The organism is Pseudomonas sp. 2024-210 (genome assembly GCF_045062345.1).
Classification (GTDB): domain Bacteria; phylum Pseudomonadota; class Gammaproteobacteria; order Pseudomonadales; family Pseudomonadaceae; genus Aquipseudomonas.
The window spans coordinates 149043-206518 of sequence record NZ_JBJGEJ010000002.1 but is presented as its reverse complement, the minus strand read 5'-3'; the positions used below and the strand labels follow the sequence as shown (position 1 = coordinate 206518).

Sequence of the window (57476 nt, the reverse complement as noted above, 5' to 3'; positions counted from 1 at the left end):
ACCATTAGGAAACTCAACCCATGTATCCCCCATATAGGGGCGCTCTTTTTTGGCCAGATCAAGTTTTAACCTCACCGTCTTTCCCGGTAATTGATCAGGTAAATACCCCGCCACCGGCCCGCCACGCGTTGCAGGGCGCCCGATATTGACATCCTTACAGTCGAGCAATTTTCGGAGCACCCGTGTTTTTCCGGAGGTTCTAAAACTCCATGAACACTCACCAAAAAATACACTTTCCCCTGCCTTATCAAATTTCTCAATATCTACTTCGTCCAGGCCTTCCTTAATAACGACTTGTGCGGTAGTCGTACCAAAATCTCGCCATGTATTGCCGTACACCGCATAGATATCCAACCTGATGTTATATACCACTAGAGGGCAGCCTTTACGGGTTCGACGAATCTCTATAACCGCGTCTGGCTCATAAGACTTCCACCACCGGTAGTTGAATGTCGGCGCTAAATTATCCTTCGTTGCCACCTCGCACGTCTCACCCGGCGCAGGCACGTAATACACCGCTGCCGAATATTTAAACCCCGGCGGCATATCGACCGTGAAGGTAAAGGTGTTGGGCTCCTTGAAATACCAATAAGCACTGAAAAGCCCAATCATAATAACCAAAACGCTAAGCGCGATAAACTTATACTTGGTCACGGCACTCACTCCGTACAACCCGGATAGATAGTGCACTGTTTGCCGTCAGCCATTATAAAATGACTAAAATCCTGTGTGTTACCACGACAAAATGCGTATTGATCCTCAAACCCTTTTCCCATGCAACGCTTCCAACCATTAGGAAACTCAACCCATGTATCACCCATAGAGGGACGCTCTTTATTGGACAATTTGAGTTTTAACCGCACCGTCTTTCCCGGTAATTTAGCTGGTAAATACCCAGCCACCGGCCTACCACGCGTTGCAGGGCGCCCGACATTGACATCCTTGCATTCGAGCGATTTCGCAATAACTCGTTTTACCCCATAAGTTCTAAAACTCCATGAGCACTCCCCAAAAAAAGTACTTTCTCCGGCATCACTGAAACTTTCTATATCTATCTGATCCAGCCCTTCTTTAATCACTACCTGAGCAGTTGTAGAACCAAAATCCCCTCTCTCCTTTCCATAAGCCGCAAATATATCTAACTTAATATTGTAAACAACCAACGGACACCCTTTGCGAGTCCTGCGAATTTCTATGACCGAGTCAGGGTTATAATCTTCGCGCCACCAATAATTAAAAACGGGGGCTAAATTATCCTTCGTTGCCACCTTGCACGTCTCGCCGGGCGCAGGCACGTAGTACACCGCTGCCTTATATTTAAACCCCGGCGGCATATCAACGGTGAAGGTAAAGGTGTTGGGTTCTTTAAAGTACCCATACGCAGCCGCCCCAATACCTGCTATCCCGGCACAAGCCACTATCCAGCGCTTCATGCTGCGCCCTTGCCTTGTAATAACTTCGCTTCTTTTGACACCCGCTTAAAGTGCGCACTGACTTCTTCGTGAGGGCGCGGATGCCATTGCACGGGCATTTCGAATTCAGGGGTGCTCAGGCTGCTGGCCAGTAACAACTCCAGCTGGTGGGGCGCGTGCCATCCCCACCCTTCGGCCGTTTCCCGTTGCTGGCGTAGCCAGGCGAAAGGGTCCCGGTGCTCGGCCAGTTGCAGGTAGGCGACTTGATGATGGGCCAGCAAAAAACGATGGGCGTTGGTTTCCCGTAGGCGCGCCCGTTGCTCGGGCGGCAAAGGCACTCGCAACCATTGAGCTTGCTCAGGCAAAGGGTGCTGCCCCGGGGTCGGGTTATCGGCGCTGAGCCAGTGTTCGCTTTGCCAGTAACACAGGCTAAAGGCTGGCCCCAGATACGCCGGCAGCTCTTCTGGCGACAAAAACGACACTGCCCTGCCCAGTACGCGGTTGTCGTGAAAGCGATAGATCCCTTGATCGGGCCGCTGCCCCACGAGAATGCGCTCGCGCCAATGCTGTACCAGTGCGGGAAAATCCTGCGCGGCGATGCTCACCAGCCAGCCCCAGTGACGTTCAGGGCTGTTTAACAGCTCGGTGATGGGTTGGGTGTCGCCGCTGTCGAGCATAATCAGAAAAGGCCCGACGCTGGCCAGTTCAGCGATAGGTGTCTGGCTGTAGAGGCTGCTGTAACGGTCATGGGCGCGGCCATTCAAGAGCGCCTTAAGCACCGGTTTCTGATCGAACGTGTCCAACATCAAGCACAGTTTATGACCGCGCTTACGCTGTACTTCTATCCATTGAACGGGTGATGGCAATTTCATTGCGCAACTCCATCAGGCACGCACAGGCCGTTTCGACAGGCCTCGCATAACGGGCAAAAGTCGGTACCGAGGGCATGTGATGCCGTCATCAAGGACAATTGCGAGGGGGCGATGTGCAGCGGCAGGGCTTGCGGGGGCAAGTCATGGGCGAATTGGCCCGGCAACAAGGGCATGGCAGGGACACCCCGCACTGGATTGCCGCCTTCCTGAATGGGGCTGCTGCTAAAAATACCGCTGGGGCCGATGACGAGATGCTGACCGCCCGCCATCAATGTGATGTTGGCCCCGGCGTCGAGGACAAACTGGGCGCCTGCCTCGATATGCACGTGCTGCCCGGCCTCGACTGTCATTACGTTGCCTACACGGGTATGGCTGCTGCCCGCGACGTGCAGGTGATCGCTGCCCTTGATGTGCACAGCGCGGTCGCTGGTGATCGTGAGGTGCTCCTCGGCCTGGAGCACGGTCACGCTGTCGCCGACCACTGTGACCTGGTGTTGACCCTCGATGTGTAGCTGGCTGTCGTGCTTGATGTGCTGCTTCATATCGCGCTGGGCGTGCACATAGATCAGCTCTTGCCCTTGGCGATCTTCGATGCGCAGTTCGTTGTGGCCTCTGCCGCCGGGGGTGCTGCGGCTGCGAAAGACGCTTTGGCTTTGTTCGGCGGGCAGGTCAAGCGGGACCGGGTTGATGCTATTGGCCAGGCACGCCGAAATAATCGGCAAATCTGGATCCCCTTCAATGTAATTCACCAGTACTTCCATGCCCACTCGGGGGATCGTCACGACCCCGTAGTAGTCCCCTGCCCAACTGGACGACACGCGCACCCAGCAACTGCTTTGCTCGTTTTCAATGCCGCTGCGGTCCCAGTGAAATTTCACCCGAACCCTGCCGAACTCATCACAGTGAATGTCTTCACCCACAGGCCCGGTCACGCGAGCGGACTGGCTGCCTGCAATGCGCTGTTTGGGGTAAATATCCTGCGACCGGTAGGTGAACTCTGCGGGGATAGCCTCAAAGGTATTGCGATAGCCCTGCGTCCACTCACCCGGCTCGCTGGGCGTGGAAACCCGGCCCGACTCTTCCAGAACCTGCGGTTGCTTACCCTCGTGATGAACGCGAGTCAGCAGCCAGCGGCAGTTCCAGTCCGCTCGCAGGTGTTCACTCATCTGTAAAAAGTGCCCACTGCTCAAGATCGCCTGATCGCTGCTGCCACGGGCCTGGTAATAACCGGTTTGGTGCTGCTCAAGGGCGATCTGGCATAGATGCTGGCCGCGGGCCTTGTCTTTGAAACCACCGGGGTAGGTGTAGCTTTCAAAGGGAGGCCCATTGAGTGGGCCACTGCTGTCAGCCTCAAGTGTGCGGCTGGCTGTCAGGAAGTCGTAATCACGTTGTACGGTGCGCTTGATGCAGTTGCTCACGCTCGCTGCGAAGTGATTGATTGACCGGCCTGCGGCCACCATGCCGTTCTTTTTGACGAAAGGCGTGACCTCTTTTAGCGGGGTAAACACCTGTTGCTTATCGCCAAACACCAAGAGGTGGCCGTCAGGCGAATGCTTGAAGTAATAGTGAAAACCCTCTTCAAAACACAAACGCTGAATAAAGTACAAATCAGACTCGCCGTATTGCACGCAGTACTCGCGAGGGCGTGAAGGTGAGAAGGCAGCAAAGGTGTAGGCATCGCTGTGAATGCCGTGCTCGCTCAACAGCTGTTCGATGATCTGCTGAACAGAGAGGTTCTGGAAAATCCGGTGATTGGTGCGGTACTCCAAGTAGGCCAGGCTGGGCACCAGGGTCAGGTCGTAGCGGGTCAGCCGGGCACCGGCGCTATGGCGTTTAACGCTGAGAATCTGCCCGTGAATACCGTTGAGATGCTCATCGAACGCCAGAAACGCGGTTTGGTGCATCAAGAGGTCGACGTCCAGTGTCGGGTGCTCGCTCACCAGCTCAAGCTCGAAGCAATAAGGTCTGCTGATCGCCTCATGACCGTTAAACGCTAACACCCGAAGCTCATGCGGGCAGCTTGGGATCGTCAAACTGAAACGGTGCTGGCGGGCTAATGCTGACATTCTGGATTCCCCCTTGATAAGGGAAGAACACTAACGGACAGACCGGCAGTCACGTTGTAGGGGGATTCTGAAACTTTAAAAGAAGTTGCTAGTTCGGTTCGGCGACCTGCGTAAACAGGGGTTCACAGGCGCACAAACCAAAAAGCCCCGACGCTTTTCAGCGCCGGGGCTTTGGAGTGACGCTAGACGGGGTTAGCCGTTGAACACGTCATCCACGCTTTTGAGCGGGTAGTTTTTCGGGTACGGCAGGGTCGCAACGCCGGTCTCGATGGCCGCTTTGGCCACCGCATCCGAGATCAGGGTGATCAGGCGCACATCCATCGGTTTCGGGATGATGTACTCACGACCGAATTCCAGTTTGATGCCGCCGTACGCGTCACACACTTCTTGTGGCACCGGCAGTTTGGCCAGTTCACGCAGTGCGTTGGCCGCTGCAATCTTCATTTCTTCGTTGATGCGCTTGGCGCGAACGTCCAGTGCACCACGGAAGATAAACGGGAAGCCCAATACGTTGTTGACCTGGTTCGGGTAGTCCGAACGGCCAGTGGCCATGATCACGTCGCTACGGGTGGCGTGAGCCAGCTCTGGCGAGATTTCCGGGTCCGGGTTCGAGCAGGCGAACACGATCGGGTTAGGCGCCATGCGCAGCAGGTTTTCTGCGCTCAGCAGGTTTGGACCTGACAGGCCAACAAACACGTCTGCGCCGTCCATGGCGTCAGCCAGGGTGCGTTTGTCAGTGGCGTGAGCGAAGACCGCTTTGTACTGGTTCAGGTCGTCCCGGCCAGAGTGGATCACGCCGGTACGGTCGATCATGTAGATGTTTTCAATCGTGGCGCCCATGCTCACCAGCAACTTCATGCAGGAGATGGCCGCAGCGCCAGCACCCAGGCAGACGATTTTGGCGTCGGACAGGGTTTTGCCAGCAATTTCCAGCGCGTTGATCATGCCGGCTGCCGTCACGATGGCGGTGCCGTGCTGGTCATCGTGGAACACCGGAATGTCGCACTGTTCGATCAGCGCACGCTCGATCTCAAAGCACTCAGGTGCCTTGATGTCTTCGAGGTTGATGCCGCCGAAGGTGATGGAGATGCGTTTAACGGTGTCAATAAAGGCTTGCGGGCTTTCGGCGTCAACTTCAATGTCGAATACGTCGATACCGGCAAAGCGCTTGAACAGAACGCCCTTGCCTTCCATCACAGGTTTGGAAGCCAACGGGCCGAGGTTACCCAGACCCAGAATGGCGGTGCCGTCAGAGATAACGGCGACCAGGTTGCCCTTGCCGGTGTATTTGTAGGCAAGTTCAGGGTCGCGGGCGATTTCGCGCACTGGTTCGGCTACACCCGGGCTATAGGCCAACGCGAGATCGCGGGCAGTAGCGGTAGGTTTGGTGAGCTCGACACTCAGTTTCCCTGGGCGGGGCTGGGCATGATATTCGAGAGCAGCGGTTTTCAAATCAGACATAAGGGCGTTCCGCTTTTTTACTGTTGGACAGACGGATCGCCGAGCATACGCGTGTCGCAAAGTCCCGACAAGACTGACCGGTCAGCAGTGTCAACCCCTTTGCCCTACGACTTTGGACCAAGACCCGCGCTGCGCAAGGGCTGGAGTGTCCACAATCACACTTTAAAATTGTCTACAATTTTATTCGGAAATGACCTGAAACATTCCTTGATGGGTCACGGGCAACATCCAACGCGCTTGCCCCGTTTTCAACCCGCCGCGCCGCGAACGATCCAACACCCAGCCACGCACCTCGACCTGCGCGCCCTGTAGCTTGCCGAGGGTTTTCTGATCCAAATGGCTTAAGTCATTGGGTGCAATGTGCACGACCAATCCGCCTTGCAAATCAATCCAAAGCCCACCGCGATTGCGCTGCACTTTGCTGACCTTACCCCCGACCACTGCAAAACCTGAGCGGGTAATGTTCTGGGCTGAGATAACCGGCGACTGCCGCCACAGGCCAATACCTTTCGTCCGGGCGCTGCGTTCGGCGGCTTGCTGACAGCCCAGCAACTCGACATTGGGAGCTATTGCGACCTGGTAGGCCAGGCCATCCGCCAACAGCTGCGCCTCAAGATTACTGCCATCTGCACCAAACACATGGGCCAGGGTTCGCCCGTAACGGTCTTTGGTCTGCTTGCCGGGCAGCAACCCTACGCGCCCGTCACTGAGCGCCACCAGGCTTTGCAGACGCTTGCGGGCGGCGTCCGCAAAAGGTTCGGCACTCTGGCCTTTTTTGCCGGTTTCAGGCGCGTTGAGGCCGATCATGCGCACGCTGCGACCATCCTTGAGGCGCAGGGTGTCGCCATCGACCACGCGCTCTACCTGTGCGTACGACACAGCCTGAGGTGCGGGGCACAGGGCTTGCGCCTGCCCTGTCGAAAGCCAGATTGCGGGCACAAAAAAGGCGCCCGCTAGGGACGCCTTTTTCAATAACCCGGCCAGACTCGAAAGGCTGCCCAAGGTCATCAGCCTTACTCGGCTGCTTTTTCTGCTTCTGCTGCTGGAGCGGCTGCTTTGGCGCCGAAAGCACCAAAACGAGTCTTGAAGCGATCAACACGACCGCCAATGTCCAGAGTTTTTTGCTTACCGGTGTAGAACGGGTGGCACTCGTTGCATACGTCAGTGCCCAGTGGTTTGCACAGGTTCGAACGAGTTTCGAACTTGTTGCCGCAGCTGCAAGTTACCAGGATTGTTTCGTACGCTGGATGGATATCGGCTTTCATGGGGTATTCCTCAGGCTAGCGTGCCGCCACTCAACACCATTGTTGAATACCGCACGTAAATTTAGGGCGCCGATAATACCAGACCTTTGCATTGACGCAAGCGCCCAAGCATGCTCCACCGGATTTCTTTCGTATTTGCCTGACATGGGTTTTAGTCCCCGCCCCCGTTGTCTGCTAGGCTCCGGGCCATCTTTGCCGTTCATCACTTGAGAGCCCCGCGTGCCCGACGCCATATTGCGCCTTGCCCTGCCTTCCCCCCTGCGCCGCCTGTTTGATTACCGGGCGCCTGCGGGCGTTCGACGCGAGCAATTGCAGCCCGGGATGCGCTTGCGGGTGCCGTTCGGCCGGCGCGAAATGATCGGCATTTTAGTCGAGGTGGTTGACCACAGCGACGTGCCAGCTGACAAGCTCAAGCCAGCCATCGCCCTGCTCGACGCGACGCCACCGCTGCCTGCTTCATTATTTAAGCTGTGCTTATGGACCTCGCAGTATTACCAGCACAGCTTGGGCGACACCCTGAGCTGGGCGCTGCCGGTTTTACTGCGCCAGGGCGAGCTGGCTGAAACCCGTCAGGAGCGCTTTTGGCAGATCGCCCCCGGTGCCAAGCTTGACGACCCGCGGGTGGCCCGCGCGCCGCGTCAGCGGGAAGCACTGGCAACGCTGGCCCAACATCCCCACGGTGTAGCGCATCAACTGCTGAGCAAATTGATGCTGAGCAAAGACAGCCTTGACCTGCTGCTGGCCAAAGGGCTGGTGACGGTTGAAGTACGCCGTCATGCGCCGAGTGAACGCCACGAGCACTGGCTGGCCCAGCCCGAGTTGCCGCTCAACGCCGAACAGCGGGCCGCCTACGAGGCCATTCGTGCCGGGTTCGATCACTTCCATGCTTTTTTATTGGCGGGTGTCACGGGCAGCGGCAAAACCGAAGTGTATTTACAGCTGATTCGCGAAACCCTGCAGGCTGGCAAACAGGCGCTGGTATTGATCCCGGAAATCAACCTCGGCCCGCAAACCCTGGCCCGTTTCGAGCAACGCTTCAATGCACGCATTGCACTGGTGCATTCGGCAGTCAACGACCGCGAACGGCTGGAAAGCTGGCTGGCCGCTCGAGATGGCGAGGCCGACATTATTATTGGTACACGTTCGGCGCTGTTCACCCCGATGAAAAACCCGGGCCTGATCATCATCGACGAAGAGCATGACGGTTCGTACAAGCAGCAGGAAGGCTTGCGCTATCACGCCCGTGACCTGGCGCTGGTGCGCGCCCGACAAGAAAACATACCGATTGTGCTCGGCTCTGCGACACCTTCACTTGAAAGCCTGCATAACGCCTACACGGGCCGCTATGGCTTGCTGCGTTTGAATGAGCGGGCAGGTGGCGCCAAACAGCCGCGCTTCCTTCGCCTTGATGTCAAAAGCCGCCCACTGGACAGCGGCATTTCCGGCCCGATGCAACAAGCCATCGGCCAAACCCTCGCCGCGGGCCAGCAAGTGCTGGTGTTTCTTAACCGACGCGGCTTTGCCCCGACTTTGTTGTGCCACGACTGCGGCTGGATGTCGGAGTGCCAACGCTGCGATGCCCGCATGACGGTCCATCAGCGCTCTAACGAGCTTCGCTGCCATCACTGCGGCTACGTCGAACGCGTGCCTCGCAACTGTCCGCAGTGCGGCAAAGTGGACTTGCGCCCTGTGGGTGCCGGCACCGAGCGCGCCGAAGAACGGCTGGGGATTTTGTTCCCTGACTACCCCGTGTTGCGGGTCGACCGCGACAGCACCTCGCGTAAAGACGCAATGAACCAGCTGTTTGCCACGATTCAAAAAGGCCAGCCGTGCATTTTGATCGGCACGCAAATGCTCGCCAAAGGCCATCACTTCCCCCGGGTTACGCTGGTGTCAATTCTGGACGCTGACGGCGGTTTGTTCTCGGGCGACTTTCGCGCCAGCGAGCGCATGGCCCAGCTTATCGTTCAGGTCGCAGGCCGTGCGGGGCGTGCTGAAGAACCGGGCAAGGTAATCATCCAGACCCATCTGGCCGACCATCCGCTGCTGATCCAGCTGACGGAGCAAGGCTACTTCGCTTTTGCCGAGCAAGCCTTGAGCGAACGTCGTGCCGCCGGCCTGCCGCCCTTTGCTCATCTGGCCCTGTTGCGCGCCGAAGCTCACAAACCGGGGCAAGCTGAAGGTTTTCTGGACGAAGCGTGCAGCGAGGCCGAGCGTTTGCTGAGCGAGCTAAATGTGACCGGTATCGAACTGCTCGGCCCCGTACCCGCACCGATGGAACGCCGCGCCGGGCGCTACCGTGCCCAACTGCTGCTTCAGGCCAATGCCCGGGCACCGCTGCATCGACTGCTCAACCAGTGGCTGCTGGTGCTGGAACAAATGCCCAGCGGCCGACAGGTACGCTGGTCGCTGGACGTGGACCCGGTCGATCTTTATTAGAGCTGCAAGCTGCAAGCTGCAAGCTGCAAGCTGCAAGCTGCAAGCTGCAAGCCAAAAGTTTGAAGCTTGCCGCGATGAATGAGCATTACTGCTTCAGCTTGCAGCTAAAAGCTTGAAGCTTGCGGCTATGAAAGCCGATAATCCACAGTTTTCCACCTGCGCACTAAAGCGCTACCGCGCTTGCGGTTGAAAGAGAAGACCATGAAAGACACCATTCGCCAGCTTATTCAACAAGCCCTGGATCAACTCGTCACAGAAGGTGTGTTGCCTGAAGGCCTGACGCCAGCGATTCAGGTGGAAAACGCCCGTGATAAAACTCACGGCGACTTCGCCAGCAACATCGCCATGATGCTGGCCAAGCCAGCCGGCATGAAGCCGCGTGACCTGGCTGAAAAAATCATCGCCGCTCTGCCGGCCGATGAGCAGATCAGCAAGACCGAAATCGCCGGCCCGGGCTTCCTGAACTTCTTCCAGAACACCCAAGCCCTGGCTTCGCGCCTCGATGCGGCACTGGCCGACGAGAAAATCGGCGTGCGCAAGGCGACACCCACCCTGCGCACCGTGGTCGACATGTCCGCGCCTAATCTGGCCAAAGAAATGCACGTGGGCCACCTGCGCTCGACCATCATTGGCGATGGCGTGGCACGGGTGCTGGAATTTCTCGGCGACGACGTCATTCGTCAAAACCACGTCGGCGACTGGGGCACCCAGTTCGGCATGCTGATGGCTTATCTGGAAGAGAACCCGATCACCAGCGACGAACTGTCTGATCTCGAAAACTTCTACCGTGCCGCTAAAAAGCGCTTCGACGAGTCGCCTGAATTCGCTGACCGCGCCCGCAGCCTGGTGGTCAAGCTGCAAGCCGGCGACCCCGATTGCCTGGCGCTGTGGACCAAGTTCAAAGATATTTCACTGTCGCATTGCCAAAAAATCTACGAGCAGTTGAACGTCAAATTGACCATGGCCGATGTGATGGGCGAAAGCGCCTATAACGACGACCTGATCAACGTCGTCAACGACCTCAAGGCCAAGGGCATGTTGGTCGAGAGCAACGGCGCCCAGTGCGTGTTCCTCGACGAATTCAAAAATGCTGAAGGCGAGCCATTGCCGGTGATTATCGTCAAGGCGGACGGCGGCTATCTGTATGCCACCACCGACCTTGCGGCCATTCGCTACCGCAGCGGCGTACTGAAAGCCGACCGCGCCCTGTACTTTGTCGACCAGCGCCAAGCCCTGCACTTCCAGCAAGTGTTCGCCGTCGCTCGCAAAGCCGGTTTCATTACCCACCCGATGGAAATGGAACACATGGGCTTCGGCACCATGAACGGCGCGGATGGTCGCCCGTTCAAAACCCGCGACGGTGGCACGGTCAAACTGATCGACCTGCTCAACGAAGCCAAAGAACGTGCTTACGCGCTGGTTAAAGAGAAGAACCCGGAGCTGGCCGAAGAAGAACTGCGTGCCATTGCCAAAGTGGTTGGCATTGGCGCTGTGAAATACGCTGACCTGTCCAAGCACCGCACCAGCGACTACAGCTTCAACTTCGACCTGATGTTGAACTTTGAAGGCAATACCGCCCCTTACCTGCTCTATGCCTACACCCGTGTAGCGGGCGTGTTCCGTAAGCTGGGCAAGCGCTTTGATGAAGTTGAAGGTCACATCATTCTTCAAGCACCGCAGGAACAAGAACTGGCAGCCAAATTGGCGCAGTTCGGCGAAGTCCTGAATCACGTTGCTGAAAAAGGCACCCCGCACACGCTGTGCACGTACCTGTACGAAGTGGCCGGCCTGTTCTCCAGTTTCTACGAGAACTGCCCGATCCTGAGCGCAGAAGACGAAGCACAGAAACAAAGCCGCCTGCGTTTGGCCGCTTTGTCGGGTCGCACCCTCAAGCAAGGCCTGGAACTGCTGGGCCTGGAAACTCTGGAGCGCATGTAAGTTGGCCGCTAAAAAGAAGCCTGTACCCAAGCGAGGCGCCAGCCGGTATCAGGCGCCCGCCAAACAGCCCATTCCGGGTTGGTTGTGGATGGCTATCGGCCTCACGGTGGGCGCCTTTATTGTGTTCTTGATGAAACTCGAACCCGGTAAGGGCGACGACGTCAAACGGGTCAAGCAAGAGCAGCAAAAGGCCTCACAAGTCGCGCAAGCCAATAAAACGGCACCAAGCCCGACCCAGCCGGCCAAGCCCAAGTACGATTTCTACACCTTGTTGCCCGAATCAGAAGTGATCGTGCCGCCCGATGCCGTGCCGGAAAAAACCCCGCCCACGCCGCAAACGGCGCCCGTGGCTCCAGTCACTCCTGCCGAGGCCGCGAAAATCGACACGGCCCGCGCCCAGGCTGCTCTGAGCGGCGTCACACCACCCCCGGCGCCTCCTGTGATAAAAGCGGCACCCGTCACCAAGTTCTTCCTGCAAGCGGGCTCATTCCGCAAACAGGCCGATGCTGAACGGGTACGTGCGCAAATCATCTTGTTGGGGCAAACCGCCACCGTGGAAGCTGGCACCGTCAAGGATGAAACCTGGTACCGCGTACTGGTCGGGCCGTTCACCAACCGCGACCAACTGACCGTTGCTCAAAAGCAACTGGCCGGCAGCGGGTTTAATAATTTGCTGTTGCAACAGCGCCGCTAAAAACGCTCACAGGCTCGCCTCTACAGAGATGCATGGATGCTGTAGAAGCGAGCTTGCTTGCGATGCTTTATTCCCTCCCCGTCTTGCTCCACTCATCTACATTCCCTCCCCGCGGTTGAAAAAACGACTACAACCCCCATATGTATTTCCATCAGGCATTTTCGCCCCGCTGCGTGGAGACTCTCCCTTGACCACCATCGTTTCAGTACGCCGTCACGGCAAAGTCGTCATGGCTGGCGACGGCCAGGTTTCCCTTGGCAATACCGTGATGAAAGGCAACGCGAAAAAAGTTCGTCGCCTCTATCACGGCCAGGTTATCGCTGGCTTTGCCGGTGCGACCGCCGATGCATTCACCTTGTTCGAACGCTTTGAAGGCCAGCTTGAGAAACATCAAGGCCATCTGGTTCGTGCTGCTGTCGAGTTAGCCAAAGAATGGCGTACCGACCGCTCACTGAGCCGCCTGGAAGCCATGTTGGCGGTTGCCAACAAAGATGCGTCGTTAATCATCACCGGCAACGGTGACGTGGTTGAGCCCGAAGACGGCTTGATCGCAATGGGTTCTGGCGGTGCTTTTGCCCAAGCGGCAGCCCGCGCCCTGTTGATGAAAACCGACCTTTCGGCCCGCGAAATCGCCGAAACCGCACTCGGGATCGCGGGCGACATCTGCGTATTCACTAACCACAACATCACTATCGAGGAGCAGGACCTCGCTAATTAAGACGCCTGCCGGGCCGGTCTGCCAGCCCGTTTGTGACCCTTACTTTAGCTAGAGGAACGCCAACTACCATGTCCATGACTCCCCGCGAAATTGTCCACGAACTCAATCGTCATATCATCGGCCAGGACGACGCCAAACGCGCCGTTGCTATCGCCCTGCGTAACCGCTGGCGCCGGATGCAACTGCCCGAAGAGTTGCGGGTTGAAGTGACGCCAAAAAACATTCTGATGATCGGCCCGACCGGTGTCGGTAAAACCGAAATCGCACGTCGCCTGGCCAAGCTGGCCAACGCACCGTTCATCAAAGTGGAAGCCACCAAGTTCACTGAAGTCGGCTATGTCGGCCGCGACGTCGAGTCGATCATTCGTGATCTGGCAGATGCCGCCATAAAACTGCTGCGCGAACAAGAAATCGTCAAAGTTCGCCACCGTGCTGAAGAAGCGGCTGAAGAGCGCATCCTCGATGCCCTGCTGCCACCGCCTCGCACCTTTGGTGAAGAAGCTGCAGTGCCACAGGATTCCAACACGCGTCAGCTGTTCCGCAAACGCCTGCGTGAAGGTCAGTTGGACGACAAAGAAATCGAAATCGAAGTGGCTGACGTCGCCGGTGTCGATATTTCTGCGCCGCCTGGCATGGAAGAAATGACCAACCAGTTGCAAAACCTGTTTGCCAACATGGGCAAAGGCAAGCGCAAAAACCGCAAGCTGAAAGTCAAAGAAGCCCTGAAATTGGTGCGTGACGAAGAAGCCAGCCGCCTGGTTAACGATGAAGAACTCAAAGCCAAAGCCCTGGAAGCCGTAGAGCAACACGGCATTGTGTTTATTGATGAAATCGACAAAGTGGCCAAACGCGGCAATGTTGGCGGTGCCGATGTATCCCGCGAAGGCGTCCAGCGCGACCTGCTGCCGCTGATCGAGGGCTGCACCGTCAACACCAAACTGGGCATGGTCAAAACCGACCATATCCTGTTCATCGCATCAGGGGCTTTCCACCTGAGCAAACCAAGCGATCTGGTGCCTGAGCTGCAAGGCCGTCTGCCGATCCGCGTTGAACTCAAAGCCTTGTCGCCTGAAGACTTCGAGCGCATTCTCAGCGAGCCGCATGCCTCTTTGACCGAGCAATACCGCGAGCTGCTCAAGACCGAAGGTTTGAACATCGAGTTCATGCCTGAAGGCATCAAGCGCTTGGCGGAAATTGCCTGGCAGGTTAACGAGAAAACCGAAAACATCGGGGCCCGCCGCCTGCACACGCTGCTTGAGCGTCTGCTCGAAGAGGTGTCGTTCAGTGCCGGTGATATCGCCAGCGCTCAACAAGAAGAGCCGATTCGCATCGATGCAGAGTATGTGAACAGCCATTTGGGTGAACTGGCCGAGAACGAAGACCTCTCGCGCTACATCTTGTAAGCCTCTGCCTGCAAGGGTGTACACAGCACTTGTAGCCGCTGCGAGGGCTGCGATAAGGCTAAAAAGCCTTCAGTGATCTCTGGATCCTGCGCCGACACAGTCGACGATCGCAACCTGCGTCAGCGGCTACTGTGTTTGTGCATGGGCTAAAGGCACATTAACTCTGACGGACCTACGGCAATGACCAAGCTTCCTACAGCTATCAAACTGCACAAAGTCTCTAAAACCCTCTCGCTCACCTATGGGCCAGACGAGGTTTACACCTTGCCTGCCGAGTTTTTGCGTGTGCATTCGCCGTCTGCCGAAGTTCAGGGTCACGGCAATCCGATCCTGCAATACGGCAAAATCAATGTCGGCTTGAGCAAGGTCGAACCTGCGGGTCAATACGCGCTCAAACTCACCTTTGATGACGGCCATGACAGCGGCTTATTTACATGGGATTACCTTTATGAACTGGGTAAACGCCAAGACGCTTTATGGGCGGATTATCTGGAAGAACTGAAAAAAGCCGGCAAATCGAGGGACCCAGCTGTCTCTGTTGTGAAGTTGATGCTGTAAGCACCCGATATCAGGGGCCATCGAACACAGCCAAGCCAAGGCAAACCCCGTCAGCTTGATGTTTTTTCATCTGAAGGCGTGACCGTTGCCGGGGTCGCTTTGGATGTGGTGGATTTTTTGCGGGTAGCGGGCTTTTTAGTCACCGCTTTGGCAGCAGCAGGTTTCGCTGGAGCAGGCTTGCTGGGGGCTATAGGCGCCTTGGCGGCCGGTTTGGCGGCAGGCTTCTGCGCAGCAGGTTTTGCAGCAGCAGGTTTAGCCGGCGCGGTTGCGCGACTCGCGGGTTTGACAACCGACTTGGCGGCCGCAGGCTTGGCCGCTACTTTGACGGGGGCAGGCTTGCTCACGGCAGGTGATTTGCTCGCCGCTACTTTTGCAGCAGCGGCAGTGAGCTTTTCAATGTGATGGGTGAGCGTCTCAACCTTCGCGTGCAGTGCTTTCACTTCCTCACGACTGGGCACGCCCAAACGTGAAATGGCACTGTTCAGACGCTTATCGAATGCCTCTTCCAATTCGCTCCACTTACCCAATGCCAACTCTTTAACGTCGTCCACTTTAGAGCGTGTTGATGGCTTTGCCGTTTTGGGTTCGTTTGCCTGGGTCAGCTTCTCTGCCTTTTCACCCTCTTTGACCAGACTGTCGAACAGGCCGCTACCGTCTGTATCAATTTTTGAATAGACCCCCAAACCCGCCAACCAGATTTTTCGGGAATACTCTTCAACTTTACCTACCCATGAAGGACTTTGGTGTGCAGTCGGTTTTTTAGCAGCCATCGTATTCCCCTTTATGCCCAATGGTGACGTCGATCAGCCAAGGTGGCCACTCGCCAAGATGAACATGGCGTTCACCTTAGTCAGGCTTAGACGCAAAATGCTCGCGATTCAAGCTTGAAACTCTGTTTATCGGTGAAGATTCAAAAAACTCCGCCTACAGCAGAAATAGATGACGCCACCCAATGCAACATTCAGGCGGAGGTTTTCACCTTGCCCTGTTGGAACTCCCCGTCCATCAAGTCAGTGATCTCACTTTCAAAGCTCCAGGCTTCAGCTTGCGCCAAGGGCCCGTAGGTCATAAATATAACGCTATTCATATAGACCAGAATCTTCCCAAACTCTGCACCCTCGGAGTCATGAATTAAAAATTCCACTGTGTTTTCGGTCTTCACTTCCTCTCGATACCTAAGAGGCTCGTTGGCAGCGATGAATAGTTGCACGACACGCTCGGCTTTTTTCCGTGCAACTGCGTGACTGATTTCAGAAGTACGTGCAACTGTAAAAATATAATTAGACATTCCCACTCCTTAAAGGAAAACCGTCAGACACACGCGCTAAAAAAGTGCGCCTTATAAAAAGGCGACACTTTAATTGACGCTTAAGCAAACCTGTTAGCTGTTGATCCTTTCGCTAACAGCCGTCACATCACTATTGGACATGACACGCATCAAGCACTCAGACTTCAGCAGAGTTGGGGAATGCCCGCTCCATCAGCTCAATGGCATCGCTTTCTGCAGTCCAGGCGTCATCCGCCGCTGCCGCACCGGCCATCAAAAAGACGACACGGAAGCCATTGATGCTGACAAAACCAGTCATGTCACCTGCTTCAGTTTGAACCACGTAGCTAATACCCGACTTCAATTCAACAACCGGCGCCCATTTCAAATCACGCGAAGAAATAAACTCTTCGAGAACGCTTTCAACTTTTTCGGCAATTTCGGTAGCGGACATGTTTTTTGGATTATGAACAACAGCATTTAAATACAGAGACATTTTGAATTCCTAATAGGGTTATTGTGTTTCCTCTTACCCATATTAGTCACTCATGAAAAACTACCAACTTCGCTAAAACGCACTGCAAAACCTGACAACAGCGCTAGGTAAAGCCTTTTGGCTGTTTCACACCTAACTCTTTAAATAAGTTTACCTAAACACATGCACTTTCCTACCGATTGAAACTCCATCGCGACGCTCAAGCTTCCTTAAAGGCGATGCCATTGCATTGACACCGCCCTTTGACTCGTCGACAGGTTGACTGATGGGCAGGTGCCCAGCTCAGGCCAGCGCTTTATCCAATGAACGTTCAATTTCTGACTGGATCATGCCGCTCATTGCGGACATCAGCATGCCCAGCTCTACGTCGACCTTGACGGTTTTTTCGCCGATTTCCAGCGTGCCGTTTACGCCGGAACGCTTAAGTTTTACCGTATCGCCTTGCCAGGTCGGCGTCAGGCCGTATTGCCCGGCCAGCTTTTCAACCAACGGCTGGGCCTTTTCGCGGGCGGCCTCGAGGCCAAGGTTATGGGCGCGTTCAACATTGATGCGGGCCATTGCTCACTCCTGATAGAAAAGCCTGCCACTATACGGACATTGTCTGCACCGCGCGGCAGGCAGTGACACGTCAACCGAGCCCGGCCAAGACAAAGCCGGTCAGCAGGATTAGAATGTCCAGCATTCTCTTTTGGTGACAGCGATATGACTGATCAGCGCAAAGGCAGCGATGCCGAACCCACCACACACTTCGGCTTCAAAAACGTTCCAGAAAGCCAGAAAGCGGAAAAAGTCGCCGAGGTTTTCCACTCCGTAGCCGGTAAATATGACCTGATGAACGATGTTCTGTCAGGAGGCATGCACCGCCTGTGGAAGCGTTTCACCATCGAGTTGTCTGGCGTTCGTCCAGGCAACAAGGTGCTGGACATTGCGGGCGGCACCGGCGATCTGGCACGCAAGTTCTCGCACCTTGTTGGCCCCACTGGCCAAGTGGTGCTGGCCGACATTAACGCCTCCATGCTCAAGGTTGGCCGTGACCGCCTGCTGGACAAAGGCGTGGCGGGCAATATCGAGTTCGTTCAGGCCGATGCTGAAAAGCTGCCGTTTCCGGACAACTATTTCGATTGCGTGACCATCGCTTTCGGCCTGCGTAATGTGACCCACAAAGAAGACGCCCTGCGCTCCATGTTGCGAGTGCTCAAGCCGGGCGGCCGCTTGTTGGTACTCGAGTTCTCCAAGCCGACCAACCCGCTGATGTCCAAGGTGTATGACGCCTACTCGTTCGCCTTCATGCCAATGGTCGGCAAGCTGATCCTCAATGACCCGGAAAGCTATCGCTATCTGGCCGAGTCGATCCGCATGCACCCGAATCAAGAGACGCTCAAGTCGATGATGGTTGAAGCCGGTTTTGACCGTGTGACCTATCACAACATGACGTCCGGCATCGTTGCGCTGCATCGCGGCATCAAACCCTGATGTTGCTCAGGGGCCTTCTCGCCAGCGTCGAAACCGGCATCAATCGTATATTGCGATTGGACAGTACCGCGCTGGCTCGCTTGCAGCCGCTGACCGGCAAGGTGATTGCAGTGGAGTGCGCAAGCCCCGCGCTGCACCTGTTTATTCTGCCTAGCGACGAAGGCCTGTTGTTGGCTGCCCACTGGGCCGCCGATGCCGATTGCACCTTGCGCGCCCCCGCGTCCAGCTTGTTGCGGTTGGCCTTGAGCAAAGACAAAACCAGCATTTTGCATGGCCCCGAGGTCGAGCTTGAAGGCGACAGCCATGTGTTGATGGCACTGGCGGCGGTTCTGCAAGATCTGGAGCTGGACTGGGAATACGAACTCTCGCGCTGGATCGGCCCCGTTGCTACTGCCTTGGTCGGTGGCCATGTGCGCAGCCGCGCCCATTGGTATCAGCAAGGTTTTGCCAGCCTCAATCAGAACCTCGCTGAATACCTGAGTGAAGAAGCTCGCACTTTGGTCGGAGAACGTGAGGCGCAAGCGCGCTTTGATGAGCTCGACCAACTCAAACTCGACCTGGATCGTCTTGAGGCCCGCTTCGAGCGCCTCTGCCGGTCCCTCAATACCAGCGATAACGCATGAAGTTGCTTGCCATACGCCGTTTGTTTCGTATCCAGCGCGTCGTCATTCGCTACCGTCTGGATGATCTGCTGTTCGCCTTGCCCTTGCCGTGGTGGTTGTTGTCACTGCGTTATGCGCTGCCGTGGCGCTGGTTCCCGCGCAAAAAACTTGAGCTGAGCCGCGGCGCTGCGTTGCGTTTGGCTTTGCAGGATTTGGGACCCATCTTTATCAAGTTTGGGCAAATTCTCTCCACTCGTCGCGATTTGCTCCCACAAGACATCGCCGATGAGTTGATGCTGTTGCAAGACCGCGTGCCGCCGTTCGACCCGCAGGTTGCGGTCAAACTGATCGAAGAGCAGCTCGGCGCCAAAATAAGCGACGTGTTCAGCCGTTTCGACATTGAGCCTCTGGCTTCGGCGTCGGTAGCACAAGTCCACGCGGCCAAGCTCAAGACTGGCGAGGAAGTCGTGGTCAAGGTCGTGCGGCCCGGTCTAAAACCGATCATTGGCTCAGACTTGGCCTGGCTGTTTATTCTGGCCAAAATCGCCGAACGCCTAAGTGCAGACGCACGCCTGCTGCACCCGGTCGACGTGGTCAGCGATTACGAGAAGACCATTTACGACGAACTCGACCTGTTGCGCGAAGCGGCCAACGCCAGCCAGCTCAAGCGTAATTTCGAAGGTTCGCCGCTGCTGTATGTGCCACAGATCTACTGGGACTGGTGCCGCCCCAAAGTGCTGGTGATGGAGCGTATCTACGGGGTTCAGGTCACTGATCTGGCCACCCTTGCCGATCAGCGCACCGACATGAAGCTGCTGGCCGAGCGCGGGGTCGAGATTTTCTTTACCCAGGTGTTCCGCGACAGTTTCTTCCATGCCGACATGCACCCCGGCAATATCTTTGTCAGCACCGTCAGCCCATGGAGCCCGCAGTACATCGCCATCGACTGCGGCATCGTCGGCAGCCTAACCCCCGAAGATCAGGATTATCTGGCGCGCAATCTGTTTGCCTTCTTCAAGCGCGATTACCGCCGAGTGGCGCAATTGCACATTGATTCGGGGTGGGTGCCGGCACACACCAAGCTCAATGAGTTTGAGGCAGCGATCCGTACTGTATGCGAACCCATTTTCGAGAAACCGCTGAAAGAGATTTCCTTTGGACAAGTGTTGATGCGTCTGTTCCAGACGGCGCGCCGCTTCAACATGGAAGTCCAGCCGCAGTTGGTGTTGCTGCAAAAAACCTTGCTGAACATCGAAGGGCTGGGCCGTCAGCTGTACCCGGATCTGGACTTGTGGAGCACCGCCCAACCGTTCCTCGAACGCTGGATGCGTGAGCGCGTCAGCCCCAAAACCTTGTTGCGCAACCTGCACAGCCAGGTCGAGCAGATACCGCATCTGGCCGGCATGACCCGCGATTTGCTGGAGCGTATGTCGCAACCCCACGCTAAAAATCAGAAGCTGGTGATCAGCGAACCGAGGGACAGCTGGTTCCTGCGCCTGCTCGGCGCCGGGCACTTGGCCGCAGGGGCGTTGCTGGCCAGTGTAGGGCCGCTGCACACCTTGGGCTACTGGCCCGCCGGGATCATGCTGGCGGTAGGCTTGTATCTGATCGTGCGCCGATAGCCAGCCCCGGGCGAGGCTGGCAAACTGTGAATTCACCGAGCCTTGACCAGAGGGTCAAGGCCGGTTGTCGGAGTCGAACATGAAAGAGTGGCTGGACGAAATCAAATGGGACAGCGACGGCCTGGTGCCGGCGATTGCCCAGGATCATAAAACCGGGCGCGTCTTGATGATGGCCTGGATGAACCGCGAAGCGCTGAGCCTGACCGCTGCTGAAAACCGTGCCATTTACTGGTCACGTTCGCGTGGCAAACTGTGGCGCAAGGGCGAAGAATCAGGTCACGTGCAGAGATTGCATGAAATGCGCCTGGACTGCGACGCTGATGTGATCATCCTGATGGTCGAGCAAATCGGCGACATCGCCTGCCATACTGGACGTCAGAGCTGCTTCTATCGGGTTTACGAAAACGCCGAATGGAAGGCTGTCGATCCAGTGCTTAAAGACCCGCATGCCATTTATCACGCAGGACACTCCCATGAATGACACCCTGAGCCGCGTAGCCCAAGTGCTCGAAGCACGCAAAGGCGCCACGCCAGAAAGCTCGTATGTCGCCAGCCTGTATCACAAGGGCTTGAACAAGATTCTGGAAAAAGTCGGCGAAGAGTCGGTAGAAACCATCATCGCCGCCAAAGATGCTGCGATCAGCGGCGATTGCAGCGACGTTATCTACGAAACGGCCGATCTATGGTTTCATAGCATGATCATGCTCGCCCAAATGGGTCTGCACCCTCAGGCTGTGCTGGATGAACTGGAGCGTCGTATCGGCACTTCCGGCCACGTGGAAAAAGCCTCGCGGCCATCTGCCTAACCTTGTTTTGGAGAGCAAAAGATCATGGGTATTTTTGACTGGAAACACTGGATCGTCATTCTGGTAGTCGTGGTACTGGTCTTCGGCACCAAAAAACTGAAAAACCTCGGCACCGATGTCGGTGAATCGATCAAGGGCTTTCGCAAAGCCATGAACGACGACGAAAAGCCTGCCGAGCCCGTGGTTCCGCCTGCACAGCCCACCGCCGCGCCGCAACCCCACACCACTTCGACGCTGAACGAGCCGCACACCATTGACGTGCAGGCGCAGAAAGTCGAAGAGCCGACCCGCAAAGACGTGTGAGCAAACGCTAATGTTTGGTATCAGCTTCAGTGAACTGCTGCTCGTGGGCCTTGTGGCCTTGCTGGTACTCGGCCCCGAGCGCCTGCCAGGTGCCGCGCGCACCGCGGGCCTGTGGATCGGTCGTTTGAAGCGCAGTTTCAATGCGATCAAACAAGAAGTGGAGCGTGAAATCGGTGCCGACGAGATTCGTCGCCAGTTGCACAACGAACACATCCTGTCGATGGAAGAGGAAGCCAAGAAGATATTGGCCCCGCTCCAGGACGCCGTAAAACCGCTCACGCCGAGCCAGACACCCGAGTCGCCACCGCCTGTCGAAACGACCAGCCCTGCGCCGATCAGCCTGAACAAGACGCCCTCTGACACTGCGCCTCAACCGGCAGCGCCCCACGACTCAACCCTGCCACCGCGAGCCCCTTAAGCGCATGAGCGATAAGCCTGAACTCGACCAGCCAATGCCGCTGGTCTCGCACCTGACTGAGCTGCGCACCCGCCTGTTGCGCTGCATTGCCGCGATTTTCATCATCTTCGCCGGTTTGTTCGCCTTCACTCAGCAGATCTACACGCTGGTTTCCACGCCATTGCGTGAATACCTGCCGGTGGGTGCCACCATGATCGCCACCGATGTGGCCTCGCCCTTTCTGACGCCCCTCAAGCTGACCATGATGGTGTCGCTGTTTATTGCGATCCCGGTGATCCTGCATCAGATCTGGGGCTTTATCGCGCCCGGCCTGTATAAGCATGAAAAGCGCATTGCTGTGCCGCTGCTGGTTTCCAGCATCTTTTTGTTCTACGCCGGCATGGCCTTCGCCTACTTTCTGGTGTTCCCGCTGGTGTTCAAGTTTTTCGCCGCCGCCACCCCTGAAGGTGTCGCCATGATGACCGACATCAGCAGCTACCTAGATTTCGTCATGACCCTGTTTTTTGCCTTTGGTGTGGCCTTTGAAATCCCCGTGGCCGTGGTGCTGTTGGTGTGGATCGGCATTGTCGACGTCAAATACCTGCGCAAAATCCGCCCTTACGTGATCATCGGCTGCTTTGTCGTCGGGATGATTTTGACCCCGCCGGATATTTTCTCGCAGACCCTGTTGGCGATTCCGATGTGGATGCTCTTTGAGATCGGCATTCTATTTGGCAGCCTGGTCAGCAAGAACAAGCGTGGCGACCACCCGGACGAGCAGTCCGAGCGTGATAACAACGCCCAACCGCCAGCACCGCAAGCGTGAACCTGCTGCTCCTCGAAGAGGCTGATTTCATTGCAGACGATCGCGTCATCCTGCGTGACCGCCGTTTGACGCACATGCAAGACGTTCACCGCGCCGTGGTAGGCGATAGCCTGCGAGTCGGACGTATTGGCGGCTTGATGGGCAATGCCCAGTTGATGCGCCTAGAGGCCAAGGAAGCCGAGCTGCAAATCCTCAGCCTTGACCAGCCGCCGCCCGAGAAACTGCCGCTGACCTTGATACTGGCCTTGCCACGCCCGAAAATGCTGCGCCGGGTGCTGCAAACCATCGCCTCGATGGGGGTTCCCAAGGTGGTGCTGGTCAACAGTTACCGGGTTGAAAAGAGCTTCTGGCAAACGCCTTTCCTGGAGCCCGAGGCCATTCGCGAACAGTTGATTTTAGGGCTGGAACAGTCCCGCGACAGCGTTCTGCCCGAGATCGTGATCGAAAAACGCTTCAAACCCTTCGTCGAAGACCGTCTGCCCGCGCTGGTCGAGGGTACGCAGGGTCTGGTTGGTCATCCGGGTGATTACCCGGCGTGCCCGCGCGGGCTGGATCAACCCGTGACATTGGCCATTGGCCCGGAAGGTGGCTGGATCCCCTACGAAATCGACCTGTTGGCCAAGTCCGGTCTGCAACCGGTGCAACTGGGCCCGCGCATTCTGCGGGTTGAAACCGCCGTCACCGCCCTGCTCGCCCGCTTGTTCTGACCCCCCTCTCGTAGCAGCTGCCGCAGGCTGCGTCCGGTTGCGAAGCAATCGTAAATTCAGGTCGTGTGTTCTAACAGGTACAAACGCGCGAGACGGTTTTGCGACGGCTTCGCCGTCGATCGCAGCCTGCGGCAGCGGCTACAGGTGATGCTCGTCACACTTTTTAAAGCCAACTGCCTACAGTTCTTCCATGCCAAGCCGATGCCTTCTCTAAGCAATGGACGGCTTTACGTCGAGTGCGTCGAGTCAATCAAAGGAGCGTCATCATGTACCGTCGGCTGGTTCAACTTCTCGGCAATATCAGCGTCAACCGCAAACTCAGTGTCAGCTTTGGCCTCGTGCTTGTCTTGACCTTGCTGATTGCTGCCACCGGCTGGAATGGACTGGCCTCGGTGATTGACCGAGGTGACAAGCTGGCCAACCTTTCAAAAATAATTGGTTTGACCAAGGACTTGCGCATTGCCCGCCTTGAATATGAGTTGCGCGCGAGCGACGACAACCTCAAGGCCGTCAATGAACAATTGAATGAACTGGACACCGCGCTTGAGAAGTCGCGCACACAACTTATTGCCCCAGATGACATCGCACTGGTGCAACAACAATTGGCAGCCGTCACCGACTATCGACAGGCCTTGGCCAGACTGGGTCAAGATGGCGAACAGGCTATAGAGCGCATGCACCAGCAAGGCACTCACCTGATCGAATTGAGCCAAAAGCTCTCGACACTGCAAGCCGCCAAGCGCGATCAAGACAGTGCCCAGGCCAAGCGTCTGCTCACCATTTGCACAGTACTGGCCTTAATAGTGGGCATCATGGCCGCCTGGGCCATCACCCGACAGATCGTTATTCCGCTGCAACACACCCTCAAGACCGTCAAGCACGTGGCGGCCGGTGATCTGACCCAGGACACTCGCACAGACCGGCGTGACGAACTGGGGCAGCTCCAGCAAGCGGTTCAAGGCATGACCGAGGGCCTGCGCGAGTTGATTGGCGGAATCAGCGAGGGTGTGACTCAGATAGCCAGCGCAGCGGAAGAACTCTCGGCCGTGACCGAGCAGACGAGCTCCGGGGTCAACAGCCAAAAAGTGGAAACCGATCAGGTCGCCACGGCCATGCATGAGATGACAGCGACGGTGCAAGAAGTGGCGCGTAATGCCGAAGAAGCCTCAGAAGCAGCTCTGGCGGCTGATCAACAGGCACGCGAAGGCGACAAAGTGGTGGGCGAAGCGATTGCCCAGATAGAGAAACTGGCCATCGAAGTGGGTCACTCGACTGAGGCCATGGGCCATCTCAAGCGCGAAAGTGACAAGATTGGCAGTGTGCTCGATGTGATCAAATCGGTGGCCCAGCAAACCAACCTGCTGGCGCTCAACGCCGCCATTGAAGCGGCGCGCGCCGGTGAGGCAGGCCGTGGTTTTGCGGTGGTTGCCGACGAAGTACGCAGCCTTGCCCAGCGCACACAGAAATCCACGGAAGAAATCGAAGAACTGATTGCCGGGTTGCAAAGCGGTACGTTGCAAGTCTCCAGCAGCATGGACAACAGCCGCACATTAACGGACAACAGCGTTGAACTGACTCGCCGTGCGGGTGAATCGTTGGGCAATATCAACCGCACCGTGTCGGCCATTCAGGCGATGAACCAGCAGATAGCGGCCGCCGCCGAACAGCAAAGCGCCGTGGCGGAAGAGATCAACCGCAGTGTATTGAATGTGCGCGATGTGTCAGAGCAGACCGCCGCGGCGAGTGAAGAGACTGCCGCGTCGAGTGTTGAGCTGGCGCGGCTGGGCTCGCATCTGCAAGCGTTGGTGGGAAGGTTTAGAGTTTGAAGGCAGCTGCAAGCTGCAAGCTACAAGTAAAAGCATGCTAATCGGCTTGCAGCTTGCAGCTTGTAGCTTGTAGCTTGTAGCTGACAGCTGACAGCTGACAGCTGACAGCTGACAGCTGACAGCTTGCATCTCACCTTTAAAGCACCTGCCGCAAAAACGCCTGAGCGCGCAGGTCTTTGGGCGAGGCAAAGAACGCTTCCGGCGAAGCGTCTTCCAGCAACTTACCGTGATCAAAGAACAACACGCGGTTCGCCACTTCTCGGGCAAAGCCCATTTCATGGGTCACGCAGACCATGGTCATGCCTTCGCGAGCCAGGGTTTTCATCACGTCCAACACTTCGCCGACCATCTCCGGGTCCAGCGCCGAGGTCGGCTCGTCGAACAACATCACCTTGGGGTCCATTGCCAATGCACGGGCAATGGCGACACGTTGCTGCTGACCGCCCGAAAGGCGTGACGGAAACTCATTGGCCTTTTGCCCGATGCCCACCTTTTCCAGCAGCTCGCGAGCCTTGGCCTCACGCTCGACCTTGCCGCGCTTGCGCACCACTTTTTGCGCCAGGCAAAGGTTTTCCAGCACGGTCATGTGCGGGAACAGGTTGAAATGCTGAAACACCATGCCGACTTCACGTCGATAGGCATTGACGTCCGTTTTCGGGTCGGCCAGGTCCAGGCCGCCGATGCTGACCGAACCCGAGTCGAACTCTTCCAGCCCGTTGAGGCAACGCAGAAAGGTCGATTTACCAGAGCCGGATGGCCCGATCACCACCAGTACTTCGCCTTTGGCGACCGAGGTACTGACGTTGTCCACCGCACGAACGATCTGTCCGCGGGTATCGTAGATTTTTACCAGTTCGCGAACTTCAATCACTTTGCGCGAGCCTCCGCTCAAGCCGGCTGGCCAAATGCGACAGCGGCAGGTTGATCAACAGGTACAGGCCCGCGACGCAGAACAGAATTTCGAACGGCGAAAACGAGGTGGTGATAACTTCACGACCGCTTTTGAGCAGCTCGGTAATGGCAATCACCGACACCAGCGAGGTGTCTTTGACCAAGCTGATAAATTGCCCGGCCAGCGGTGGCAGCACGCGCTTGAAGGCTTGCGGCAACACCACGTAACGCATCGACTGGCTGGCATTAAGCCCCAGCGAGCGCGCCGCTTCATTTTGCCCACGGGCGATGGACTGCACGCCCGAACGCACGATCTCGGCCACGTAGGCCCCGGTAAACAGCGACAGCGCGGCAATCCCGGCAAATTCGCGGGACAGGTTGAGCACCGTACCGATAAAGAAATAGAAGATGAAAATCTGTACCAGCAGCGGTGTGCCGCGTACCAGTTCGACATACAGCGTCGACAGGTCACGCAGGGTCGGGTTATTCGACAACCGGCACAGCCCCGTGGCCAGCCCGATAATCAAACCCAATACACCGGATACCAGCGATAGCCAGACGGTAGTCCACAGCCCTAACAATAATGGCCCGGCCGCCCAATGACGGGTCACGCCGACCACTTCACCTTCTTCAACGTCGTCGCCTTCAGCCAGTTGCAGGCTGTTGTCGGCAACGGTGAGCCGTTGTTCTTTACCATCATCGCCGCGCAGCACGACTTCGGCGGTATCGCCTTTGCGCACCAGCTCGATAACGGTGGAGGTTTCAGCTGCCCGCTGGGCTTCTTCTGCCTGATAGGCGAAGTATTGCGGAACACGGTTCCAGCGCCATTCATAAGACATCAGCGAGGTGGCGTAATAGAGCGCACCGGCCAGGCCGATGAGCACCAGCACGGTCAATACGTGCCAGGGCCATTGGGCTTTTTTCTGTTTGATCACTTAACTATTTCCGTAGAGGGCAGCGCGGTCAGCTTTTTTGTAGCCGCTGCCGAAGGCTGCGATGGCTGCAGAGCAGCCCTGAAATCTTGAAGCCCCTTCGGGCCTTATCGCAGCCTGCGGCAGCGGCTACAGGGAACCACGCTTATTCCATGTCTTTGAGCCAGGCGGTGTCTTTGAACCACTTGTCATGGATGCGATCGTAGGTGCCGTCTTCGTGGATCTGGTGCAGGAAGTTGTTGATGAAGTTAATGCTGTCGTAATCGCCTTTCTTCAGACCAAAGGCCAAAGGTTCGTAGGTGAAAGGCTTGTCGAGAAACACCAGCTTGTCATTACCGAACTTGTTCACGGCAACAACGTTGTAAGGCGCGTCGTAGACAAAGGCATCAGCCTTGCCGTTAACCACGTCCAGTACGCCTTCAGGCTCATTGTCGTAGCCGTGGTACTGGGCTTTGGACATCAGCTTGCGGGCAACCATTTCGCCCGTGGTGCCTATTTTAGAAGTCAGGCGGTATTGCGGGTCGTTGAGGTCTTTGTAGGACTTGATCTTGTCAGCCAGTTCCTTGCGCACTAACAGGGTTTGACCCACAACAATGAAGGGTTCGCTGAAGTTCAGGCGCAGGTTGCGCTCCTGCGTCAGGGTCATGCCGCTGCCGATCATGTCGAACTTATTGGTCATCAACGCCGGGATGATGCCGTCATAACCAGTGGACACCAGCTCCAGCTTGACGCCCATGGATTTGGCCATGGCTTTGAGTAGGTCAACTTCGAAACCAATGATTTGACCGCGCTTGTTGGTCATCTCGAACGGCATGTAAGTCGGGTCCATGCCCACTTTGAGCGTGCCGCGTTTAACGGCGTCATCAATGGCGCCAGCATGAGCTGCACTGAACGCTAATACGGCCGTGACCCCGACCAACAGTTTCGATAGAAACGCCTTCATCCTCACTCCCCTCACACGACTCAATTAAAGGTGTTGGCCTGGGCAATAAGCCATAAAACCGGGCACTCACCTGTTCGGAGACGGATCCTACCCCACTGGAGGGTAACGAGACGAGTTTTGAGCGATAAAAGCGCGACAAGCGGGGGGATGTAGGGGGGAGCACCGTAGCAGCTGACGAAGGCTGCGTCCGATTGCGAAGCGATCGTAAACACTCATCGCTCGATTTGACTGACACACCGCACTCTCTGATGTTGCGACAGCTTCGCCATCGGACGTCGCCTGCGGCAACTGCTACGAAAATGAGCGTGTTTCGCCCGCTCCGTTCAGAGCGGGCGAAATTTTACTCAAGCCGCAGGTTGCAACGGCAATAAAGGCGCGTGAGCGTCGGCTGTCACCGACTCACGCCAGGCACTGAGCCAGTCTTCATGTGCTTCGTTCCACACCAAGGCGTGCAGGCGCGCCAAGGCGACAGGGTCGCTGAGCAACGCCATGCGCTCATTGTTGCTGAGCGCAGTCGGGCCTACCTTAAGCGCGTGACGAACACGCTCGGTGCGCAGCCACTCAATCGGCTCGGCTTCACGGTGACGCGAAGTCGCCAGGGCGCAGGCCAATGCGTTCTGTTGCGGATCAACCACGGCCCGAACAAAACCGTCATGCAACGCGTGGTAGCGGTTCTCGAGGGTGTACTCAGCCGTCGCTGACAATTCACGCGGCGGAGCGTATTCCTCAGGAATCAGGAACAGTTTCTCGTCACGCGCCTTCAGGCCCAGTTTGACTCGGCTAGAGATCACCGACACCGGGATCGACAGCATCAGCGAACCGACAATCGGCACCAGCCACCACAAGAAGCTCGGGTTCAACCACAGCACCAACGCTGCCCACACGGCACCCAGCAGAGTCTGCGGGCCATGACGACGTACCGCTTCGCTCCACGGTGTGGAGTCGTCATCTCGTTGCGGTGAGTTCCAGGTCGCTGCCCAGCCGAGGAACGCGGCCAGTACAAAACGGGTGTGGAAGATCATGCGCACCGGTGCCAACAGCATCGAGAAGAGCATTTCAAGCACCATCGACAGCGTGACCTTGAACTTGCCACCAAACTCTTTGGCGCCCTTGGCCCAGATCAAAATGATGCTGAGCAATTTGGGCAGGAACAACAGGACGATAGTGGTCGAGAACAGCGCAACCGCTTTCTCCGGGTGCCATTGTGGCCACAACGGATACAGCTGACGCGGCTCCATAAAGTACTGCGGTTCCATCAGCGTATTGACCGCCAGCAAGGCCGTCGACAGCAGCAGGAAGAAGAACCATAACGGCGCTGACAGATACGACATTACACCCGTCAGGAATACCGCACGATGCACCGGGTGCATGCCTTTGACCAGGAACAGGCGGAAGTTCATCAAGTTACCGTGGCACCAGCGGCGGTCACGCTTGAGTTCGTCCAGCAGGTTTGGCGGCAGTTCTTCATAGCTGCCCGGCAGGTCATAGGCAATCCACACACCCCAACCGGCACGGCGCATCAACGCCGCTTCAACAAAGTCATGGGACAGGATCGCGCCCGCAAACGCCCCTTTACCTGGCAACGGCGCCAAGGCGCAATGCTCGATAAACGGTTTCATGCGGATGATGGCGTTGTGGCCCCAATAGTGGGATTCACCCAGCTGCCAGAAGTGCAGACCGGCGGTAAACAGCGGCCCGTATACCCGCGTCGCAAACTGCTGCATACGTGCATACAAGGTGTCCATGCCCGACGCACGTGGCGCGGTCTGAATGATGCCGGCATCTGGCGTGGCTTCCATCAAGCGCACCAGGCTGGTCAAGCATTCCCCGCTCATCACGCTGTCCGCGTCGAGCACCACCATGTATTTGTAATCGCCACCCCAGCGACGGCAGAAGTCGTCCAGGTTGCCACTTTTGCGTTTCACACGGCGACGACGACGGCGATAGAAGATCCGGCCGAAGCCTTCTGTTTCGCGGCAAACATCCAGCCAGGCCTGTTGCTCGGCGACACAAATGTCCGGGTCGTTGCTGTCGCTGAGCACAAAGAAGTCGAAGCGATCCAGATCGCCCGAGGCCGCGACCGATTCGTACGTTGCCCGCAAACCAGCGAATACGCGGGTCACGTCTTCGTTACAGATCGGCATGACCAACGCAGTGCGTGCTTGTTCAGGGATCGGTTCATTGCCCGCGCTGGCGCCGGAAATGCGGTATTTGTCGTGCCCTGTGAGCAGCTCAAGGAAGCCCATCAAGGCCGTCCAGAAACCCGCCGACACCCAGCAGAACAGAATCCCGAACAGGATCAAAATACTGGTTTGCAAGGCATAAGGCAGCACTTGCACCGCTGTTTGCATCAACGGCTGGTGCAGCACTTCATTCAGATCCACGAATGCCCAGCCCTGATACGGCATGATGCCTTTCATGTACCAGCCAGCAACGATGGTTTGACCCAGCATCAAGACCAGCAGGATATAACGACGGATTGAACCCACCGTACGCCAGCGGGCCTTGGGCAGAACGCGCTCGTCGATGACCGGTTTGGGCGGATTGCTACGGCCGGTCAGACGCCGCCAGCCGCGTACCAGAATATTGGTACGCCACGGCTCAGGCACCACTTTGGTGCGTTTTATCGGCGGCGTGGCCTTGAGCATCACCCGACCGCTGGCATCGAGCACAAGCATTTCTGCTTCTTCGAGTTCAGCCGCCGAGGTCAGTTTAAGACGCGAGCCCACCGAGGCCTGTGCGGCCTCGGCAGTTTGCACGTCGGTTTGCGCCGACAAGCGCGCATGCAGCTCATCGAACGAGGTGCAGTCGGCCAGTTCGGCGCGCTGCTCCTCGCTCAGTGGCAAGTGCGCCAGGTACTCGGCAAGCGAGTCTGGCCGGGCTTGAACATTACTCATCGGCAGGCAACTGGTAGCTCCAGGTCTCGGTCAGGACTTTTTCAGTCTTCACCGGTTCCGGGGTGGCGGGGGCTGCGTCAGCCGCAGGGGCTTTGGCGTCCTTGGCTTGCTTGTCATGAGCCTTGGCTGCGGCTTTCTGGGCCTTGGTCACAGGCGCTGCCGGCTTGGCCGCAGGGGCCTGCTCGACATCCTGAACCAGCGCAGCACGCATTTCCGTGGCCTTGCTCGGGTCTTTGATTTTCATCCGCAGGGTCAAGCGCCAGCCCTTGGTTTCAGGGTTGTAACGCACGTTATTTTCAACCAGTTCAGCGTTATCACCCACGCTGACTTGACTGCGCACGGCTGTGTCTTCAGGCAAAGCGCTCAGCGACGGGCCTTTGAAGTCGATCAGGTAAGCCACGCTGCCGTCCGGCTGGCGGATGAGGTTGGATTGTTTGACGTCGCCCGTCGAGCGCAGGGTTTGCTCAACCCAAGCACTGTCAGTCGGGTGCAAAGCGGCTTCGTCCAGCGTCCAGTGCAGGCGATACGCGAAGTCGAACGGCTTGAGCGGTTCAGGCAGGGTGTCCGGGCTCCAGAAGGCAACGATGTTGTCGTTGGTTTCGTCAGCGGTTGGAATTTCTACCAGATCAACAGAGCCCTTACCCCAATCACCTTGAGGCTCGATCCACGCGCTTGGGCGCTTGTCGTAGCGGTCATCAAGGTCTTCGTAATTGCTGAAGTCACGGTCACGTTGCAGCAAACCGAAACCACGCGGGTTTTCGACGGCAAAGTTGCTGACCGACAAGTGTTTCGGGTTGTTCAACGGGCGCCAGATCCACTCGCCGTTGCCGGCATGAATGGCCAGACCTGAAGAATCGTGCAGTTCGCGACGGTAGTTGAGGACTTTGGACGGCTGGTTGGCGCCGAACAGGTACATGCTGGTCAACGGCGCGATACCCAGCGTGCCCACTTTGTCACGCAGGAACATTTGCGCCTTCACGTCCACCACGGTGTCCACGCCCGGACGCAGGGTAAAGCGGTAAGCACCGGTCGCACGAGGCGAGTCCAGCAGGGCGAAAATCACCAGATGCTTGTCTTCCGGCTTTGGCTTCTCGATCCAGAACTCAGTAAAGCGCGGAAACTCTTCACCCGACGGCAATGCGGTGTCGATGGCCATGCCACGGGCCGAAAGGCCATAGGTTTGACCTTTGCCCACCACGCGGAAGTAACTCGCGCCCAGCATGGTCATGATTTCGTCCTGCTTATCCGCCTTGTTGATCGGATACAGCACGCGGAAACCCGCCCAGCCCAGGTTTTCAGTGGCTTTAGGGTCAAATTTGACGTCGCCGAAATCGAAACGACTGGCGTCGTACTTGATCTCTTCAACCTTGGTGGCGGTCACTTCATTGATTTTCACCGGCGTGTCGAAGTGCATGCCCTGGTGATAAAAGGACAGCTTGAACGGGGTTTTGTCGCCCACCCACTGGGCCTTGTCGCGGTTGAACTGAATTTTTTGGTAGTCCGCGAACTTCATGTCGCGGAACTCTTTGGGCAAATTGCTGCGCGGTGCTTGGTACTTCTGTTCAGCGAGGCTTTTCGCCTCAGCCGCCACGTCATCCAGACTGAAGGCCCACAGTTGACCCGCACCGAGCAAGCAGAAAAGCGCTGAGCCCGTCACCAGTGCGTTGCGTAACCGCTTGGCAGACATTTTTGGTGCATTTAATGGTCTAACAATCACGAGCAACCTCGCCGAAAACAGATGATGAAACCAACGGCCAGCGATCTACATGCCGGGTTGGCGAGCACTGTTCCGACTCCTCAGGGAATAAATAATTCCTTTCGCGCGTCGGATTAGTCTCTTGGTAACGTGGGATTATCTAGCAGCCCGCGTGACAACGCATCTACTGTCAGCAAGTATTTCACGTGAAAAACGACTGTTTTCACGTTAAAACAGGGTTTTTTAACGTTTTAAGTTTGTAACATAAATGTAACAGGCCCATCGTTGACCAAATGCACCTGCATATCGGCGCCAAAACGTCCTGAGGCAACCGCTGGATGAAGCCGTTTGGCCTCGCTAAGCAGGTGGTTGAATAAGGTTTCGGCCAGGGCTGGTGGGGCTGCCGTAGAGAAGCTCGGCCGCAAGCCACTTTGGGTGTCGGCCGCCAACGTAAACTGCGATACGAGCAGCAATCCTCCGGCCACGTCACTTAAAGAAAGGTTCATTTTGCCGTCGGCATCACTGAACACCCGATAATTGAGCAACTTGTGCAACAGCTTGGCGGCATTGGCTTGGGTGTCACCGGGTTCAACGGCCACCAGCACCAGCAAACCCTGATCAATGGAACCGACCACCTCTCCTGCCACTTCTACCCGTGCGCCCGTCACACGTTGTAATAGCCCCTTCATGCTTCGTCCGGTTGCAAGTTGAGCAGGCTGCGGGCCATTTCCTCGGTGGCGCGTACCAAGGCATCGGTGATACCCGGCTCGGAGGCCACGTGCCCAGCCTCGCGAATCACTTGCAGTTCGCTGCCCGGCCACGCTTGATGCAGCGCCCAGGCGTTATCCAGCGGGCAGATCATGTCGTAACGGCCATGCACGATCACGCCCGGCAGATGGGCAATCTTGTGCATGTCGCGCAACAGCTGATTGGGCTCCAGAAAAGCATTGTTCACAAAGTAATGGCATTCGATACGGGCGATGGACAGCGCCCGATGAGGATCACAGAAGCGTTCCACCACTTGGGGATTAGGTCGCAAGGTTGCGGCACGGCCTTCCCAGCTCGACCATGCCTTGGCGGTGTGCATCTGGGCAATCTGGTCGTTACCGGTGAGGCGTTTATGAAAGGCGCTCAGCAAATCATGGCGTTCTTCTTCGGGAATGGGCGCGATGTAATCTTGCCAATAGTCCGGGAAAATTCGGCTGGCACCTGCTTGATAAAACCATTCGATTTCTTGCGGTCGGGCCAGAAAAATCCCGCGCAGAATCAGGCCGTGAACGCGATCTGCATGGCTTTGTGCATAGGCCAGCGCCAAGGTAGAACCCCATGACCCGCCAAATAACACCCACTTATCGATATTCAGGAACAGACGAATCCGCTCCATGTCAGCGACAAGGTCCCAAGTGGTATTGCGATCGAGGCTGGCGTGAGGCGTTGAGCGTCCACACCCGCGCTGATCAAACGTGATAATGCGGTACACGCCCGGATCGAAATAACAACGGCTGTTGGCATCGCAGCCCGACCCCGGCCCGCCGTGGATAAACACAACCGGCAAGCCGTCGGGTGTACCGCTTTCGTCAACGTACAGCACGTGCGGCCCGTCAACGGCCAGTTCATGCCGGGCGTAAGGTTTGATCTGCGGGAACAAGGTATGCATTACGCACTCCATGGGGAAGGCTGGAAAATGTTGCCGTCTGGCATCATAAACCCGATTGTTGGAATGAGCATTCGCTTAGTCGGGGGATGGGCTTTGGAGCGGGTTCACAGGCCGGCCCTCACCCCAACCCTCTCCCAGAGGGAGAGGGGGCTGATGTGTGCAAGACTTGAACCCCCCACCGTTCAGTCCCCTCTCCCTATTCAGGAAAGTGGAGCTGATAGGTACAAAACTAGCATCCCCCACCGTTCAGTCCCCTCTCCCTATTCAGGAAAGTGGAGCTGATAGGTACAAAACTAGCATCCCCCACCGTTCAGTCCCCTCTCCCTCCGGGAGAGGGTTAGGGTGAGGGGCTTTTGACCTTGGCGCGCCGCTAAACAGGATGGCTGGAAACAAGCCCGTGGTTGCACCGGCGTACATCGGCGCATCGTCTTCAGGACGATTCAAGTCAATTACAAAGCGCGAATAGTCGGCGGCCAGGGTACTGGCGCCCAGCTCTGCGGCAAAATCATAGAGCCGCGGCATATGCCAATCGGTGTCCGGCAAGCTGCGCGCTTCATCCTCCAAACCGGCCTCGACCGCAGGCGTCAACTTCAAGCCCGCGTGGGGCATGCTGATCAGCAAGGGCACACGGCCTCGTTTAAACGTCAGAACCTTGTCCACACGCTTCTCCTACTGCTCAATACCATTGCGCACAACGCGTTTGTCCAGATCACCCCCCAGCCAATAGGCCAGGTCAGCCGGGCGATCAATGTTCCAAGCCACAAAATCAGCCACCTTGCCCGGCTCCAGCGAGCCGTGAGTCTCGCCCATGCCTAGCGCCATGGCGGCATGTTGGGTGACACCCGCCAAGGCTTCTTCTGGCGTCATGTGAAACAGGGTGCAGGCCATGTTCAGCATCAGCCTTAACGACAGCGCAGGCGATGTGCCCGGATTGAGGTCGCTGGCGAGGGCGATTTTCACCCCATGTTTACGCAATGCTTGAATCGGCGGCAGCTGCGTTTCACGTAAAAAGTAGAAAGCCCCTGGCAACAGCACCGCCACGGTGCCCGACCGGGCCATGGCGATGGCATCTTCTTCGGTCATAAACTCCAAGTGATCGGCCGACAACGCGTGATACCGCGCCGCCAAACTGGAGCCGTGCAAGGACGACAGCTGCTCGGCATGCAGTTTGACCGGCAAGCCCAATTGCGTGGCCGCTTTGAACACGCGTTCGACCTGCGCAGGGGAAAAAGCCAAGTGCTCGCAGAACGCATCGACCGCGTCCACCAGCCCTTCAGCCGCCAATGTCGGCAACATTTCAGTGCAGATATGCTCGATGTAATCGTCCGCGCGACCTTTGTACTCCGGGGGTAACGCATGGGCCGCCAGGCACGTGCTGCGAACGGTGATCGGCAACTGCGCCCCCAAACGACGAATAACCCGCAATATTTTGCGCTCACTCTCAAGGCACAAACCATAACCGGATTTGATCTCCACACTGGTCACGCCATCGCGCAACACACTGCTCAAGCGCTGACGGGCACTGTCGAATAACTCATCTTCGCTGGCTGCGCGGGTGGCCCGTACGGTACTGGCAATACCTCCGCCAGCAGCGGCAATGTCGGCATAACTCATCCCTTGCAGACGCTGCTCAAATTCGTCACTGCGGTTGCCGCCAAATACCGCGTGGGTGTGACAGTCAATCAGCCCCGGCGTCACCCAGGCACCTTCTAGCCCCTCGGTGTGTGCATATACGGCTTCTGGCACGTGCACACGTGGACCGATCCACTCAATAAACCCCTCGTACGTTACGATGGCCGCATCTTCGATAATCGAGTACGTGCCATCAGCCATGGTCGCGACATTGCAGTGCTGCCACAGGGTTTTCATCCAGTCCATCCTTGTTTAGACGCCAGCCTTTAAACCTACAGACTAGGCAACACGCCAGCCGGCAACAGATTGTTCAGACAGCGCGTGCCCAACAGTTGCAGGGCGATCTCAATGTCCGGTGCGAAAAAACGGTCTTTGTCGTAGTGCGCGACTTTGCTGCGCAAGGTGGTGCGGGCTATTTCGAGCTTGGGTGACGTTTTCAGGCCTACCCGCATATCCAGCCCCTGACACGCCGCCAACCATTCAATAGCCAATACGCCGCGTACGTTTTCGGCCATTTCCCACAAGCGCTTGCCCGCAGACGGCGCCATCGAGACGTGGTCTTCCTGATTGGCTGACGTTGGAATGCTGTCAACGCTGTGCGGATGCGCCAATGCCTTGTTCTCGCTGGCCAGCGCGGCCGCCGTCACCTGCGCAATCATGAACCCGGAGTTGACGCCGCCATTGGCCACCAGAAAGGGCGGCAATTGGGACATGTGCGTGTCCATCATCAACGAGATGCGTCGCTCGCTCAGCGCTCCGATTTCGGCAATCGCCAGCGCCATGGTGTCTGCCGCCATGGCGACCGGCTCCGCGTGGAAGTTACCGCCGGAGATCACATCGCCCTGCTCGGCGAACACCAGCGGGTTGTCTGACACGGCGTTGGCTTCAATTCCCAGCACTTCGGCGCCATGGCGCAACTGGGCCAGGCACGCCCCCATCACTTGTGGCTGGCAGCGCAGGGAGTACGGGTCTTGCACCTTGTCGCAATTTTTGTGCGACAAGGACACTTCGCTGCACTCGCCCAACAAATCCCGGTACATCGCCGCCGCATCCATTTGCCCGCGCTGGCCGCGTGCGGCGTGAATGCGCGGGTCAAACGGTGAGCGCGAACCCAGTACGGCTTCAACAGTCAGGCTGCCGCAGGTCATGGCGGCCGCAAACACATCTTCGCCTTCAAACAAGCCGCGCAAGGCATAAGCGGTGGACACCTGAGTGCCATTGAGCAAGGCCAACCCTTCTTTGGCCGCCAGTGTCAGCGGCTCAAGACCGGCTTGTTTCAAGGCGCTGACTGCATCCAGCCACTGACCGTTGTAGCGCGCTTTGCCCTCGCCCAGCAGCACCAGCGACATATGCGCCAACGGCGCCAGATCACCCGAGGCACCGACCGAACCTTTTAGCGGGATATGCGGGTAGACCTGAGCATTGATCAGGGCGATCAAGGCGTCGATGACCTGACGCCGAACTCCCGAATAGCCTCGGCTCAGGCTGTTGACCTTGAGCACCATAATCAAGCGCACCAGATCGTCGCTGATGGGCTCGCCAATACCGGCAGCGTGGGAAAGCACCAGCGAGCGCTGAAGGTTTTGCAGGTCTTCGCTGGCGATTTTGGTCGAAGCCAATAAACCAAAACCGGTATTGATGCCGTAAGTGGTGCGATGCTCGGCAAGAATATGCTCAACGCACGCCACACTGGCCTCAATCGGCGCACTCGCGCTGTCATCAAGAGTCAACGTCACGGGCTGCAGATAAATAGCGCGCAGTTGGCCAAGGCTTAGTTGGCCGGGGATCAGGTTTAACTCAAACACGGTGAACTCCTTGGCGTGCATGGGCGAAATTTCAACGCGTTATCAGCCGTTAATCATCGGCAGGTGCAAGCCCTGTTCGTTGGCGCAGTCGATGGCGAGGTCATAACCCGCATCGGCATGGCGCATCACCCCGGTGGCCGGGTCGTTGTGCAGTACGCGGGCGATACGTTGTGCCGCCTCATCCGTGCCATCGCAGACGATGACCATGCCGGAATGCTGCGAGAACCCCATGCCGACACCGCCGCCGTGGTGCAAGGACACCCAGGTCGCGCCGCTGGCGGTATTGAGCAAGGCGTTCAGCAACGGCCAGTCGGACACCGCATCGGAGCCGTCTTGCATCGATTCAGTTTCACGGTTGGGGCTGGCCACCGAACCGGAGTCCAGATGGTCGCGACCAATCACGATCGGCGCTTTCAACTCGCCGCTGCGCACCATTTCATTGAAGGCCAGCCCCAACATCGCCCGCTGGCCCAACCCGACCCAGCAGATACGGGCCGGTAAACCCTGAAAGCTGATGCGCTCACGGGCCATGTCCAACCAGTTATGCAGGTGAGCGTCGTCAGGAATCAGTTCTTTAACCTTGGCGTCGGTGTTGTAGATGTCTTGGGCGTCACCCGACAACGCCACCCAACGGAAGGGGCCGACACCCCGGCAGAACAAGGGCCGGATATAGGCCGGCACAAACCCGGGGAAGTCGAAGGCCTTTTCGACGCCTACGTCTTTAGCCATCTGGCGAATATTGTTGCCGTAGTCGAAGGTCGGAATACCGGCCTTCTGAAAAGCAAGCATGGCTTGGACGTGTTCGCCCATGGACGCTTTGGCGGCTTTGACCACCCCAGCCGGATCGGTTACGGCACGGGCGCGGTACTGCTCCCACGTCCAGCCTTTGGGCAGGTAGCCATTGAGCGGGTCGTGTGCGCTGGTCTGGTCAGTGACCATGTCAGGGTGCACGCCACGGCGGACCATTTCGGGTAACAGCTCTGCGGCGTTGCCACACAGGGCAATAGAAATAGCTTTTCCGTCACCGGTGTACCGGGCGATGCGGGCCAAGGCGTCATCCAGATCGATGGCTTGCTCATCGACATAACGCGTGGCCAAGCGAAAATCGATGCGACTTTGTTGGCATTCAATCGTCAGAGAGCAGGCCCCCGCCAAGGTGGCCGCCAGTGGCTGAGCACCGCCCATGCCGCCTAGACCCGCGGTCAGCACCCACTTGCCTTTGAGGCTACCGTTGTAATGCTGGCGACCGGCCTCAACGAAGGTTTCGTACGTGCCCTGCACAATCCCCTGACTGCCGATGTAGATCCAGCTACCCGCCGTCATCTGGCCGTACATGGCCAGGCCTTTGGCGTCGAGTTCGTTGAAGTGCTCCCACGTGGCCCAATGCGGCACCAGATTAGAGTTGGCGATCAAGACCCGTGGCGCATTGCTATGGGTTTTGAACACACCCACCGGCTTGCCCGACTGCACCAGTAATGTTTCGTCATCGTTGAGGTGGGTGAGGCTTTCGACGATCTTGTCGTAGCACTCCCAATTACGCGCGGCCCGGCCAATACCGCCATACACCACCAGTTCGGTAGGGTTCTCTGCCACCTGCGGGTCGAGGTTATTCATCAACATCCGCAGCGGGGCTTCGGTCATCCAGCTTTTGGCCGTGAGCCGGGTGCCGCGGGCGGCGCGTATTTCACCTTCACGGTGGCGAGTGAAATCGGCAGGCGCTGGTGGGGTCTTTGAAGTCACGGGGCACTCCTCAGCGGTGGGCAGATGAGCAGGATGGGAAAGGTCTCAACGCCCCCTTATGAACTTGTACATACAAGCATATGCAAGTTAATGACCAACGCTAGCGAACGGCCCAACAAATTATTCAGACCTCGGTCTGAAGCCTGTGAATAGAGGTGAATGAGCGTTGTGAATTTGATTGGGTTCAAGCGAAAGGTATAGACAACGGGTGTTACTGGAAGGGCGATGGGGCGTGTTCTGGGGCACTCGGTAACACGTTGGGGCGCGCTAATCCTCGGCAGCGACTACCGGTTTTTTTGAAGGGCATGCCGCTTGTAGCGGCTCGTGTGCCCTCTTCTTATTTGCAGAAGCGCCCTTCGAGGCGATGACGAGAACCGGGGTGAATCAAGCGGGCTGCGGTAACCGGTTGACGACCTGACCAGGTACGACGACGAATCAGCAAGCAGGGCTCCCCCGGCTCGATGTGCAGCAATGCACATTCTTCGGGGTCAGCCAGAATAGCTTCGACCACATGCTCGCCTTCCGTCAGGGGGGCGACTTGAGATAAATAGGCATAGGGCGTTTGTACGGTGAAGTCTTGCTTGAGGTACTCCGGCGCGACTTGGGCGTTGACGAAACGGTCCTCGATTTGTACGGCTACACCGTTTTCGTAATGCACGATCAACGAATGAAACACCTTCTGCCCTTCGCGCATATCGAGCGCGGCAGCACGCTGCGAGCCAGCCATTTCTTCAGCCAGGCTGATGACCTTGCAGGTGTGCTGGTGCCCGCGTGCAGCAATTTCATCGGCGATGTTGTGCACTTCAAACAATGCGGACTGGGTTTTTGGCTCGGCCACAAAGGTGCCTACCCCCTGCATGCGCACCAGCAAGCCGTCGGCGGTCATTTCGCGCAGCGCCCGGTTAATGGTCATGCGGCTAAAGCCCAGCTGGCTGACCAGCTCGCTTTCGGAGGGCACACGGTAATGCGGGGGCCAGTTTCCACTCTGGATCTGCTGAGTAATCATCTGCTTTACACGGGCGTAAAGTGGCGCAGGGCTATCGCCCATGTGGGCAGTCAGCAGTGGCATGTCGGGCGAAGTCGACACAGGCAATCCTTGTTGAGACATGAGGGACGAAGCTTGCCGGAGTTTAGCGGGCAGGCAAACGTGCGTATATGTATATACAAAGCACAAGCAAGGAGCTGCCGATGTCTGTCTTCTTTGTGCGAATCGCAGTGAACACCGATGGCCGCCTGACGCGCGTTGAGGCCAATGCCGATGAAAAAAGCGTGCGACGCGAGTTGTTGGATTAGCGCCTGGAGTGTTGTTCGACCCACTGCCGAACATCGGCATAGGGATAGTTTTCCAGTGCGGCGAAGCCCGCAATGGCACGCGCTTTCATTTTGGTGAACATCGGGACGCTGATCCCGCATAGAAAACGGGTCAAGCGTTCTGCCGGGGGATAACTTGCTGCGTATTCCTGATGCCTGTGGATAAAAGCGCCACACAGGGCTTCGAAGTTTTTATCCACAAGCGGCGTTAACGGGGGCGGCTCAGGCAACTGCGCCACCTGACCGGCGCACACCGAGCAATGACCACACTGCTGCGGAGCCTGCTCGTCGCCAAAGTACTGCGCCAGCCGATAACTGAGGCAGTAGTCACTGGCAAACAGGGCCAACATGGCGTGAATACGCACTATCTCGCCGCGCTCGTGAGCGCTGAAATAGTGATGAAGCTCCAGGCTCAGCGCCTCGGCATCAAACTGCGACACCAGCAGGCTATACACCTCGGTCATCTGTTTGCTTTCCAGCTCGATCCAGCCCTTTTCCTGGAAATAATCCAGCGCCTTGACCACCCGATTGCGGTCGGCCTGATGCTGGTTATACAGCGCGTCAAAATTCACCGTGGCCCAGGTACGAGCCCGCGTGGAGGTCTGAATGATGGCCGACACAAACTGCTGACGCTCACCCTCAAAACGAGCCAGCAACGCCTCGGGCTCAATCAGAAACTTGAAACGGTATTCGGCGAAGTAGGCATAACGCGGGGCAATCAGCCCGCGCAGTTCCAGTTGCACCAACAAGGTTTTGAGCGGTAGCTGACGGATATTGCTCTTGTCCGAAAGCGGCAGCAGCATGAACTCCCACTGCCCTTCAGGGATCGCCGCACTTAACTCGTCCAGCACGTAGCGGATGCCTTGCAGTTCGGGCGTGTCGCCGTACACAAAGTTTTCCAGCACATTGAGGCTGTCACGGTTGGCCAGCACCAAACAGTCTGAAGGTTGACCATCGCGCCCGGCGCGGCCGATTTCCTGACTGTAGTTTTCAATCGACTTGGGCAAGTCGAAATGCACCACGTTGCGGATATCACTTTTATCGATGCCCATCCCGAACGCGATCGTGGCGACGATGCAGTTCAATCGCCCCTCCATAAACTGGCGTTGAATGTTTTCACGCTGATCGTGGGGCATGCCGGCATGGTAGGCGTTCGCGCTAATACCGTGTTGGCTGAGGTGTTCGGCGATCTGCTCGGCGGTTTTTTGCAGAGTGACGTACACGATACTCGGCTGACCGATGCGCTCGCCCATCCACTGCACCAGACGCGCGCGCTTGGCCGCGCCGGTCACCGGTTCAACCCACAGGTTGAGGTTGGCGCGATAGAACCCGGTGGTAATGACATCTGCCTCGGCGATGGCGAACTTGGTCTGCATGTCTGCAATGACATTAGGGGTTGCGGTGGCGGTCAGCAGCAACGCTTGCGGGATATTGAACTGACGCTGGTAATCGGGAAGCTTCAGGTAGTCCGGGCGAAAATTATGGCCCCACTCGGAAATACAGTGCGCTTCATCCACCACCAGCAATGAAATGGGCACTTGTTGTAAAAAGTTACGGAAGCGCTCGTTCTTCAGCCGCTCGACCGAAATCATCAAAATCTTCAACTCGCCGGCCTTGGCCTTGGCCATGACCGCGCTGGCATCTTCACGGCTTTGCGCCGAATCGATACTCGCTGCGGCAATGCCGTGACGCTGCAAAAACGCCAGCTGATCCTGCATCAGCGCTAACAGGGGCGACACCACCAGCGTCAGGTGCGGCAACATCAGGGCAGATAACTGGTAGCACAACGATTTGCCCGAACCTGTCGGGAAAATAGCCGCCGCCGAACGCCCGGCCAGCACGGCACTGACAACGGCCTCTTGCCCGGCGCGAAACTGGGTAAAGCCGAAAACCTGTTCCAGGGTGTTGTACATCGCTGTCACTCCGTTGATTGCTACAAAACGCCGAGCGCTAACGCGAGGGTTTGCAACAGATCGAGAAAAGGTCGGGGCATAGTGAGGGGGGATGATACAGGGCCGAGGGGGCAAGGTTATTGAAGGCGCTTGCTGGCTAACAGGTAGACGGCGCAATCGTCACGCCTGCCGACTCCCAACACCAGAACGACCAGGCGCTGATCAACGACTTCATACACCAGCCTCACCCCGCTGGCTCGCAGTTTGATCTTGTAACAGTCAGGCATGTTGCGCAGCTTGGCTGAGGGTACTCGCGGCGATGAAAGACGCGACTTGAGTTTTTTCAACAGCTGGACTTGGAGTGTCTTATCCAGCTTTGTCAGTTCCTTTTTTGCTTCAATGACAAACTCTAGGGAATAGGTGTTGATCCCCTCTGCATCCCCTTCAGTTTTTTTCGGCGGCGGCGATAAGCTCATCTATGTCGACCTTGACAGTAGGGTTGCCTCGCCTTTCATTGACTAGCCTTGCCAGTTCAACGTCATCAATTATTTCGAGCATCAATTCATAGCGCTCCGGAGAAAGGATATAAAAAGCGGGTTCGTTACGGTTGAGTATGACCATCGGATCGCCGCCGCTTTCGCGATAGGTTCCCATAGGGTCTTTCTTTAAATCTGTTACCGACGCTGCAACTTTAGCGAGCATGGCGAATGTCATGGTAGGGCCTCATGCCTTTATCTAAGGGGTGACCGATCTGTCAGGCGTGTAGGTTTTGGCGACAGACGCGAACCAGTACACGCTAAAGGGGTCAACAGACAGTTAAAATAGCACTCTTAAAAGCACCTTTAAAGGCACTGTTTTAAACACCCACCATCTATAGATCATTGACTATCCACACATGGACAGGAATACAACCTGATGAAACTCGCCGCCAACCTGCCTGACACCCTCACCTTGCGCGAACTCATGCAGGTGCTGCATGAGGAAATCGGTCTACCTGAGCACAAGACCGTCAGCCTGCAAACAGCCATCAACCTGGACCTGGGCTGCAATGGCAGCGATGCCCAGCACCTGATGGAAACGCTTGAACAGCACTTTGGCCTGGCGCTGGCGGATTACGATGCGTATCGCTATTTCCAGCCTGCGGGAAACGACCCGCACCTCAAGCGCAAAGCCAAAGGTCGTGAGGGTAAAGTGCCGCTCACCATTGGCATGTTGTATCAAGCCATCAACGCCGGGAATTGGGATACCCAAGCACTGGAAGGTTGAATCGCAGGTACAAAAAAGCCGCCCTGTCAGGCGGCTTTTTTGTGAATCAAGACAGTGACCTAAGGTTTAAGCCTTAGGGCCAGCGGCCTTGATCGCGTCGCTGACGTCGAACTTCTTAAAGTTCTCGACAAACAGGCCAGCCAAGGCCTTGGCCGCTTCGTCGTAGGCCGCTTTGTCTTCCCACGTGTTGCGTGGGTTGAGCAATACGGTATCAACACCCGGAACGGCCTTCGGCACGTCCAGGTTGATGATGTCCAGGTGCTCGGTTTCTGCGCCAATCAGCGCGCCGCTCTGGATCGCTGCAATCACTGCACGGGTGGTCGGGATGTTGAAACGCTTGCCCACGCCGTAGCCACCGCCAGTCCAGCCGGTGTTAACCAGATAAACCTTAGAGCCGAAACCACGGATACGCTTGATCAGCAGCTCAGCGTATTCGCCCGCCGGACGCGGGAAGAATGGCGCGCCGAAGCAGGTAGAGAACGTCGACTTGATACCGCTGCCCGAACCCATTTCAGTCGAACCCACCAACGCGGTGTAACCCGACAGGAAGTGGTAAGCGGCTTGTTCTTCGCTGAGGATCGACACAGGTGGCAGTACGCCCGTCAGGTCGCAGGTCAGGAAGATCACCGCGTTAGGCTCGCCGCCCAGGTTCTTCTCGGAACGCTTGGCAACGTGCTCCAGCGGGTATGCCGCACGGCTGTTCTGGGTCAGGCTGACATCGGCATAGTCAGGGTGTTTGGCGTCGTCGAGAACCACGTTTTCCAGCACGGCGCCGTGCTTGATGGCTTTCCAGATAACCGGCTCGTTCTTCTCGGACAGGTCGATGCACTTGGCATAGCAACCCCCTTCAATGTTGAACACCACACCTTCGCCCCAACCGTGTTCGTCATCACCAATCAGGTAACGGCTTTCATCAGCGGACAGGGTGGTTTTACCGGTGCCGGACAGACCGAAGAACAGGGTCACGTCGCCTTCTTCGCCGATGTTGGCAGCGCAGTGCATCGGCAGTACGTCCGCCGCAGGCAACAGGAAGTTCTGTACCGAGAACATGGCTTTTTTCATTTCACCGGCGTAACGCATGCCGGCGATCAGCACTTTTTTCTGGGCGAAGTTGATGATCACGCAACCGTCAGAGTTGGTGCCATCACGCTCAGGCACGCACTCAAAGTTGGCCACATTGAGCACTTGCCACTCTTCGCGACCGGCCGGGTTGTACTGGGCCGGGTTGATGAACAAGCAACGACCGAACAGATTCTGCCAGGCAGTCTGAGTGGTCATTTTCACGGCCAGGTAGTGGTCTTCGGAAGCACCTACATGCACATGGGAAACGAAATGCTCTTGCGCGTTGTTGAACGCCTCGACGCGGTCCCACAGGGCATCGAACTTGTCAGCCGGGAACTTGCGGTTGATCGGGCCCCAGGCGATTGCGGCCTGAGTGGTCGGCTCTTCAACGATGAAGCGGTCAGCAGGTGAACGACCGGTACGGTGACCCGTTTCAACAACCAGTGCGCCATTGTCGGCAAGCTCGCCTTCACCACGGTTCAGCGCTTCTTTGACCAGATCGTCGATGCTCAGATCGGTGTACACGGCTTTATTAGCTTGCGTCATGAGGTTCCCCGTCGGCCATTGGCCGATTGCGCCAAACGTTTTGTAGTAGAAAAGTTTGCACTACTACCGCGAAAAAAGTGGGGCGGATTATGCCAGAAAAGCCCAAAAAAAGTAGGGCCCACCTGTCAGAACCGCGCAATCGCGGGGTTTGACAGGGGATTTACCTTGGCTGAAACGTTTTAGTGATGAGTGTCGGAGGGTGACTCAACACCGGCGCCAGCGAACAGTTGGTCAACGTCGGCGGCATCAAACAGATACCGCTCGTTGCAGAACTGGCAGTCGATTTCGATGTGGCCATCGTGTTCGGCGACCAGATTGAGCGCATCTTCATGGCCCAGACTTGTCAGTGCATTACCCGAGCGTTCGCGAGAGCAACTGCACTTGAACTCGATGAGCTCGTCGGGGAAAACGCGCAGCTCTTCTTCGTGGAACAGGCGAACCAAAATGGTTTCGTTGTCCAGACCCAGCAACTCCTCGACTTTGAGGGTATCGCCTAGCATGTTCAGGCGCTGCCAGCTTTCAGCGCGATCGTCTTCGTCCTTGATGACTTCAGCCGGTAATTGCTGCAACAACATGCCGCGGGCACGCTTGCCATCAGCGGCGAGCCAGAAACGGGTCGGCACTTGATGAGACATCACAAAGTAATTAGTGAAGCAGTCGGACAGGGTTTCACCGTCCAGATCGACAATGCCCTGGTAACGCTTGCCCACCGCCGGATCAATAGTGATGGCCAATACACCGTTGGGCATCAGGTCAGCCAAGGTGGCGTCAGGGGTAATCTGCTCAGCATTGAACCGGGCCAGCCCGCGAATTTCGCGATCGCTGGTACATTCGATCATCAGCAAGGGCACTGGGCCTTCTGAGCGGGCTTGCAGGCTCATCAGGCCGTCAAACTTCAGGCTGCCCACCAGCAACGCAGCGGCAGCCATCAGCTCACCCAGCAGTTGCTGCACCGGCTCTGGATAAGCGTGCTTGGCCAGCACTTCAGCATAACTGTGATCCAGCGAAGCCAGCTCACCGCGAGTATCGCTGTTGTCGAAGATGAAACGCTGGGTGAAATCGGTTTTCGGAAACATGGACATAGGAATTAGGTTCTGAAAAAGGTGACTAAACGGGTTCGAGTCTAATGGATTTATATGGCGTCACACACAGACAGTTACAAGGCAGGACGCGCCGGCAATCGACATACGGTTCAGGCGAAAACGTTTAGTCAGCCCTCCAAACCCGTTTAATCCTCACCACCGGACCCATGAAACTGATGCAACTGACGGCGTTGCTTTTTGGTCGGCTTGCCATCACTGACAATGCCCATCGCGCCTGATTTACGCAGGGCCGCCGCGTTTTCGCGCTTGGCAATACTGTGCTCGGTTTCGGCGTACAGGGCTTGAGCCTCTGGGGCACCACGGCGCACCACACTCAGGGCTTTAACCTCGACAGTGCGCTCTTCCAGACCGATTCGAATCTGCAACTCGTCGCCTATGTGCGGCTCTTTGCTCGGTTTGCAACGCTCACCGCGGCAGTGAACCTTGCCACTTTCAATCGCGGCTTTGGCCAGGGCGCGGGTCTTGAAGAAGCGGGCTGCCCATAACCATTTGTCCAGACGAACCTTGTCGTCCTCTTCAGTTTTTTGCGCCATTTGAACCCCTCTTCATTTAAATAATCAGAACTGTACTACCGTTTTCGATGAGCTGATAAACGTGACTCTCCGATAGAATGCACGCCTGCTCAAACTGAGCTGTTCAGTCAGCACGCCTGGCTCGCAGATAACGTTCGCCATTTGCTCGATATTCTGCGTGAATACCACCCCTACGCTCTTTAAGCGTTGCCTCGGGGTCCTCCCGCGGCCTGTATACGTTAATCGCCGGTTACTACTATTGAAGACTTTTGATCATCTGACCGTTGTCGGTCTGCGCGAGTGGGTGGCGCTTCCCGATTTGGGAGTCGTTGGCCTGCGGGCGAAAATCGACACCGGTGCCAGTACCTCCAGCCTGCATGCCACTGAAATCGAGCCCTTTGTGCGCGACGGTGTCGAGTGGGTACGTTTCAATGCCCATTTGGGCACGCTGGTACAACTGCGCCATCGCCGTTGTGAAGCGCCTTTGGTGGCGATTAAAACCATTAAAAGCTCCAACGGTCATACACAGGTTCGTTATGTGATTCGCACCGGCCTGGCGCTGGGCGATCGAGTGTGGCCCGTCGAGTTCACCCTCGCCTGCCGCAAGTCCATGCGTTACCGCCTGCTGCTAGGCTCCAAAGCCCTGATTGATGGCACACTGGTCGTCAACCCGGCGCTTAAATATGTACAAGACAAGCCGGTATTTCCGGTCACTACTACCTCTGCCACAGGTGTTGCATGAAGATCGCTGTGCTGTCGCGTAACCCGCGTCTGTATTCCACTCGTCGTCTGGTTGAAGCCGGTACAGAACGAGGCCATGAAATGGTAGTGATCGATACCCTGCGCGCCTATATGAACATTGCCAGTCATAAGCCGCAGATCCATTACCGCGGCAAGCCGCTGGAAGGCTTCGACGCCGTTATCCCGCGTATCGGCGCGTCCGTCACCTTCTATGGCTGCGCGGTACTGCGTCAATTCGAAATGATGGGCGTTTTCCCGCTCAACGAGTCGGTGGCCATTGCCCGCTCGCGGGACAAACTGCGCTCGCTGCAACTGCTGTCGCGACGCGGGCTGGGCTTGCCGGTCACCGGCTTTGCCCACTCGCCAGACGATATTCCCGACCTGATCGAAATGGTCAACGGCGCACCGCTGGTGATCAAGGTGCTGGAAGGCACACAAGGCATTGGTGTTGTGCTGTGCGAAACCGCGACAGCAGCCGAGTCAGTCATTGAAGCCTTCATGGGCCTTAAGCAAAACATCATGGTGCAGGAATACATCAAGGAAGCCGGCGGCGCCGATATTCGCTGCTTCGTGGTGGGTGACAAGGTCATTGCGGCCATGAAGCGTCAGGCCAAACCAGGAGAATTTCGTTCCAACCTGCACCGTGGCGGTAGCGCCAGCCTGATCAAGATCACCCCGGAAGAGCGCATGACGGCCATTCGTGCAGCCAAGGTCATGGGGTTGAGCGTGGCGGGTGTGGACATCTTGCGCTCCAACCACGGGCCGTTGGTGCTGGAGGTCAATTCATCGCCAGGGCTGGAAGGTATCGAAACCACCACGGGCAAGAATGTGGCCGGGATCATCATTGAGCATCTGGAAAAAAACAGCGGCCCGAATATGACCCGTACCAAAGGCAAGGGCTAATCGTCCCTGTAGCAGCTGCCGAAGGCTGCGATGGTCGACGAAGTCGACGTAAAACCAGAGTGCACTGTTTACACACATTCAGGTTTTACGACGGCTTCGCCGCCGGACGCAGCCTGCGGCAGCGGCTACAGGGGCGCTGCTAAACCGCCCCTCTTGGCAACATCAGCCCCAGCGGCAAGCGCACCCGGGCTTCAAGGCCACCACCGGCACGGTTGCGCAATTCAACATTGCCGCCGTGCATGGAGGCGATTCGTTTGACGATCGCCAGGCCCAAACCTGTTCCTTTGCCGCCCCGCGCGCGATCACCGCGAATAAACGGGTTGAAGATGTCTTCAAGTTCGGACGGGTCTATACCCGGCCCACGGTCCATCACACTTAACACCACATACGGCGCACTGCTGTCGCCCGAGACATAGGCTGCGACTTCAACGTCACCGCCCGCATGGTGCAGCGCATTGCCGATCAAATTGTTGAGCAGGCGCTTCATCGATACCCGACGCAACGCAAACGGCTGGATCGGCTGCAAGCGTAAACGCACTTGCTCTTCGTTCTGGTTATAGGGCGACACCACTTCGCGAATCAACTCTCCCAAGTCGACTTCTTCCACCGGCTCATCGCGCCCGTCTCGAATAAAGGCCAGGAACTGATCAAGAATGGCGTCCATGTCCTCAATGTCGCGCACCATATCGTCAGTCAGGTCACTGTGATTACCCATCAGCTCCAATGACAGGCGCAAGCGCGTAAGCGGTGTGCGCAAGTCATGAGACACGCCTGCCAGCATCAGCTCCCGCTCACGCCCTGCCTGTTCAACGTCTTCGGCCATTTGGTTGAAAGCGCTGTACACCTCGGTCATTTCACTCGGTGTATCACTGATTGGTAATCGCACACTGCGCCCCTGCCCAAGTTGCCGGGCGGCATACACCAGACGTTTGAGCGGCTGATTGAGTTGACTGACGAAAATCCAGGCTGACGCGGTCGACAGCAAACCAATGGCCAGGAACCAACCCAACACACTCCAGATTTTCTGGCCGCGTAACGGGTGCGGGTACAAGGGCACTTTTAGCCAACCGTCGCCCAGGCTCGGGGCGCGAACCCAAAGCGCTGGCGGAGCATGCATGCGCAAACGAACTTCGGTATCGGCCCCCAGTTCCGCCTGCATCTGCCGCTCATAGATTTCACTGTAGGGCCAATGCTGCTCGCCTTCAGGCACACCGCCACCGACCACACGAATCAACCCGGCGGCATCGGCAATCTTGCTGCGGTTTTCCTCATCGGCCGCCCAGTAGGCGCGCAGCGTCAGGGCCACCCCGTGGCTGTATTGACGGTCCACCAGCATGTCTTCGTTCATCAACAGATAAACCAGTGTCAGCGCCTTGGAGAACAGGACGACAATCAGTACCAACCAGAGGGTGCGGGAGAAAAAACTTTGGGGGAACCACAGCGGGGTTTTCATACGTCTTTACACTTTGCAGGAGCGAGTTCCAAGACTCGCACAGTTTGAAATCGCGAGCCTTGGCAGTACTCAGATGTTTGCCAGGCTCGCTCCTACAAATGATGGCTTATTTGGTCGCGTTGCCATCCGGCACAAACACATAACCTACACCCCAGACAGTCTGGATGTAGCGGGGTTTGGACGGGTCCGGTTCAATCATGCGGCGCAGGCGGGAGATTTGAACGTCGATTGAACGCTCCAGCGCATCCCACTCACGACCCCGAGCCAGGTTCATCAGCTTGTCGCGCGTTAATGGCTCACGGGCATGCATGACCAACGCCTTAAGCACAGCAAACTCACCGGTTGTGAGCATATGCACTTCATCGCCACGCTTGAGCTCGCGGGTGGCCAAGGACAACTCGTAATCACCGAAGGTCACGCTTTCATCTTCGCTGCCCGGCGCGCCAGGCACCGGCGCTGCCTGACGACGCAATACAGCCTTGACGCGCGCCATCAGTTCATCAGGGTTGAAAGGTTTGGCCAGATAGTCGTCCGCGCCCAGTTCCAGACCTTTGATACGGCTCAGTTCATCACCTTTGGCCGTCAGCATGATGATCGGGATCTGATTGTTCGCGGCACGCAAGCGGCGGCAGGCAGAGAGCCCGTCTTCACCGGGCAGCATCAGGTCGAGAACGATCAGGTTGAAGACCTCACGCGCCAGCAAGCGGTCCATCTGCTCAGTGTTTGGCACAGCGCGAGCGCGGTAGCCCTTGCTGGTGAAGAAACGCTCCAGCAGGCTGTTGAGCCCCGGATCGTCATCAACGATGAGAATTTTTTCGCCTTCGGCTGGCTGTGCAATGCTGCTCATTTAGTAGCTCCTGTGATCTCGGCGCGCATTATGGCTTAGCTGCTGCCGTACGCATGGTGTGCATTGTTAGCAGATTTTTCCTCTGCTAACAGTATGCCTCTCTGTATGGCTACAGTGCGCAGTGCCCTGAATCCGGGAACGCTGGTTATAATGCGCCGCCTTTTGTCTCTGGCAACCCTGGATTCTCCAAAGATTGCGCCCGACATTATTTTTTCAAGTGCGGGCGTAATGTGCTGATTTCGCGGGTCAACAGGCTGCCCTTTTGGCCCAGGTAGCGGCGCTCTTCAAGCCGCTCAACCAGCCTCGCAAGCCTTCAAGCCCGGGCCTGCGAGCCTGCTTCACAATTTGTCAGGTGGTTTTATGGACAGCATCAACAGCCGCATCGCCGAAGAACTTGGCGTGCGCCCGCAGCAGGTCGAAGCGGCCGTCGCTCTTCTGGATGAAGGCTCCACCGTACCCTTCATCTCCCGCTACCGTAAGGAAGTGACCGGCAGCCTGGATGACACCCAGTTACGTCATCTGGAAGAACGCCTGCGCTACCTGCGAGAACTCGATGAACGGCGTATCAGCATTCTTGCCAGCATCGAAGAACAAGGCAAGCTGACCCCCGAGCTTGCCCGCGACATCAAACTGGCCGAGACCAAAACCCGCCTCGAAGACTTGTACCTGCCCTACAAACAGAAGCGTCGCACCAAGGGTCAGATTGCCCTGGAAGCGGGCCTGGGCGAGTTGGCCGATGGCCTGTTCAACGATCCGACCCTGAACCCAGAAACCGAAGCCGCCCGTTTCGTCGATGCTGAAAAAGGCGTGGCTGACGTCAAGGCGGCCCTCGACGGCGCCAAGTACATCCTGATGGAGCGCTTCGCCGAGGACGCCAGCCTGCTGGACAAATTGCGCAGTTTCCTCAAGCAGGAAGCCGTGCTCAGCGCCCGCGTCATTGCCGGTAAAGAAGAAGAAGGCGCCAAGTTCCGCGACTACTTCGAACACGACGAGCCGCTCAAAAGCATGCCTTCGCACCGCGCATTGGCGATTTTTCGCGGTCGCAACGAAGGTATTCTCAGTTCATCGCTCAAAGTCGGTGAGGAACTGCCCGGCACGATGCACCCTGGCGAAATGATGATCGCCCAGCGCTTCGGCCTGGAAAATCAAAACCGGCCCGCCGACAAATGGCTGGGCGAAGTGGTGCGCTGGACCTGGAAGGTCAAGCTCTACACCCACCTCGAAACTGACCTGCTGGGTGAGCTGCGCGACGCGGCTGAAACCGAAGCCATCAACGTCTTCGCTCACAACCTGCACGACCTGCTGCTGGCCGCCCCTGCTGGCCCGCGGGCCACCCTGGGCCTGGACCCGGGCCTGCGTACCGGCTGCAAGATCGCCGTGGTCGACGCCACCGGCAAACTGCTCGAACACGCCACCGTGTACCCGCACGTGCCGCACAACAAATGGGACCAGACCCTTTCGATCATGGCGGCCCTGTGCGCCAAGCACTCGGTTGACCTGATCGCCATCGGTAACGGCACCGCCAGTCGCGAAAGTGACAAGCTGGTGATCGACCTGATGAAGAAATACCCGGCCCTGAAAGTCACCAAAGTCATGGTGTCTGAAGCGGGCGCCTCGGTGTATTCGGCCTCGGAACTGGCAGCCAAGGAATTCCCGGATCTGGACGTTTCGATTCGCGGCGCCGTGTCCATTGCCCGTCGCCTGCAAGACCCGCTAGCGGAGCTGGTGAAAATCGACCCTAAATCCATCGGTGTCGGCCAATACCAACACGACGTGTCCCAGCTCAAGCTGGCACGGGGTCTGGACGCGGTGGTCGAGGACTGCGTAAACGCCGTGGGCGTAGACGTGAACACGGCCTCGGCGGCCTTGCTGGCCCGCATTTCGGGCCTCAATGCCACCCTGGCACACAACATCGTCACCCATCGCGATGAAAACGGGGCCTTCAAAACCCGTGCGGCGCTGAAAAAAGTCAGCCGTCTGGGCGAAAAAACGTTCGAACAGGCTGCCGGCTTCCTGCGCGTCATGAATGGCGATAACCCGCTGGACGCCTCGGCGGTTCACCCTGAAGCCTACCCGCTGGTTAAACGCATTGCCTCGGACACCGGTCGCGACATTCGCTCGCTGATTGGCGACGCGAGCTTCCTCAAGCGCCTTGACCCCAAGACCTTCACCGACGAAACCTTCGGCCTGCCGACCGTCACTGACATCCTTCAAGAGTTGGAAAAACCAGGTCGCGACCCACGTCCCGAGTTCAAGACCGCCGAGTTCCAGGAAGGCGTCGAAGACCTCAAAGACTTGCAACTGGGCATGATTCTGGAAGGGGTGGTGACCAACGTGACCAACTTCGGTGCCTTCGTCGATATTGGCGTGCATCAGGATGGTTTGGTGCATATCTCGGCCTTGTCCGAGAAATTCATCAAAGACCCGCGTGAAGCCGTGAAAGCCGGTGACGTGGTCAAGGTCAAGGTGATGGAAGTCGACATCCCGCGTAAACGCGTCGGCCTGTCGATGCGCATGAGCGACACGCCCGGCGAGAAAATCGACGGCGCGCGAGGTGCTCGCCCGGGTTCGGCACCGCGTCAGCAAAACAGCGCACAGCGTAAAGAAACCGTGACCGCAGCCCCGGCCAATAATGCGATGGCCTCGTTGTTTGCCAACGCCAAACAGCTGAAGAAACGCTAATGGCGCTCCCGGACGGCCTGACCCAAAGCGCGTTCAGCGAATTGATCGGTTGCCGCGTGCAGTCTGTGCAAGACGGCGTCGCGCACGTGGCGCTGAGCCTTGAGCCACAGCTGCGCAACCGGGGTGGCAAACTGCATGGCGGTGTGTTGTTCAGTCTGGTCGACATCAGCATGGGGCTGGCCTGTTCCAGCGTCCATGGCTTTGACCAGCAGAGCGTGACCCTTGAGTGCAAGATCAACTACCTCCGGGCGGTGTCTGAAGGCGAAGTGGTGTGCATCGCCACCGTCATACACCCCGGCCGGCGTACGCTGGTCGTCGAAGCCGATGTACTGCAAGGCGACAAACTCGTCGCAAAAGCGCAAGGCACGTTCGCTGTGCTGTAGCGGCCACCTGCCATTTGAGTTAATTTCGGCACGTGTAGAGTGCCGAAATGCGCTTAGAGCGCCGCGAGCCGAAACAGGAACGGGACTGAGCGTTGCCGACATAAACCAGGCGACCACGCCAGTTTCAACTTCACCCTTGTAGACCGTCCTGACCACCCCCATATTGGGGCGACTGACGCGTGAAGGAATCCAACTTGAGCCAACTTCTCAACCGCCGCCTGGCTCTGCTCGGTGAGCGCGCCAACCTCTCTTTACTTGAGCAGTGCCTGCACGGAATCGAGCGCGAATGCCTGCGCGTGACCGGCGACGCCCGCTTGGCGCAAACGCCACACCCTGAAGCACTGGGCTCGGCCCTGACCAACGACCAAATCACGACCGACTATTCCGAGTCGCTGCTGGAGTTCATCACCCCGGCCCTGCGTGACCCGGCAGAGACGCTGGCCAGCCTCGACAAGATTCACCGTTTTGCCTACAGCAAACTCGGCAACGAGTTCCTGTGGAGCCCTTCGATGCCGTGCCCGTTGCCGGCCGAAGAAGACATCCCGATTGCCTACTACGGCACGTCCAATATCGGCCAGCTCAAGTACGTGTATCGCAAAGGCCTGGCCCTGCGTTACGGCAAAACCATGCAGTGCATTGCCGGCATTCACTACAACTTCAGCCTGCCTGAAGCGCTGTGGCCGGTGCTCAAAGAGGCCGAAGGGTTTGTCGGCACCGACCGCGACTATCAGTCGGATGCCTACATCGCCTTGATTCGTAACTTCCGCCGTCACAGCTGGCTGTTGATGTACCTGTTTGGCGCGTCGCCAGCGCTGGACGCCGGATTCTTACGCGGCCGTGCTCACCAGTTGGAACAATTCGACGCCGACACGCTGTACCTGCCATACGCCACCAGCCTGCGCATGAGTGACCTGGGCTACCAGAGCAACGCCCAGGCCGGACTGACGCCGTGCTACAACACCCTCGACAGCTACACTGACAGCCTGCGCAAGGCGGTGGCAACGCCCTACCCGCCCTACGTCGAAATCGGCACGCATAAAGATGGCGAGTGGGTGCAACTGAACACCAACATTCTTCAAATCGAAAATGAGTACTACTCCAACATACGGCCCAAGCGCGTGACCTACACGGGCGAGCGGCCGATTCAGGCGTTGGTGGCCCGTGGGGTGCAGTACGTTGAAGTGCGCTTGCTGGACATCAACCCGTTCCTGCCCGTCGGCATCGATCTGCCCGAGTCGCGTTTTCTGGATGCGTTCCTGCTGTACTGCGCATTCAATGACAGCCCGCAGTTTGATAACGCTGAGTGCAGCAGTTGCACCTCGAACTTCGCGAGCGTGGTCAAAGAAGGTCGCCGTCCGGGCCTGCAACTGCAACGCGACGGCCAGGCGGTCGATATGAAGGAGTGGGCGGCAGAACTGCTGGAGCAGATTGCGCCACTGGCGGCCTTGCTTGACCAGAGCCACGGCGGCGATGCGCATAGCAAAGCGTTGGACGAGCAATTGGCCAAGGTCAAGGATGTGTCCCTGACACCGTCCGCCAAAGTATTGGCCAGCATGACCGAGCATAAAGAAAGCTTCGCTCAGTTCTCGATGCGTCAAAGCCTGGCCCATGCCGAATACTTTCGCAGTGAGCCGTTGAGTGCAGAAGAGCAGGCGGCGTTCGAAGAAAAGGCGCGCACGTCTGTGCAAGAACAAATCGATACCGAGCAAAACGAACAGGGCGATTTCGACCTGTTTGTGGCCTCGTATCAGGCGAGTATTTTGGCAATCAGTAACTGAGGTGTGTGACAGGCGCTGGTTTTACCAGCGCCTGTCACCCGCTTATTGCATGTAGCAATTGTTTTTCAACTATTACACGTCAGATAAAGATCAAGATCTTTCGGAAGTTCGAAAGAACACTATTTTTCAAGCGCTGAAATTTGTTTGGCTGTCAGTCGATAGTCATAAAGACAATCTTCATCTTCTTCCCAACCCATAACCAATGTGAGGTCCGACAGCGATAGTTCTACCGCTAGTTGGAAGGACGCAACGCTTTTTCATTTTGAGCCACACCCACAATCACATGCCGGTCTACCCGATATTTCATCAAGCGTTAATCTTTATATCTAAACGAAACTTGGTAGTCGAACTCATTTAAGTCTATGCGGTGCACAAACAATGGCTGCAATGTTGTGAGCCATTCACGACCCACATCAAAGCAACCGTTATTGACATCATGTTCTGTTGATAGGTTTAGCGCCTCAACGATAGTGGCATCGTTACCAAAATCTTCAGAACTTTCGTCTTCAACAATAAATTCTGTTTTTTTGTCATACCATGAAAGTTCGACTGTTAAGCCCATCACTCACCTCACAGATATTTTTTGATATTTCTATTTTTGAGCGCAGCCCTGAGGTCGTGTATTTCCCACCCTGCTATTCAGTTGCCTATCCCATAATTCCCTTTAGTGACTCCTTTCTGACTGGCTATGTGACGCTTTCCTGGGGGAGAGCGCCGCACGTTATCGGCATAAAAAACTTGCCGAAATCAGCTGAGTCCGGAGTCTTTGTAGGTCGGTGGATTTTTTGTTGAGTGATTTGTATGAGGCGCGAATGGAGATGCGCGCACACAAAAACGCTGCCTCCTACGCGAATAGCGGCAATGGACGACTTCTGAATTTAAGGGACGGGCGTACTGTGCACCGTCGCTGAAAAAAACAGTGACCGGACTTGAGAATCCGAGAACAATAATTGCCTTATCACTGGCCATTACCGAGTTATGGCGGCTGTGTGCGGGAGGCTTTCGAGCCTGTCGGGTTCCTATTGTCCCGTTTTCTCAGCCCGCACACGGCTGCCACCTTTTTGCCTGAGAACCAAAGTGGCAGCTCTTAATTACTTTAGGAGCACGCTTGATGACGACCCTCCCCCCGATCACCACCCTCGGCGCCGTTACCTTTGGCCCCTGCGGCGAAGACAACATCGACCTTTTTCGCGTTAACCCCAATGTGCCTTTGCGTCAGGCGCTGGAGCAGGTGTCTGCGTTGTTGTATTGCGCCAAGAAGCTCGCTCTTGATGCAGCGCGCGGCAAAGACAGCGAGCGTCATGCCTGGGCTTCGCACTATTTGTGCGACATGGGCAAGGCCGTCATTGATGATGTGTGCTTGCGGGAGTTTTGATGGCTGGCGCTGATGACCCTCACCCCAACCCTCTCCCAGAGGGAGAGGGGGCTAAAGTCAAAAACAGATGTGCGCAACGCCACCGATCAGTCCCCTCTCACTCCGGGAAAAGGTTAGGGCGTTGCGAGAGTTTTGATAGCTCGCGCTGAAGACCCTCACCCCAACCCTCTCCCAGAGGGAGAGGGGGCTAAAGTCAAAAACAGATGTGCGCAACGCCACCGATCAGTCCCCTCTCACTCCGGGAAAAGGTTAGGGCGTTGCGAGAGTTTTGATAGCTC

Annotated in this window: 54 protein-coding genes and 1 pseudogene (1 of these 55 only partly in view); 23 read left to right on the top strand and 32 right to left on the bottom strand. The window is 57.1% G+C overall.

All coding sequences use genetic code 11. The annotated features are described in order from the left end of the window. From ACI7MX_RS03625 to rpmE, 7 genes are all read right to left on the bottom strand, one after another. Positions 1-654, bottom strand: partial view of a hypothetical protein gene (locus tag ACI7MX_RS03625; RefSeq protein ID WP_405584964.1) — the 5' portion only. 129 nt of this gene lie to the left of the window's left edge; 654 of the gene's 783 nt are visible here — the first part of the coding sequence; it begins with the start codon at positions 652-654; the stop codon falls past the left edge of the window. Between the two features lie 5 nt (positions 655-659). After that, positions 660-1433, bottom strand: a complete 774-nt coding sequence (locus tag ACI7MX_RS03620) for a hypothetical protein (protein WP_405584962.1) — start codon at positions 1431-1433, stop codon at positions 660-662. After that, a complete protein-coding gene (locus ACI7MX_RS03615) occupies positions 1430-2284 on the bottom strand; it encodes a DUF4123 domain-containing protein (protein ID WP_405584960.1) in 855 nt (284 codons plus the stop codon). The genes ACI7MX_RS03620 and ACI7MX_RS03615 overlap by 4 nt, the downstream gene beginning before the upstream one ends. Beyond that, complete coding sequence (tssI, locus tag ACI7MX_RS03610; RefSeq protein WP_405584957.1) at positions 2281-4350, bottom strand: type VI secretion system tip protein TssI/VgrG; 2070 nt, start codon at positions 4348-4350, stop codon at positions 2281-2283. Before tssI ends, ACI7MX_RS03615 begins: the two co-directional genes overlap by 4 nt. Before the next feature lie 192 nt (positions 4351-4542). Beyond that, positions 4543-5811: a malic enzyme-like NAD(P)-binding protein gene (locus ACI7MX_RS03605; RefSeq protein WP_405584954.1), complete on the bottom strand. Its 1269-nt coding sequence runs from the start codon at positions 5809-5811 to the stop codon at positions 4543-4545. A gap of 180 nt (positions 5812-5991) precedes the next feature. Beyond that, a complete protein-coding gene (locus ACI7MX_RS03600; RefSeq protein ID WP_405584951.1) occupies positions 5992-6819 on the bottom strand; it encodes a thermonuclease family protein in 828 nt (275 codons plus the stop codon). A 5-nt stretch (positions 6820-6824) separates the two neighbouring features. Beyond that, a complete protein-coding gene (gene rpmE, locus ACI7MX_RS03595) occupies positions 6825-7076 on the bottom strand; it encodes a 50S ribosomal protein L31 (RefSeq protein ID WP_019825265.1) in 252 nt (83 codons plus the stop codon). A gap of 219 nt (positions 7077-7295) precedes the next feature. Between rpmE and ACI7MX_RS03590 the strand changes: the two genes are divergently transcribed. The 6 genes from ACI7MX_RS03590 to ACI7MX_RS03565 all read left to right on the top strand — a co-directional run bounded on the left by ACI7MX_RS03590 (position 7296) and on the right by ACI7MX_RS03565 (position 14826). After that, on the top strand, positions 7296-9515 hold the full coding sequence (locus ACI7MX_RS03590) for a primosomal protein N' (RefSeq protein WP_405584948.1): 2220 nt from the start codon (positions 7296-7298) through the stop codon (positions 9513-9515). A 201-nt stretch (positions 9516-9716) separates the two neighbouring features. Further along, positions 9717-11453 carry an arginine--tRNA ligase gene (argS, locus tag ACI7MX_RS03585; protein ID WP_314488553.1) on the top strand — a complete coding sequence of 579 codons (1737 nt, stop codon included), beginning with the start codon at positions 9717-9719 and terminating at the stop codon, positions 11451-11453. A gap of 1 nt (position 11454) precedes the next feature. Further along, a complete protein-coding gene (locus ACI7MX_RS03580) occupies positions 11455-12147 on the top strand; it encodes an SPOR domain-containing protein (protein ID WP_405584944.1) in 693 nt (230 codons plus the stop codon). A gap of 187 nt (positions 12148-12334) precedes the next feature. Next, on the top strand, positions 12335-12865 hold the full coding sequence (hslV, locus tag ACI7MX_RS03575; protein ID WP_122785209.1) for an ATP-dependent protease subunit HslV: 531 nt from the start codon (positions 12335-12337) through the stop codon (positions 12863-12865). A gap of 68 nt (positions 12866-12933) precedes the next feature. Continuing rightward, complete coding sequence (gene hslU / locus ACI7MX_RS03570; RefSeq protein ID WP_405584940.1) at positions 12934-14268, top strand: ATP-dependent protease ATPase subunit HslU; 1335 nt, start codon at positions 12934-12936, stop codon at positions 14266-14268. 180 nt (positions 14269-14448) lie between these two features. Beyond that, positions 14449-14826 carry a DUF971 domain-containing protein gene (locus tag ACI7MX_RS03565; RefSeq protein ID WP_314488547.1) on the top strand — a complete coding sequence of 126 codons (378 nt, stop codon included), beginning with the start codon at positions 14449-14451 and terminating at the stop codon, positions 14824-14826. Positions 14827-14876: 50 nt separating this feature from the next. Here the strand turns inward: ACI7MX_RS03565 and ACI7MX_RS03560 are convergent, their stop codons facing one another. From ACI7MX_RS03560 to ACI7MX_RS03545, 4 genes are all read right to left on the bottom strand, one after another. Further along, positions 14877-15596 (bottom strand): phasin family protein, encoded by a 720-nt coding sequence (locus ACI7MX_RS03560; RefSeq protein ID WP_405584937.1) that lies wholly within the window; start codon positions 15594-15596, stop codon positions 14877-14879. A 191-nt stretch (positions 15597-15787) separates the two neighbouring features. Then, entirely contained in the window at positions 15788-16114 is a 327-nt protein-coding gene (locus tag ACI7MX_RS03555) for a hypothetical protein (protein ID WP_314488542.1), read from the bottom strand. 157 nt (positions 16115-16271) lie between these two features. After that, positions 16272-16589 (bottom strand): hypothetical protein, encoded by a 318-nt coding sequence (locus tag ACI7MX_RS03550; protein WP_405584934.1) that lies wholly within the window; start codon positions 16587-16589, stop codon positions 16272-16274. 282 nt (positions 16590-16871) lie between these two features. Beyond that, a complete protein-coding gene (locus tag ACI7MX_RS03545) occupies positions 16872-17147 on the bottom strand; it encodes a polyhydroxyalkanoic acid system family protein (protein ID WP_122785215.1) in 276 nt (91 codons plus the stop codon). A 144-nt stretch (positions 17148-17291) separates the two neighbouring features. On the opposite strand from ACI7MX_RS03545, the gene ubiE reads away from it, so the two are divergent. From ubiE to ACI7MX_RS03495, 10 genes are all read left to right on the top strand, one after another. Further along, positions 17292-18062, top strand: a complete 771-nt coding sequence (gene ubiE, locus ACI7MX_RS03540; protein ID WP_122785216.1) for a bifunctional demethylmenaquinone methyltransferase/2-methoxy-6-polyprenyl-1,4-benzoquinol methylase UbiE — start codon at positions 17292-17294, stop codon at positions 18060-18062. Further along, a complete protein-coding gene (locus tag ACI7MX_RS03535; protein ID WP_314488532.1) occupies positions 18062-18685 on the top strand; it encodes an SCP2 sterol-binding domain-containing protein in 624 nt (207 codons plus the stop codon). Before ubiE ends, ACI7MX_RS03535 begins: the two co-directional genes overlap by 1 nt. Then, positions 18682-20286 (top strand): ubiquinone biosynthesis regulatory protein kinase UbiB, encoded by a 1605-nt coding sequence (gene ubiB, locus ACI7MX_RS03530; RefSeq protein WP_314488529.1) that lies wholly within the window; start codon positions 18682-18684, stop codon positions 20284-20286. Before ACI7MX_RS03535 ends, ubiB begins: the two co-directional genes overlap by 4 nt. 79 nt (positions 20287-20365) lie before the next feature. After that, positions 20366-20767: a phosphoribosyl-AMP cyclohydrolase gene (gene hisI / locus ACI7MX_RS03525; protein WP_405584929.1), complete on the top strand. Its 402-nt coding sequence runs from the start codon at positions 20366-20368 to the stop codon at positions 20765-20767. Then, on the top strand, positions 20760-21092 hold the full coding sequence (locus ACI7MX_RS03520) for a phosphoribosyl-ATP diphosphatase (protein ID WP_314488524.1): 333 nt from the start codon (positions 20760-20762) through the stop codon (positions 21090-21092). Before hisI ends, ACI7MX_RS03520 begins: the two co-directional genes overlap by 8 nt. A gap of 24 nt (positions 21093-21116) precedes the next feature. After that, complete coding sequence (locus ACI7MX_RS03515; protein ID WP_019825245.1) at positions 21117-21395, top strand: twin-arginine translocase TatA/TatE family subunit; 279 nt, start codon at positions 21117-21119, stop codon at positions 21393-21395. Positions 21396-21405: 10 nt separating this feature from the next. Next, positions 21406-21813, top strand: coding sequence for a Sec-independent protein translocase protein TatB (gene tatB / locus ACI7MX_RS03510; RefSeq protein ID WP_405584925.1), 408 nt, complete (start codon positions 21406-21408; stop codon positions 21811-21813). 4 nt (positions 21814-21817) lie between these two features. Continuing rightward, on the top strand, positions 21818-22618 hold the full coding sequence (tatC, locus tag ACI7MX_RS03505) for a twin-arginine translocase subunit TatC (RefSeq protein ID WP_314488517.1): 801 nt from the start codon (positions 21818-21820) through the stop codon (positions 22616-22618). After that, positions 22615-23325, top strand: a complete 711-nt coding sequence (locus tag ACI7MX_RS03500) for a 16S rRNA (uracil(1498)-N(3))-methyltransferase (protein ID WP_405584921.1) — start codon at positions 22615-22617, stop codon at positions 23323-23325. The genes tatC and ACI7MX_RS03500 overlap by 4 nt, the downstream gene beginning before the upstream one ends. A 266-nt stretch (positions 23326-23591) precedes the next feature. Then, entirely contained in the window at positions 23592-25151 is a 1560-nt protein-coding gene (locus ACI7MX_RS03495) for a methyl-accepting chemotaxis protein (RefSeq protein ID WP_405584918.1), read from the top strand. A 136-nt stretch (positions 25152-25287) separates the two neighbouring features. Here ACI7MX_RS03495 and ACI7MX_RS03490 read toward each other — a convergent pair whose 3' ends face one another. From ACI7MX_RS03490 to ACI7MX_RS03420, 15 genes and pseudogenes are all read right to left on the bottom strand, one after another. Continuing rightward, positions 25288-26022 carry an amino acid ABC transporter ATP-binding protein gene (locus tag ACI7MX_RS03490; protein WP_314488509.1) on the bottom strand — a complete coding sequence of 245 codons (735 nt, stop codon included), beginning with the start codon at positions 26020-26022 and terminating at the stop codon, positions 25288-25290. After that, positions 26015-26974, bottom strand: coding sequence for an amino acid ABC transporter permease (locus ACI7MX_RS03485; protein ID WP_405585342.1), 960 nt, complete (start codon positions 26972-26974; stop codon positions 26015-26017). The genes ACI7MX_RS03490 and ACI7MX_RS03485 overlap by 8 nt, the downstream gene beginning before the upstream one ends. Positions 26975-27119: 145 nt before the next feature. After that, entirely contained in the window at positions 27120-27917 is a 798-nt protein-coding gene (locus ACI7MX_RS03480) for a transporter substrate-binding domain-containing protein (protein ID WP_314488504.1), read from the bottom strand. Positions 27918-28261: 344 nt separating this feature from the next. Continuing rightward, positions 28262-30814: a glucans biosynthesis glucosyltransferase MdoH gene (mdoH, locus tag ACI7MX_RS03475; protein WP_314488501.1), complete on the bottom strand. Its 2553-nt coding sequence runs from the start codon at positions 30812-30814 to the stop codon at positions 28262-28264. Next, positions 30807-32531, bottom strand: coding sequence for a glucan biosynthesis protein G (locus tag ACI7MX_RS03470; RefSeq protein WP_314488499.1), 1725 nt, complete (start codon positions 32529-32531; stop codon positions 30807-30809). The genes mdoH and ACI7MX_RS03470 overlap by 8 nt, the downstream gene beginning before the upstream one ends. A gap of 230 nt (positions 32532-32761) precedes the next feature. After that, entirely contained in the window at positions 32762-33199 is a 438-nt protein-coding gene (gene dtd, locus ACI7MX_RS03465; RefSeq protein WP_314488496.1) for a D-aminoacyl-tRNA deacylase, read from the bottom strand. Beyond that, complete coding sequence (pip, locus tag ACI7MX_RS03460) at positions 33196-34167, bottom strand: prolyl aminopeptidase (protein ID WP_405584911.1); 972 nt, start codon at positions 34165-34167, stop codon at positions 33196-33198. Before pip ends, dtd begins: the two co-directional genes overlap by 4 nt. A 324-nt stretch (positions 34168-34491) precedes the next feature. After that, a pseudogene (locus tag ACI7MX_RS03455) lies at positions 34492-34827 on the bottom strand (N-formylglutamate amidohydrolase); the annotation flags it as partial. Between the two features lie 9 nt (positions 34828-34836). Further along, positions 34837-36036: an imidazolonepropionase gene (gene hutI, locus ACI7MX_RS03450; protein WP_405584908.1), complete on the bottom strand. Its 1200-nt coding sequence runs from the start codon at positions 36034-36036 to the stop codon at positions 34837-34839. Positions 36037-36071: 35 nt separating this feature from the next. Continuing rightward, positions 36072-37625, bottom strand: coding sequence for a histidine ammonia-lyase (hutH, locus tag ACI7MX_RS03445; RefSeq protein ID WP_405584905.1), 1554 nt, complete (start codon positions 37623-37625; stop codon positions 36072-36074). Between the two features lie 21 nt (positions 37626-37646). Further along, positions 37647-39344, bottom strand: coding sequence for a urocanate hydratase (hutU, locus tag ACI7MX_RS03440; RefSeq protein WP_405584902.1), 1698 nt, complete (start codon positions 39342-39344; stop codon positions 37647-37649). A 337-nt stretch (positions 39345-39681) separates the two neighbouring features. Next, positions 39682-40413: a histidine utilization repressor gene (gene hutC, locus ACI7MX_RS03435; protein ID WP_405585339.1), complete on the bottom strand. Its 732-nt coding sequence runs from the start codon at positions 40411-40413 to the stop codon at positions 39682-39684. A gap of 220 nt (positions 40414-40633) precedes the next feature. Next, a complete protein-coding gene (locus tag ACI7MX_RS03430; protein WP_405584899.1) occupies positions 40634-42568 on the bottom strand; it encodes an ATP-dependent DNA helicase RecQ in 1935 nt (644 codons plus the stop codon). A gap of 116 nt (positions 42569-42684) precedes the next feature. Continuing rightward, positions 42685-43023 carry a type II toxin-antitoxin system RelE/ParE family toxin gene (locus ACI7MX_RS03425; protein WP_405584896.1) on the bottom strand — a complete coding sequence of 113 codons (339 nt, stop codon included), beginning with the start codon at positions 43021-43023 and terminating at the stop codon, positions 42685-42687. Continuing rightward, the gene (locus ACI7MX_RS03420) at positions 42992-43261 is read right to left on the bottom strand and encodes a type II toxin-antitoxin system Phd/YefM family antitoxin (RefSeq protein WP_199751012.1); all 270 of its coding nucleotides are present in this window, start codon (positions 43259-43261) and stop codon (positions 42992-42994) included. Before ACI7MX_RS03420 ends, ACI7MX_RS03425 begins: the two co-directional genes overlap by 32 nt. A 201-nt stretch (positions 43262-43462) precedes the next feature. Between ACI7MX_RS03420 and ACI7MX_RS03415 the strand changes: the two genes are divergently transcribed. Further along, complete coding sequence (locus ACI7MX_RS03415) at positions 43463-43813, top strand: DUF1493 family protein (protein ID WP_405584891.1); 351 nt, start codon at positions 43463-43465, stop codon at positions 43811-43813. Between the two features lie 66 nt (positions 43814-43879). On the opposite strand, the gene ACI7MX_RS03410 is transcribed toward ACI7MX_RS03415, so the two are convergent. The 3 genes from ACI7MX_RS03410 to ACI7MX_RS03400 all read right to left on the bottom strand — a co-directional run bounded on the left by ACI7MX_RS03410 (position 43880) and on the right by ACI7MX_RS03400 (position 47057). After that, positions 43880-45421: a phosphoenolpyruvate carboxykinase gene (locus ACI7MX_RS03410; RefSeq protein WP_405584888.1), complete on the bottom strand. Its 1542-nt coding sequence runs from the start codon at positions 45419-45421 to the stop codon at positions 43880-43882. A 179-nt stretch (positions 45422-45600) separates the two neighbouring features. Continuing rightward, complete coding sequence (hslO, locus tag ACI7MX_RS03405) at positions 45601-46503, bottom strand: Hsp33 family molecular chaperone HslO (RefSeq protein ID WP_405584885.1); 903 nt, start codon at positions 46501-46503, stop codon at positions 45601-45603. Positions 46504-46649: 146 nt separating this feature from the next. Next, on the bottom strand, positions 46650-47057 hold the full coding sequence (locus ACI7MX_RS03400; protein ID WP_405584882.1) for an RNA-binding S4 domain-containing protein: 408 nt from the start codon (positions 47055-47057) through the stop codon (positions 46650-46652). A gap of 271 nt (positions 47058-47328) precedes the next feature. Between ACI7MX_RS03400 and ACI7MX_RS03395 the strand changes: the two genes are divergently transcribed. Then, positions 47329-47778, top strand: a complete 450-nt coding sequence (locus ACI7MX_RS03395) for an ATP-dependent zinc protease (protein WP_199751013.1) — start codon at positions 47329-47331, stop codon at positions 47776-47778. Continuing rightward, positions 47775-48680, top strand: coding sequence for a 30S ribosomal protein S6--L-glutamate ligase (gene rimK / locus ACI7MX_RS03390; RefSeq protein WP_048364596.1), 906 nt, complete (start codon positions 47775-47777; stop codon positions 48678-48680). Before ACI7MX_RS03395 ends, rimK begins: the two co-directional genes overlap by 4 nt. A 139-nt stretch (positions 48681-48819) precedes the next feature. On the opposite strand, the gene ACI7MX_RS03385 is transcribed toward rimK, so the two are convergent. Both ACI7MX_RS03385 and ompR read right to left on the bottom strand, forming a co-directional pair. Next, positions 48820-50133, bottom strand: a complete 1314-nt coding sequence (locus ACI7MX_RS03385) for an ATP-binding protein (RefSeq protein ID WP_314492814.1) — start codon at positions 50131-50133, stop codon at positions 48820-48822. A 106-nt stretch (positions 50134-50239) separates the two neighbouring features. Continuing rightward, positions 50240-50980: a two-component system response regulator OmpR gene (ompR, locus tag ACI7MX_RS03380; protein WP_314492810.1), complete on the bottom strand. Its 741-nt coding sequence runs from the start codon at positions 50978-50980 to the stop codon at positions 50240-50242. Positions 50981-51340: 360 nt separating this feature from the next. On the opposite strand from ompR, the gene ACI7MX_RS03375 reads away from it, so the two are divergent. The 3 genes from ACI7MX_RS03375 to gshA all read left to right on the top strand — a co-directional run bounded on the left by ACI7MX_RS03375 (position 51341) and on the right by gshA (position 55823). Then, the gene (locus ACI7MX_RS03375) at positions 51341-53662 is read left to right on the top strand and encodes a Tex family protein (protein WP_405584876.1); all 2322 of its coding nucleotides are present in this window, start codon (positions 51341-51343) and stop codon (positions 53660-53662) included. Further along, positions 53662-54045 (top strand): PaaI family thioesterase, encoded by a 384-nt coding sequence (locus ACI7MX_RS03370; protein WP_405584873.1) that lies wholly within the window; start codon positions 53662-53664, stop codon positions 54043-54045. The genes ACI7MX_RS03375 and ACI7MX_RS03370 overlap by 1 nt, the downstream gene beginning before the upstream one ends. Positions 54046-54239: 194 nt before the next feature. Continuing rightward, positions 54240-55823: a glutamate--cysteine ligase gene (gshA, locus tag ACI7MX_RS03365; protein WP_405584870.1), complete on the top strand. Its 1584-nt coding sequence runs from the start codon at positions 54240-54242 to the stop codon at positions 55821-55823. 313 nt (positions 55824-56136) lie between these two features. Here gshA and ACI7MX_RS03360 read toward each other — a convergent pair whose 3' ends face one another. Next, entirely contained in the window at positions 56137-56385 is a 249-nt protein-coding gene (locus tag ACI7MX_RS03360) for a colicin E3-like toxin immunity protein (protein ID WP_405584867.1), read from the bottom strand. Between the two features lie 549 nt (positions 56386-56934). Between ACI7MX_RS03360 and ACI7MX_RS03355 the strand changes: the two genes are divergently transcribed. After that, entirely contained in the window at positions 56935-57198 is a 264-nt protein-coding gene (locus ACI7MX_RS03355) for a DUF3077 domain-containing protein (RefSeq protein ID WP_324833904.1), read from the top strand. Positions 57199-57476: the final 278 nt, after the last annotated feature.

What these genes read in the sequence shown, in the direction of transcription:
- argS (WP_314488553.1), top strand. Translation starts at nt 9,717, where the DNA reads ATGAAAGACACCATTCGCCAGCTTATTCAACAAGCCCTGGATCAACTC.
- ubiE (WP_122785216.1), top strand. Translation starts at nt 17,292, where the DNA reads ATGACTGATCAGCGCAAAGGCAGCGATGCCGAACCCACCACACACTTC.
- hslO (WP_405584885.1), bottom strand. Translation starts at nt 46,503, where the DNA reads ATGTCCATGTTTCCGAAAACCGATTTCACCCAGCGTTTCATCTTCGAC.
- hslU (WP_405584940.1), top strand. Translation starts at nt 12,934, where the DNA reads ATGTCCATGACTCCCCGCGAAATTGTCCACGAACTCAATCGTCATATC.
- ACI7MX_RS03560 (WP_405584937.1), bottom strand. Translation starts at nt 15,596, where the DNA reads ATGGCTGCTAAAAAACCGACTGCACACCAAAGTCCTTCATGGGTAGGT.
- ompR (WP_314492810.1), bottom strand. Translation starts at nt 50,980, where the DNA reads ATGAGCAGCATTGCACAGCCAGCCGAAGGCGAAAAAATTCTCATCGTT.
- ACI7MX_RS03355 (WP_324833904.1), top strand. Translation starts at nt 56,935, where the DNA reads ATGACGACCCTCCCCCCGATCACCACCCTCGGCGCCGTTACCTTTGGC.
- pip (WP_405584911.1), bottom strand. Translation starts at nt 34,167, where the DNA reads ATGCATACCTTGTTCCCGCAGATCAAACCTTACGCCCGGCATGAACTG.
- hutI (WP_405584908.1), bottom strand. Translation starts at nt 36,036, where the DNA reads ATGAAAACCCTGTGGCAGCACTGCAATGTCGCGACCATGGCTGATGGC.
- dtd (WP_314488496.1), bottom strand. Translation starts at nt 33,199, where the DNA reads ATGAAGGGGCTATTACAACGTGTGACGGGCGCACGGGTAGAAGTGGCA.
- hutC (WP_405585339.1), bottom strand. Translation starts at nt 40,413, where the DNA reads ATGCCACTGCTGACTGCCCACATGGGCGATAGCCCTGCGCCACTTTAC.
- ACI7MX_RS03400 (WP_405584882.1), bottom strand. Translation starts at nt 47,057, where the DNA reads ATGGCGCAAAAAACTGAAGAGGACGACAAGGTTCGTCTGGACAAATGG.
- ACI7MX_RS03425 (WP_405584896.1), bottom strand. Translation starts at nt 43,023, where the DNA reads ATGAGCTTATCGCCGCCGCCGAAAAAAACTGAAGGGGATGCAGAGGGG.
- mdoH (WP_314488501.1), bottom strand. Translation starts at nt 30,814, where the DNA reads ATGAGTAATGTTCAAGCCCGGCCAGACTCGCTTGCCGAGTACCTGGCG.
- rpmE (WP_019825265.1), bottom strand. Translation starts at nt 7,076, where the DNA reads ATGAAAGCCGATATCCATCCAGCGTACGAAACAATCCTGGTAACTTGC.
- ACI7MX_RS03385 (WP_314492814.1), bottom strand. Translation starts at nt 50,133, where the DNA reads ATGAAAACCCCGCTGTGGTTCCCCCAAAGTTTTTTCTCCCGCACCCTC.
- ACI7MX_RS03430 (WP_405584899.1), bottom strand. Translation starts at nt 42,568, where the DNA reads ATGTACAACACCCTGGAACAGGTTTTCGGCTTTACCCAGTTTCGCGCC.
- hisI (WP_405584929.1), top strand. Translation starts at nt 20,366, where the DNA reads ATGAAAGAGTGGCTGGACGAAATCAAATGGGACAGCGACGGCCTGGTG.
- ACI7MX_RS03370 (WP_405584873.1), top strand. Translation starts at nt 53,662, where the DNA reads ATGGCGCTCCCGGACGGCCTGACCCAAAGCGCGTTCAGCGAATTGATC.
- ACI7MX_RS03420 (WP_199751012.1), bottom strand. Translation starts at nt 43,261, where the DNA reads ATGACATTCGCCATGCTCGCTAAAGTTGCAGCGTCGGTAACAGATTTA.
- ACI7MX_RS03535 (WP_314488532.1), top strand. Translation starts at nt 18,062, where the DNA reads ATGTTGCTCAGGGGCCTTCTCGCCAGCGTCGAAACCGGCATCAATCGT.
- hutH (WP_405584905.1), bottom strand. Translation starts at nt 37,625, where the DNA reads ATGCACGCCAAGGAGTTCACCGTGTTTGAGTTAAACCTGATCCCCGGC.
- ACI7MX_RS03410 (WP_405584888.1), bottom strand. Translation starts at nt 45,421, where the DNA reads ATGACGCAAGCTAATAAAGCCGTGTACACCGATCTGAGCATCGACGAT.
- ACI7MX_RS03600 (WP_405584951.1), bottom strand. Translation starts at nt 6,819, where the DNA reads ATGACCTTGGGCAGCCTTTCGAGTCTGGCCGGGTTATTGAAAAAGGCG.
- ACI7MX_RS03620 (WP_405584962.1), bottom strand. Translation starts at nt 1,433, where the DNA reads ATGAAGCGCTGGATAGTGGCTTGTGCCGGGATAGCAGGTATTGGGGCG.
- ACI7MX_RS03495 (WP_405584918.1), top strand. Translation starts at nt 23,592, where the DNA reads ATGTACCGTCGGCTGGTTCAACTTCTCGGCAATATCAGCGTCAACCGC.
- ACI7MX_RS03550 (WP_405584934.1), bottom strand. Translation starts at nt 16,589, where the DNA reads ATGTCTCTGTATTTAAATGCTGTTGTTCATAATCCAAAAAACATGTCC.
- ubiB (WP_314488529.1), top strand. Translation starts at nt 18,682, where the DNA reads ATGAAGTTGCTTGCCATACGCCGTTTGTTTCGTATCCAGCGCGTCGTC.
- ACI7MX_RS03515 (WP_019825245.1), top strand. Translation starts at nt 21,117, where the DNA reads ATGGGTATTTTTGACTGGAAACACTGGATCGTCATTCTGGTAGTCGTG.
- tatB (WP_405584925.1), top strand. Translation starts at nt 21,406, where the DNA reads ATGTTTGGTATCAGCTTCAGTGAACTGCTGCTCGTGGGCCTTGTGGCC.
- ACI7MX_RS03480 (WP_314488504.1), bottom strand. Translation starts at nt 27,917, where the DNA reads ATGAAGGCGTTTCTATCGAAACTGTTGGTCGGGGTCACGGCCGTATTA.
- rimK (WP_048364596.1), top strand. Translation starts at nt 47,775, where the DNA reads ATGAAGATCGCTGTGCTGTCGCGTAACCCGCGTCTGTATTCCACTCGT.
- ACI7MX_RS03605 (WP_405584954.1), bottom strand. Translation starts at nt 5,811, where the DNA reads ATGTCTGATTTGAAAACCGCTGCTCTCGAATATCATGCCCAGCCCCGC.
- ACI7MX_RS03360 (WP_405584867.1), bottom strand. Translation starts at nt 56,385, where the DNA reads ATGGGCTTAACAGTCGAACTTTCATGGTATGACAAAAAAACAGAATTT.
- tssI (WP_405584957.1), bottom strand. Translation starts at nt 4,350, where the DNA reads ATGTCAGCATTAGCCCGCCAGCACCGTTTCAGTTTGACGATCCCAAGC.
- ACI7MX_RS03565 (WP_314488547.1), top strand. Translation starts at nt 14,449, where the DNA reads ATGACCAAGCTTCCTACAGCTATCAAACTGCACAAAGTCTCTAAAACC.
- ACI7MX_RS03545 (WP_122785215.1), bottom strand. Translation starts at nt 17,147, where the DNA reads ATGGCCCGCATCAATGTTGAACGCGCCCATAACCTTGGCCTCGAGGCC.
- ACI7MX_RS03615 (WP_405584960.1), bottom strand. Translation starts at nt 2,284, where the DNA reads ATGAAATTGCCATCACCCGTTCAATGGATAGAAGTACAGCGTAAGCGC.
- ACI7MX_RS03555 (WP_314488542.1), bottom strand. Translation starts at nt 16,114, where the DNA reads ATGTCTAATTATATTTTTACAGTTGCACGTACTTCTGAAATCAGTCAC.
- ACI7MX_RS03375 (WP_405584876.1), top strand. Translation starts at nt 51,341, where the DNA reads ATGGACAGCATCAACAGCCGCATCGCCGAAGAACTTGGCGTGCGCCCG.
- ACI7MX_RS03415 (WP_405584891.1), top strand. Translation starts at nt 43,463, where the DNA reads ATGAAACTCGCCGCCAACCTGCCTGACACCCTCACCTTGCGCGAACTC.
- tatC (WP_314488517.1), top strand. Translation starts at nt 21,818, where the DNA reads ATGAGCGATAAGCCTGAACTCGACCAGCCAATGCCGCTGGTCTCGCAC.
- ACI7MX_RS03520 (WP_314488524.1), top strand. Translation starts at nt 20,760, where the DNA reads ATGAATGACACCCTGAGCCGCGTAGCCCAAGTGCTCGAAGCACGCAAA.